Here is a 57,671-nt window from a genome sequence, read left to right on the forward strand (position 1 = left end):
GACGGCAGGTGCTCCATCACCAGCCAGGGCTCACCGGCCTCGAGCACCACGTCGTACACGGCGATCGCGTGGTCGTGCGAGAGTTTCGCGGCGACCCGGCCCTCGTGCATGATCTGGTTGCGGACCGCCTCGGCTTCGGCCTCATCGAGCCCGGCCGTGGTGAGCACCTGCTTGATCGCGACGTCCCGGTCGAGCAGGCGGTCGTGCGCCAGCCATACCGCGCCCATGCCGCCGCCACCCAGCTTCGACTGGAGGCGGTAGCGGCCTGCGACGAGATATTGGGGGCCGACAGTAGGACGAGCGCGTTCGGTCACGGGTGCAGGGTAGCGGAAAATGGGGCTAGCTGGCCTGATTCGTGTTCGCGCATAGGCGGACATGAGGCACTGGTATGTGTCACGCCCGCTCTCGGTTCGAATGTGTGCCCCACACCATACCGATGAACCGGTGCCGGGCGTGGTAGCCGGGCGCGCGCCGGATCCGGTCCCGATGTGTCTTGCGGCGGGGCAGGGGGAAGCTGCGGCGAGGTTGCCCGGCGGCGGTCGCCGGGCGGAGCCGACGGCCAGGCGGCCTCGCCTGCGGAGGGCGCCGCGGGTGCGAAACGAGGGCTGTCGCGGATCGCTCGCACTCCATCTCGTGTCGACACCCGCGTGCTGGACCTGCACAGATTCCACTCGAAGCCGGATCGGACCCGCGTGACCGCGACACGAGGCTGCCGAACCCTTGACGGAAACCCGGGGGTCGGTTTCTACTGTGTCGGTATCGAACGTATATTCGATACGAATCGATAGCTGAATCGGTGCTGGCGCTCGAATGGAGGGTCGCTCCGCATGCTTCGCCTCGGGTCCATCGCGGGAAGTAGGTGGTTGAGATGGGTTCGGATGCGATCTCGCAGGGAGGGGTGAATCGGGGCGCGCCGGCGCGACGCGGTGGTGGGCGGGAAGGTACCCCATCCCTCACTGAGCTGCGTAGCCGCATGGCTGCGGTGCCGGGTCGCGGTGAATCGGCAGCACAGCGGGCTCCGCTCGGAGACGGGGCGCGCCGAGCGGCATTGCCGGTGCCCACGGCTCTCGCACCGTTGTTGCCGGATGGTGGCTTGGTCAAGGGCTCCGTGGTGGCGTACACGGGAGCGAGTTCGTTGCTGGCCGGTCTGCTCGCCGCGGTGACCGAGGGCGGTGGGCACGCCGCGGTGGTGGGCATGCCCCGGCTCGGTCTGCTCGCCGCGGTGGAGATGGGGGCGCAGTTGCGGCGGCTGGCCGTGATCGCCGATCCCGGCCCCGACCCGGTGGAAGTGGCCGCGGTGCTGCTCGACGGGCTCGATCTGGTCGTACTCGGACTCGGGGGCGCCGCCGTCGCGCCCGCTCGCAGCCGGGTGATCGCCGCCCGCGCCCGCAACAAGGGCGCCACCCTGGTGGTCGCCGACGGTCGCTGGCCCGGCGCGTCCCTCCAGCTCGATGCCCGCATCGCGGGGTATGCCGGTCTCGGCCGCGGGCGCGGACGCTTGCGTTCGCTCGGTTTGACGGTCGAAGTGCGCGGCAAGGCGGGACCGCCACGGCGTGGGCGGCTGGATTTGTGCCCGAATGCGGGGCGCGTGGAATGGGTGCTGCGCGAAAAGGCGGCTCCGCCGGTCGAAGCCGTCGACACACAGGAGGCGGTGTCGTGAGTGCCGCGGCCCGCGGTGCGGCGCCGTGATCCGGCCGGGAGCCAAGCGGGTGCTCGCCCTGTGGTGCCCGGACTGGCCCGCGGTCGCCGCGGCGGCGGTGGCAGGCCTGCCCGCGACACGGCCGGTGGCGGTGCTGTTCGCCAACCGGGTGGTGGCCTGTTCGGCGATCGCGCGAGCCGAAGGGGTGCGCCGCGGTTTGAAGCGCAGGGAGGCGCAGGCACGCTGCCCCGAGCTGTTCCTCGCGCAACAGGATCAGGATCGGGACGCGCGACTGTTCGAACCGCTGGTCGCCGCGGTGGCCGCGACGGTGCCCGGTGTGGAGGTGCTGCGCCCCGGCCTGCTCGTGCTCGGCGCGCGCGGCGCGGCGCGGTTCTTCGGATCCGAGGAGGCGGCAGCCGAGCGCCTGGTCGACGCGGTGGCAGCGGCCGGGGCGGAAGCGCAGATCGGGATCGCCGACGAGCTGTCCACGGCGGTGATCGCCGCCCGCCGCGCCGCGATCGTGCCCGCGGGGGAGGGGGCACGGTTTCTCGCACCGCTACCGGTGGGGGAACTCGCGGTCGAACCGAGCCTGGCCGCCCCGGAACGCGCCGATCTGGTCGATCTGCTGCACCGCTTGGGGCTACGCAGGATCGGCGATTTCGCCGTGCTCTCCGCGGCGGAGGTCGCCTCCCGGTTCGGCACCGACGCCGTGCTCGCGCATCGCTGTGCCAGGGCCGAGCCGGAGCGTCCGCCGTCCGCGCGGCAGCCACCGCCGGATCTGGTGGTGGAGTACCGCTGTGATCCGCCGATCGAGCGGGTAGACGCGGCCGCCTTCGCCGGTCGCCTGCTCGCCACCCGGCTGCACAGCGCGCTCGCGGATGCCGGGCTGGCCTGCACCAGGCTTTCGGTGTACGCGGAAACTGCGGCGGGGGAACATCTTTCGCGAATCTGGCGCTGCGCCGAGCCGCTCACGCCGGAGGGCACGGCGGATCGGGTGCGCTGGCAGCTGGACGGCTGGCTCACCCGGCGCGACGGTGCGCGGCCCACCGCGCCGATCACCGTGCTGCGGCTGGAACCGGTCGAGGTGGTCACGGCGGGCGCGCTGCAGCTCGGCTTATGGGGCGGGGACGGGGAAGAGGACGAACGCGCCCGCCGCGCGCTCATCCGAGTGCAGGGTCTGCTCGGCGGGGAAGCGGTGCGTGTCGGCGTGCTGAGCGGCGGACGCGGCCCCGCCGAACGAATCACCATGGTCACGCTGGGTGACGAACTCGTCCCCGCCGCCGACCCCGCGCAGCCATGGCCGGGCCGGCTGCCCGAGCCCGCCCCCGCCGTGATCCTGATGAACCGTCCGCTGGTGCGACTGGAAGCCGCCGACGGCGCGCCCGTCAAGGTCACCGACCGCGCCCTGTTCGACGCCGACCCCGCGCTGTTGCGCTGGGGGAGCAAACAGTGGCGGCTCATCGGCTGGGCCGGCCCGTGGCCGGTGGACGAACGCTGGTGGGCCCCCGATGTGGACGACGCGGAATTCACTGCCCGCGCACAGGTCCAACTCGACGACGCCCCCGCCGCCAGCCGGGTGCTGCTGCTGGTCTATCACGACGAAACCTGGCACGCCGAAGGGATTTACGGCTGAGAGGCTTCATTCCGGGCGCGACCACACGGTCGCCAACGTGAACGGATGTCCGCGCAGGGCGGCCCATTTCGGTTTGCGGGCCAGCCACGCGTCGTCGACCAGTGCCTCGGCTACCTCGGTGAGGACCCAGCCCGCGGCCAAACCGGCCGACAGGTGCTCGCTGACCAAGTGCAGGTGGGTGCTGATCGCCACCGGTTCGCCGGAAGGGTCGGTGTAGTGCGTCGGCATTCCGGAAACCATGATGAATTGCGGGTGGTAGCTGACCAGTACGCAGCGCGCGCCCGGTGCGGCCAGCCGCCACGCCTCCGCGTAGAACGGCGCCAGCTCCGGTAGGTGCTCATCGATCAGCGACGCGATCACCAGGTCGTAGGCGCCTTCCGGCAGACCGGTGGCTCGCACGTCCGCTCGGGTCAGCGTGGTGTGGGCGCCGCGCTCGGCCGCCAACGCCAGCATCCCCTGGCTCACGTCGACGCCGTCGATGTGCGGTATTCCGCGGTCTCGCAACCAGGTTCCGGTTCGCCCGGTGCCGCAGCCGAGGTCGGCCGCGCGCCGCACCCGGCCGAGGTCCAGCCGTAGTCGCCCGAGCAGAGCGAGATCCATCTCGTCCAGGACGGTCTGTTCGTAGGTGGGGGCCCAACCGTCGTACCCCGTGGCCACGTCGACGGTGCGGTAGTCGCGGCGATCGAAATCGGCGAAGGAGGGCATGCGGCGAGTATTGCTCCGAGTTCGCCCACGCGCCAGGGATTTTTCGCGCCGGTCGAAACACCAATGTGGGCAACGAACTTCGCGATGGCGCGGGTATCGGACCTGGTAAGTGCCGTTCGAACTGCGTTTTCGCCGTTGGGTGATCAGCGATACACCACGCCGGGGTATGGCATGACTGCCGGTATCCTCCTATGTCGTGGATCTGACGCTTGGCCAGGTGACATTCGGAGACGTGCGGATCGCCTATCGGGATTCGGGGGTGGGTGCGGTCAGCGACATCCCTGTGCTGCTCGTGCACGGCATGGGCGGCGACGGGTACACCTGGGACCGGTTCGCGCGTGTTCTCGTGCGATCCGGACGCCGCGTGATCATCCCCGATCTCCGCGGACACGGCCGTAGCTCACACACCGATTCCTATCTCTTCGACGAGTTCGGCGACGATCTGCTGCGCCTGTGCGACCACCTGGAACTGCCCGTGGTGGATCTGGTCGGGCATTCGCTCGGCGGTTACGCGGTGTCGCGCGTCGCGCAGGAGCGCCCGGAACTGGTGCGCAGGCTGGTCATCGAGGAATGCCCGCTCCCGCTGCGGTCCGGCGCCGAGGAATTGCGCCTGACCCGCCGGTTTCCCACCGCGCCCGAACTGTGGCACGCCACTTCCAGCCTGGTCCGGCACCCGCGCGCGGTGCTCGCCTTCGACCGCTCCATGACGAAGACCGCGCTGGAGCAGTTCCGTAAGCCGAACCCGGAGTGGTGGGACCGACTCTCCGACATCACCGCGCCCACCTTGGTGTTGTGCGGCGGACCGGGCGGCATGGTCGATCCGGAGAAACTCGCCATCCTGCAAGAAAGCATCACCGACTGCACGGTGACCACCTTCACCTGCGGCCACAGCATCCACCGCGACCGCTACTTCGACTTCGCCGCAACCGTCCGCCCATTCCTGGCGGGTTGAACCGCGAGTGGCACATGGTTGTGGCGGTCACGGACGCCTTACCAGTGCGTGCCGGGGACCCAGCGGGCGGCGCGGCGTAGGGCCGTGCCGGTGAGGCGGCGTGTGGTTGATCGGGGGCGGGGCTGGGGGTGTGGTTCGGCCGGTTCTTCGGGGGTGGTCGACTCGCCTTTGGCTGCGGGGGAGTCGGGTAGCGCGCGGTAGTAGCGGTGTAGGACGCGGTCGCGGATCTTCGGGGTGAGCAGCGCGCCGTATTCGGCGATGGTGCCCAAAGGCACGTCGATGCGCTTGGGCCGTTCGGTCAGGGCGCGCACGATGGTCGCGGCCGCCCACTCGGGCGACTCGGCGGGGCCCTGGTCGCCGCTCGGGGTGATCATGGGCGTGCGCACCAGCGGCATGTGGATGGTGGTGAACGTGACGCCGTCCGCCATGGTCTCGACGGCTGCCACCTCGGTGAACTTGTCCAGTGCCGCCTTGCTGGCCAGATATGCCGAGAACCGCGGCGTGGCCACCTGCACGCCCGCGCTGCTGATGTTGACGACGTGCCCGAACTTGCGTTCCCGCATCTGCGGCAGCAGGGCCAGCGTCAGCCGCAGCGCGCCGAAGTAGTTGACGGCCATGGTGCGTTCGAAGTCGTGCAACCGGTCGGTGGAGCGGTGGATGGCGCGGCGGATGGAGCGGCCGGCGTTGTTCACCAGCATGTCCACGTGACCGTGTTCGTCCAGGACGGTTTTGATCACCTGGTCGACGGAATCGGAATCGGTGATGTCGCAGGAGTACCCGTAGGCCGAGCCGCCCGCCGCCCTGATCTCGTCGACGACCGCGGCGAGTTCCTCACCACGGCGCGCGAGCAGGAACACGGTGGCGCCCTTGCCTGCGACCGCGAGCGCGGCCGCCCGCCCGATCCCGGAGGATGCCCCGGTGATGAGGACATGCCGCCCGGTGAGGTCGCGGTTGTGGCGCCGGCGGCGGGCGGGCTCAGCGGGGGCGTCGGTCATCGCTGCTGCTCCTTTGCAGGTCTGGTGGCCATGAACTTACTCCAAAGTAAGTTCCCTGCCAAGTGCTCTCGGTCGCATCCGGGATCGGCCGCCCCCGGTCGTCGCGGCGTGTCGCGCCGGTGCGGCCTGCCGGTTCGAGAACCGCACGCGGCCTGGGGATTTGCGAATGCGCGAAACGGATCGAACAACTCTCGAAACGTTCGAACATATGTGCGATACTCAGCGCATGTCGGACGATCGGATGGCGGAGGTGTTTGCCGCGGTGCGGCTCGGTGGCGTCGACCCCGCGGCGGGGCGACGGGCGTTGGAAAAGCTCTGGGACGAACTCGGCGAACACGGCGGGGTGTTGCAGCGCTGCGTGGTCGCACATCATCTCGCCGATCTCCAGGAGGAGCCCGCCGAGGCGCTGCGCTGGGATCAGCGCGCGCTGGCCGCGGTGTTCGGGCCCGGTGTGCCGCTCGATGAAGGCCTGCGCGGCTTCTTGCCGTCGCTCTACTTGAACCTGGCCGACAGTCATCGCCGGGTCGGCGAGTTCGAAGTGGCCAGGATGCAGTTGGCCATCGCGCGCGGGCATCTCGACGTCCTCGCCTCCGATGCCTACGGCGCGCTCATCCGGACTCGTCTGAAAGGTGTCGAGGCTGCTCTGTCCGCCGGTTCCGTGGAGCGTCTCCGGGCGTCCTGACCTGCCTGTACATCGTCCGTCTTCGAATGTATGTTCGAGACGAGGAGGTGAGTCGTGAGCTGGGGAAACGGTCCGCCCAGCTGGGCGGAGATGGAGCGGGTGCTGTCCGGGCGGCCGAGCCCCGATGTGACGTATCCGGGCGACGGCGGCGACAGTCCGGCGTGGTCGCGTAAGCGCGGCGAGTACCGGCCCGAGCCGGTGCGCCCTGTCGATGAACCGACGGTCCCGTACGCGGAGCTGCACGCGCATTCGGCCTACAGCTTCCTGGACGGTGCGAGCCAGCCGGAGGAACTGGTGGAGGAGGCGGTGCGGCTCGGCCTGACGGCGATCGCGCTCACCGACCACGACGGCTTCTACGGCACCGTCCGTTTCGCCGAGGCGGCCAAGGAATGGGGCATGCCCACCGTCTTCGGAGCCGAACTGTCGCTCGGCACGGCACTCGAACCACACGTGCCGGGCGCCGTGCGCGGGCACGCCGCCGCCCCCGACTCGGCGCCGCGCACCGGCGCGTCGGACCCGGCCGGGCCGCACCTGCTGGTGCTGGCCCGCGGCCAAGAGGGCTACCGCAGGCTTTCCCGAGAGATCGCCGCCGCGCACATGGCCGCAGGGGAGAAGGGCATCCTGCGCTACGACCTCGACACGCTCACCGCGGCGGCCGAGGGGCACTGGCACATCCTGACCGGATGCCGGAAGGGTCACCTGCGCCAGGCGCTCGAACTCGACTCGCGCGCGGGCAGCACCCGGCTCGAGCGTTCGGAAGCCGCGTTGCGGGAACTCACCGACCGCTTCGGCGCCGATCGGGTGAGCGTGGAACTCACCCATCACGGCATCCCGGAGGACGACGAGCGCAACGCTCATCTCATCGCCCTGGCCGATCGTCTCGGCCTCCCGGTGCTCGCCACCACCGGAGCGCATTTCGCCGCACCGAGCGGGCGTCGCCGAGCCATGGCGCTCGCGGCGATCCGGGCCAGGCAGAGCTTGGACGAGATAGCGGGCTGGCTGGCCCCTGCGGGCGGTGCGCACCTGCGGTCCGGGGCGGAGATGGCGCGGTTGTTCGCCGACTGCCCGCAGGCGGTGGCGAACGCGGCGGCCCTGGCTCGCGAATGCGCCTTCGACCTGCAGTTGATCGCTCCGAACCTGCCGCCCTTCGACGTGCCCGCCGGACACGACGAGCAGTCCTGGCTGCGCGAACTCGCCATGGCGGGCGCCGCGGCGCGCTACGGGACTCCCCAGGAGAACCCGGAGGCCTACCGGCAGATCGAGCACGAGCTCGCGGTGATCAACGACCTGGAATTCCCCGGTTACTTCCTGGTGGTGCACGACATCGTCAGCTTCTGCAAGGACAACGACATCCTCTGCCAGGGCCGCGGGTCGGCGGCCAACTCCGCGGTCTGCTACGCGATCGGCATCACCAATGTCGACCCGGTGCGCAACCACTTGCTGTTCGAGCGTTTCCTCTCCCCGGAGCGCGACGGCCCGCCGGACATCGACGTCGACATCGAATCCGATCGCAGAGAAGAGGCGATCCAACACGTCTACCGCAAGTACGGCCGCGAATACGCCGCGCAGGTGGCCAATGTGATCACCTATCGCGGCAAGTTCGCGGTGCGCGATGCCGCACGGGCGCTGGGCTTCTCGCCCGGCCAGCAGGACGCGTGGAGCAAGCAGGTGAGCCGCTGGACCGGCGTGGGCGCGGAGACGAACACCGACATCCCCGCCGAGGTGCTGGAACTGGCCGCCGATATCGAGGGGCTGCCGCGGCATCTCGGCATCCATTCCGGCGGCATGGTGATCTGCGACCGGCCGATCGCCGACGTCTGCCCGGTGGAATGGGCGCGCATGTCCGGCCGCAGCGTCCTGCAGTGGGACAAGGACGATTGCGCGGCCATCGATCTGGTGAAGTTCGACATGCTCGGCCTCGGCATGCTCTCCGCGCTGCACTACATGATCGACCTGGTGCGCGAGCACGAAGGCGAGACCGTCGAGCTGCACGCGCTCGACCTGGCCGAACCCGAGGTCTACGAGATGCTTTCGCGCGCGGACTCGGTCGGTGTCTTCCAGGTGGAGTCGCGTGCGCAGATGGCCACCCTGCCCCGGCTGCGCCCGCGCAGCTTCTACGACCTGGTGGTCGAGGTGGCGCTGATCCGCCCCGGCCCGATCCAGGGCGGGTCGGTGCATCCCTATATCCGCAGGCGCAACGGGGCCGAGGACGTCGTCTACGACCATCCGGCGCTGAAGAATTCGCTGGAACGCACGCTGGGCGTGCCGCTGTTCCAAGAGCAGCTCATGCAGATGGCCGTCGACGTCGCCGGATTCACCGCCGTGGAGGCCGATCAGCTGCGCCGCGCCATGGGCTCCAAGCGGTCACCGGAGCGCATGGAACGTCTCAAAGCGCGGCTCTACCAGGGCATGCGGGAGCGGCACGGCATCACCGGCGAGGTCGCCGACCGTATCTACGAGAAGCTCTACGCCTTCGCGAATTTCGGCTTTCCCGAGAGTCATTCGCAGAGCTTCGCCTCGATCGTCTACTACTCGGCCTGGTTCAAACTGCATCATCCCGCCGCCTTCTGCGCGGGTCTGCTGCGCGCCCAGCCGATGGGGTTCTACTCGCCGCAATCACTGGTCGCCGACGCGCGCAGGCACGGGGTCGTGGTGCACGGTCCCGACGTCAACGCCAGCCGCGCCGAGCCCACCCTCGAGGCGAAGGGCACCGAAGTGCGCCTCGGTCTCGCCGCGATCCGCCAGATCGGCGACGACCTCGCCGAGCGCATCGTCGCCGCCAGGGGCGAGCGACCCTACACGTCTTTCCTCGACCTGACCAGCCGGGTGGAACTCACTGTCGCGCAAGCGGAATCGCTCGCCACGGCGGGCGCGCTCGGCAGCCTGGGCAGCGCCCGCCGGGAAGCGCTCTGGGCGGCGGGCGCCGCCGCGGGTGAGCGCCCGGACCGGTTGCCCGGCACCGGCGCGTCCACCACCGCGCCCGTCCTGCCCGGGATGAGCGATCTGGAGACGGCCGCCGCCGACGTCTGGGCCACGGGCGTTTCGCCGGGCAGTTACCCGACGCAGTTCCTGCGCTCCCACCTGGACGCCCTCGGCGTCATACCCGCCTCCGGCCTGCGCACCGTGCCCGACGGCTCGCGGGTCCTGGTGGGCGGCGCGGTGACGCATCGGCAGCGTCCCGCGACCGCGGAGGGCATCACCTTTCTCAATCTGGAAGACGAAACCGGCATGGTGAACATCGTCTGCTCGCTGGGGCTGTGGCGGCGCTACCGGCGCCTGGCCCAAGGCGCGGCCGCGCTGCTCATCCGCGGGCGGGTGCAGAATGCCGAGGGCGTGGTCAGCGTGGTCGCCGAACATCTGCAGCGCATGGATCTGCGGATGGCGTCCAAATCGCGCGACTTCCGTTGAGCCGGTTGCTTTAAGGAAGTGTTAGAAGCGTTCTAGAGAACCGTTATGCGCGGCTTTTCGCGCAGTGCGAACGGCTACTGTGCCAGGCATGAGGAAGCTTGCTGTGCTGTGCGTCGGCGCGCTGGGGTTGATCTTGCTCACCGGCTGCGGTGACGACAACGCGGCACCCGCTCGGGATCGGACGCCGACGATCGTCACCGGGCCGGGACCCGCGGCTCCCGCGCTCGTGCCCCCGGGACTGCACGAGCAGGCGCCGCCCAAGCGGGAGGACAACTCCGGCGCCGAACCGACGTCCGCCCGCAAGGAGGTGGTCACCGGCAGCGTCGAGATCACCGCGGACGCGCCGGTCACCGCGGCGGGCACGATCATCGACCAGGTGCGCGCCGCGGGCGGCCGAGTCGACAGCCGCACCGAGCAGCCCGGCACCGACGACACCGAGCCAAGCGCCACGCTCGTCGTCCGGCTGCCCGCGGACAAGACCGACGCGTTCATCGCGGGCCTCGGCGGGGTCGGACAGATCACCCGGGTCACCACCAATCGCGACGACGTCACCATGCACTGGGAGGACCTGGACGCGCGGATCAAGGCACTGCAAGCCTCGGTCGACCGGCTGCGCGGACTCATCGCGGGCGCCACCACCACCTCCGACCTGATCGCCGCCGAGCAGGCGCTGTCCAGCCGCCAGGGTGAGCTGGACAGCCTCACCGCGCAGAAGCGCAGGCTCGACGACCAGGTCGCCCTGTCCACGCTGACCATCGACGTCACCACCGATCACAAGAACTCCGGCGACGACCCCGACAACTTCTGGGACGGCATCGTCTCCGGCTGGAACTCGCTGGTGGACTGGCTGCAGGACGCGATGGTGTTCAGCGGCAAAGCGATTCCGTGGCTGGGCTTCCTCGCGGTGGTAGCCGCTGTGCTGTGGGGGATCGTGCGCCTGGTGCGGCGGCGCAAGCCCACGCCTGGTGCGGGAGAATCGGCACCGGAGCCGGTGAGCAGCGCCTCGGATGGCGCGGAGACCAGCGCAGGAGGCAAGAGTGCCGACGGTGGTAAGGGCGACGATCAAGCCGAACAGCCGTAAGGGACCGCTGGTGGAGACCCTCGACGACGGGAGCCTGCAGCTGTACGTGCGGGCTCCCGCCGTCGAAGGCAAGGCCAACAAGGCCGCCATCGAGTTGCTCGCAGGCCACTACGGAGTCCCCAAGTCCGCCGTCCGGCTGACGGCGGGTGCGACCTCCCGCTTCAAACGATTCGAAATCGACATGCCTTGACGTCGCCGCCGCAGCTCAAATGCCGCCGGGGAATCCGAGTTGGCGCCATGCTTCGTAGACGGTCACCGCGGCCGCGTTGGAAAGGTTCATGGAGCGGCGACCGGGCAGCATCGGGATGCGCAGCCGGTCGGTGATGCGCGGATCGGCCAGCACCTCCGCGGGCAGGCCGGTGGGTTCGGTGCCGAACAGCAGCACGTCGTTCTCGCGATAGGCCACGTCCGTGAACCGAGTGGTGCCCTGGGTGGTGAACGCGAAAACTCGCTCCGGGCGCAGTACCTCCCATGCCGCCGCCAGATTCGGGTGCACCGTCACCGACGCCAGATCGTGGTAGTCCAACCCGGCCCTGCGCAACTTCGGCTCCGACAGATCGAATCCCAACGGCTCGATCAGATGCAGATGACACCCGGTCCCCGCGACCAACCGGATCGCGTTGCCGGTATTCGGCGGAATGCACGGCTCATGGAACATCAGATGGAACACGACGCATCAGTCAACCAGGTCACCGGAGCCGTCCGCCCGCACCCCACACGAGTGGCACACCGCCGCGGGGAGTACTCGCGATTCGCCGCAGCCATGCGCCACTCGTCGACCACCGGACCGGTCTGCAAGAATCGGGAAGGTGACCGATGCCGATACGCCTATCGCCCGGGCCGGACGCCGCGGTTCGGGAGCGGAGTTCTTGCGTTCTCATCTGCCGATGGTCGTCGTGACGCTGGTCATCGTGGTGGCGGTGGTGTTCGTGGCGTCCGATCGTTGGCGGCGCGGGACGTTCTTCTTCGGCGGTGCGACGCTGCTGGCGGCGGCATTCCGGCTATGCCTGCCGACTACCCGGGTGGGGCTGCTGGCGGTGCGCAGCAAGCCGTTCGACGTCGGCGCGCTGACGCTGCTGGGGTCGAGCATCCTGTTCCTCGCGGCCACGATCAACACGCTCGGCGTCGGCTGAGGGCGGGCGACCCAGCGATGGCCGGGTCGCCCTTGTGCTCAGCGGGCAGCGGCGAATCGCTCGGCGAAGACCGTCCGCTCGCGCGGACGACGCCCCGGGTGCGGAGGGGCGGCGTCGCTGTAGCCGATGGTGACCAGTACCGCGATGGCGAGATCTGCCCGGTCGCCGATACCGATGGCCTGCTTCACCGACTCCGCGTCCCAGCCGTTCATCGGCGCCGAGGCCAAGCCGAGCCCGGTCGCCGCGAGCATCGCGTAGGTGGCCGCGATCATCGCGTTCTTGACGGCGTTCTCCCGCAGCAGTCCGCGCTGTTCCAGCGCCAAATACTCGGCGCGTGTGTCGAACATGGCGGTGAACTCGGCGTTCCACGCGCCGTTGCGACCGGCTAGTTCGGCGATGTCGGCGTTGCGGTCTCGCCAGGCGGCGGCGTCGGCGACGAAGACCAGCACCACCGGCGCCTCCCTCGGCTGCGGCTGGCCGAACGCCGCCTCCGACAGCGCGGCGCGGCCGGATTCGCTGGTCACCACCACGATCGACCGGTCCTGCATATTCCATGCGCTCGGCGCTTGCATCGTCAGCTCGAGCAACTCTTCGATCAGTTCGGGTGCCACCGGGTCGGGGCGATAGTGCCGCACCGTGCGACGTCCACGGATCGCATCGGCTACCGAAAGTGTCTTTGTCTCCATATTTCTAACTATCGGAGAGTCACACTCCAATGGGAAGAAGGCACTATTTGGTGCGCTACACTCTAATAGGTGCCCACTTATATAGAAGGTTCCGGCCTACCCGCCGACGTGTACTCCGCGAAGTGCCCCACGCGGGAGATCCTCGACCACATCGCGGGGAAATGGACGGTCCTGATCATCGACGCGCTCGCCGACGGCACCATGCGCTACACCGATCTGCGCCACCGTATCGATGGCATCTCCCAGAAGATGCTGACGCAGACGTTGCGGCAACTGGAGAGCGACGGTTTCGTCACGCGCACAGTGCATCCCACGATCCCGCCACGAGTCGACTACACGCTGACAGGGCTGGGGCACAGTCTGCGCACGCCGATAGCGGCGCTGCGGGAGTGGATCGAAACCAACATCAACCGCATCGAAGCGGCGCGGCGAGCCGCAGCGCTCTGAGAGTGGACGGCATCACGGCGCGAGGTACCGATCAGTGCGGGCGCGAGGGGAAGTGGACCCTTGTCAGCGTTCGGGGCGCACACCGGCGCGGGCCAGGCGCATGGTCTCGGTCAGCAGTTTGGACACCGCCGCCGCCTCGGTGAGGAATCCGTCGTGCCCGTCGCGGGAGTGCACGATCTCCAGTCCGTCGCATCCGGGCAGCAGATCGGCGAGTTCCTGCTGGGTCCGCAGCGGATAGAGCCGGTCGGAGTCGACGCCGCCGACCACGCACGGCACCGGCGTCGCCGAGAGCGCCGCCTCGATGCCGCCCCGGCCGCGGCCGACGTCGTGGCGGTTCATCGCCTCGGTCAGCAGCACATAGGTGGCGGGATCGAAACGCTTGCAGAGCTTTTCGGCCTGATGGTCCAGGTAGCTCTGCACCGCGTAGCGTCCGCCGTTCCACGGGTCCTCGTCGCCCTGCGGCTTGTTCTCGAACCGGTGATCCAGCTCGAACTCGGTGCGGTAGGTCAGGTGCGCGATCCGCCGGGCCAGCGCCATCCCCGTCGTCGGGGCGCGGCCGGTGCCGTGATAGTCGCCGCCCTGCCAGTCCGGATCGGACGTGATCGCCGCGATCTGGGTGGTCTGGGTGCCGATCTGATCGGCGGTGGCGCGGGCTCCGACCGCGAGCACCAGCGCCGCGGCGACCCGATCCGGTGCGCCGACCATCCACTCGAGCACCCGCATACCGCCCATCGACCCGCCGACCACGGCCGCGAGCCGCTCGACACCGAGCAGGTCGAGCAGAGCGGCTTCGGCGGTCACCTGATCGCGGATGGAGATCTCGGGAAAACGCGAGCCCCACGGCTTTCCGTCCGGAGCGGCAGTGGACGGCCCGGTGCTGCCCTTGCAGCCGCCGAGCACGTTCGTCGCGAGCACACACCATTCGTCGGTGTCCAGCGGCGCGCCGGGACCGACCATGCCGTCCCACCAGCCGGGCAGCGGGTGCACGCCGTCGGGCTTGCCGACGACGTGCGAGTCGCCGGTCAGCGCGTGTTCGACCAGCACGATGTTGTCCATGCCGGGGGAGAGCTCACCCCAGCGTTGTACCGCGAGGTGGACGTCCGGGATGACCGCGCCGTTCTCCAGCCGCACGTCTCCGATGGCGATGGTGCCGAGCTGTCCATCCGGGGGCGGCAGGGCGATGCCGGAGGTCCGCGCGATCGGTTCGGTGTTCACGGTCATGTCGCCGCCCCCGCGAAACCGGCGGGCGGAGGATCCGGGAGGAAGCGCACGACCCCGAACTCGGCACCACGGCTGTGTGGGGCCGACTGCGCCGGGCCTCGCTCGGCCCCGGGCGCGGTGAATTCACTCATGGTTTGCTCCCAAGCAGGTGTTCGCCGGTACAGCAGGGGTTAGCGGTGTGTGGGTAACGAACAACAACACATGCCGGCGACCTCCTGTTACGCGCTTGCTCCCGGCTCTCGGGAGCCAGGTCATCACCCGGAGCACCCCACCGCGGCTGGAGGGTTGCCGACCAGCGAGCCGGGGCTTGACGCTGGTACTCATGACCTGCCCGGCATCATAACCGGCGGGCGGTCAGCGCCCGAAATCCTCCGTCGAACTCACTGGTCCGCAGCGGTCGGTGCCCCGCAGCAGGTGCGCACGAACTCGTCGTAGGCCTCGGTGAACGCCGCCCGCCCCGCCCTGGCCGCGACCGCCAGGTCGTCGTCGAGGAACACATCGTCGGAGCACTCCATGCCGATGTGGCCGATCAGTTGCCAGGTGCCGACGATCAGCCGCACCGGGCGCGCGTCCGGCGTGGTGCCGAGGCGCTCGGCGACCACGGCGGCGATCGCGTGGTTCTTGTCGTCGGCGTGCTCCATGCTGCGCGCGCTGACCGACGGGCTGCTGCGCAGAATCCGCTGCATCTTCTGGAACTGCCGGAACGACAGCGGATCCGCCTCGCCCGCCGCGGCGGCTTCATCGACCACGTGCAGGAAGGCCTGGCGCAGCGCCCCGAGTTCGTTGCCCGTGCGGGGCAACTCGCGCAGCGTCTCGGCGATGGTCTGCCCGAAATCCTGCACGGGCCCCAGGACGATGTCTTCTTTGCTGTCGAAATAGCGGTTGATCGTGCGCGGCGAGACGTCCGCGGCGTTGGCGATCTGCTCGATCGTGGTGGCGTCGAAGCCCTGTGTGTCGCACAGATCCAGGGCCGCGGCGATGATCCGCAGCCTGGTCTGTTGCTTCTTGCGTTCGCGCAGGCCCTGGGTCGCCGGGCCGCCGGCGGCGCGGTCGGCCGCTGCGCCCGCGCCCGTCGGCGCCGATAACTCGAGCATGCCCCCATGTTAACGCAACCTGCCGTTTTCCTGTCCGTAACGGTCAAATGTCGTAACACGACATTTTGCGCTTGACGACAAATGTCGCTCGATGACAGGATTGCTCCGGACACCGAGGACGAGGAGAAGACCGTGACCGAAACCGCGACAGCGGTGCACGCGCCGCAGCGGGCGAGCGGTTCAGCGCGTTGGCTCGCGCTGGGAGTGATCGCGTTAGCCCAGCTCATGGTGGTGCTGGACGCCACCATCGTGACGATCTCGCTGCCGTTCGCGCAGCGGGATCTCGACATCAGCGACGGCAACCGGCAATGGATGCTCACCGCCTACACGCTGATCTTCGGTGGCCTGCTGCTGCTCGGCGGCAGGCTGGCCGACTACCTCGGCCGACGCCGGATCTTCATCGTCGGCCTGATCGGCTTCGCGAGTGCGTCGGCGCTGGCCGGTCTCGCGCAGACCGGCGCGGAACTGTTCGCCGGACGCGCGTTGCAGGGCGCGTTCGCCGCACTGCTGGCTCCGGCCGCGCTCTCGCTGCTGTCGGTGACCTTCACCGAGCCTGGCGAGCGGGCCACCGCGTTCGGTGTGTTCGCGGGCATCTCCGCGGGTGGTGCGGCGCTGGGGCTGATCGCCGGTGGCGCGCTCACCGAATACGCCTCCTGGCGCTGGTGCCTGCTGGTCAACACGCCGATCGCGCTGATCGCGCTGCTCGGCGCGCTGGCCTGGGTGGCGAAGGACGTGCCCGCGCCGCGCAGCGGGGGATACGACGTGCCAGGAGCCGTCACCGTGACGCTCGGTCTGATCTCCATCGTGTACGGCTTCAGTCGTGCCGCCGACGACGGCTGGCTGGCGGGCAGCACGCTGGCGCTGCTGGTCGCCGGGCTGGCCTTGCTCGTCGCCTTCGTCGCGATCGAACGGCGCTCGGCGAACCCGCTGCTGCCGTTGCACATCCCGGGTGAGATCAACCGGGGCGGCGCGTTCCTCGCCGCGCTGCTCATCCCGATCGCGATGTTCGCGATGTTCCTGTTCCTGAGCTTCTACTTCCAGATCACGCTGGGCTACTCCGCCCTGAAGGCGGGCTTCGCGTTCCTGCCCTTCCCGGCGGGCATCGCGATCTCGGCGGGTGTCACCAGCGCTCTGCTGCCGAAGCTCGGCCCGCGTCCGCTGATGCTGGCCGGGGCCGTGCTGGGCGTCGTCGGCCTGGTGCTGCTGGCTCAACTGAGCTTCGGTGACAGCTTCCTCGCCGGTGTGCTGCCCGCTCAGGTGCTCATCGCGCTCGGTATGGGTCCGCTGTTCGTCGGCATGCAGACGGTCGCGCTGCATCAGGTGGAGGAAGAGGACTCCGGCGTCGCTTCCGCGCTGCTGAACGCGGCGCAGCAGGTCGGCGGGGCGGTCGGCACGGCGCTGCTGACCACCATCTCGGTGCAGGTCGCCAAGACCTTCGCGCATGACAACCCTGGCATCGACAACTTGGCCGCGCGGGCCGCGATCCACAGTTACGACGTGGCCTTCTACGTCGGCGCCGGGTTCTTCTTGGCGGCCGTCCCGATCATCGCGCTGATGATCCGGGACCGGCCGGAGAACCTGATCGAAGGTTCCGAGGACGGGGCACGGCTTCCGGTCGCGGTCTGATCCACCGGAACGAGGTCCGCGCGGCGTGCTGACGCCGCGCGGGCCTCGTCGTGTGCCAGGCGGTTGCTGTGCTGGAACGGAAGGCGGATCATGGCGGCGACGGCGGTTGCGCGGGTGCCCGCCGAGGCGCTGGAAGGCATTGCCTACCAATCGGTAGCAAAGGTGGTCCAGCTCACTCCGGGGGCTGCCCGTGCGGTGAGGACTTCGGCAGCAGTACGCTTGTCTTGTTTGCACCACATGTCCCGCCGACAACGCGGGACATATACGTTGTCTGTTGGAACAGCTGGGGTCCGCTCACAAGCGTGTTCGCCTGGCCGTGCAATGAGGGCACCATCCTAGGAGGACACGAAGATCCATGTCCAAGATCAAGGTTGAAGGCACCGTCGTAGAACTCGACGGCGACGAGATGACCCGGATCATCTGGCAGTTCATCAAGGACAAGCTGATCCACCCCTATCTCGACGTGAACCTCGAGTACTACGACCTCGGCATCGAATACCGCGACAAGACCGATGATCAGGTCACCGTCGACGCCGCCGAAGCCATCAAGAAGCACGGCGTCGGTGTGAAGTGCGCCACTATCACCCCGGACGAGGCGCGAGTCAAGGAATTCGGCCTCAAGAAGATGTGGCGGTCGCCCAACGGCACCATCCGCAACATACTGGGTGGCACCATCTTCCGGGCCCCGATCATCATCTCGAACGTTCCGCGGCTGGTGCCGGGCTGGACCAAGCCGATCATCATCGGCCGTCACGCCTTCGGCGATCAGTACCGCGCCACCGACTTCAAGGTGTTCCAGGGCGGTACCGTCACCGTGACCTTCACCCCGGACGACGGCAGCGAGCCGATCGTGCACGAGGTCGTGAAGATGCCCGAGGAGGGCGGTGTCGTCCTGGGCATGTACAACTTCCGCAAGTCCATCGAGGACTTCGCGCGGGCGTCGTTCAACTACGGCCTGCAGCAGAACTATCCGGTGTACATGTCGACGAAGAACACCATCCTCAAGGCCTACGACGGCATGTTCAAGGACACGTTCCAGGACATCTTCGACGCCGAGTTCAAGAGCCAGTTCGACGCCGCGGGCCTGACCTACGAGCACCGGCTGATCGACGACATGGTCGCCTCCTCGATGAAGTGGGAGGGCGGCTACGTCTGGGCGTGCAAGAACTACGACGGCGACGTGCAGTCCGACACGGTGGCGCAGGGCTTCGGCTCGCTCGGCCTGATGACCTCGGTGCTGCTGACTCCGGACGGCCGCACCTGTGAGGCCGAGGCCGCCCACGGCACCGTCACCCGGCACTACCGCCAGCACCAGCAGGGCAAGCCGACCTCGACCAACCCGATCGCGTCCATCTTCGCCTGGACCCGCGGGCTCGAGCATCGCGGCAAGCTGGACAACACCCCCGAGGTCATCGGCTTCGCGCAGACCTTGGAGGACGTCGTCATCAAGACCGTCGAGGGCGGCCAGATGACCAAGGATCTCGCGCTGCTCGTCGGCGGTGACCAGGGCTATCTGAGCACCGAGGAGTTCCTCGGCGCGCTGGACGCCAACCTGGCTCGCGCGCTGCGCTGATCCCGGGGCCGAGCCGCGTCGCTCGGCCGACTCCGGCGCTGGGTGGTCACCCAGCGCCGGGCTGAACATCGGGCACCCGCCCCACCTCCGGTGGAACGGGTGCCCGGACTGTTTCGCGACCGATTCGCTGGGGGCGTCGGCCCGTCGCGCATGCCTCGCGATGTCGCCGCTTGTCAGCTCGCGCCGACTCCGGCGGGATCGAGCAGGCCCGCGAAAGCGCGGGTGAAACCGGCCGCCCCGTTGCCGCGTTCGACCTCCGTTTCGAACAGTCGCAGCAGGGGATCGAGCAGATCGGTCGCCACGCCTTGCTTGCGGCTGGCCGTGCGGATGTCGCGTGCTCGGCCTGCGCGGCGAGGGAGCCGCTGTACAGCAGTATCGGCGGATGCGCATCGCCGGGGCGCGGCGATCTTCCGGCGCGGGCATGGCCCGAGCCGATAGCTGGCACCGCGACGATGCTCGAAGGTGGCGGGCCGACTACGGTCGCCCGTCCGTATTGGGCGAATTCTCCTGTTCACCTGCGTAGTTCGTCGGCGGCACGTGGGCGAACTCACGTTCGCTGGGGAAGCGATCGCAGGCCGAGGCCGGTTACATGAACACGTGACCAGCGCCCTGACCACCAGCACCTCCGCGCCGCCCGGACGAACCGATTGGCACGTGCCCGCGATGCTCGCCCTGGCCATCGGCGGATTCGGGATCGGGACCACCGAATTCGTCACCATGGGTTTGCTGCCGGACATCGCGTCGGCGATGCGGGTCTCCGAGCCGACCGCGGGGCACGCGGTATCGGCCTACGCGCTCGGTGTGGTGATCGGCGCGCCACTGATCGCGGCGCTGTGCGCGCGGATGCCGCGCAAGCGCCTGCTCGTCGCGCTCATGGTGGCGTTCACCCTGGGAAATGTGGCGACCGTCCTGGCGCCCTCGTTCGAGACGCTGGTTCTCGCGCGATTCGTCTCAGGTTTGCCGCACGGTGCCTACTTCGGTGTCGCCTCGTTGGCCGCCGCCACTCTCGCCCCGGTAGGGCAGCGGGCAAAGGCGGTTGCCGCGGTTATGCTGGGATTGAGCGCCGCCAATGTTGTCGGCGTTCCCGCCGCTACTTGGCTCGGCCAGCATCTCGGCTGGCGCGATGCGTTCGTGGTCGTCGCGCTCATCGGAGTGACCACCGTGGCGGCGCTGCTGCGCTTCGTGCCGGAACTCACCGGCATCACGGTGACCAACCCGATGACCGAACTCGGCGCGCTGCGTCGCCCGCAGGTACTGCTGACGCTGCTGGTCGGCGCCGTCGGGTTCGGCGGCATGTTCGCCGTCTACACCTACATCGCGACAACACTCATCGACGTGGCGGGTCTGCGGGCCGGCGCGGTTCCCTTGGTGTTGATGCTGTTCGGCGTGGGCATGGTGATCGGGAACATCGTCGGCGGCGTGTTCGCCGATCGCGGCGTGGACCGCGCCATCCTGGTGTCGATGGTCGCGATGACCGTCATCCTCGGTGGCTTCGTCGCCGCCGCGCACAACCCGTACACCGCGGCCTTCGGCGCGTTGCTGGTCGGCGCGTCCGGAGCTGCCTTGGCGCCGGCACTGCAAACCCGTCTGATGGACTTCGCGGCCGACGCCCAGACCCTCGCCGCCGCCCTCAACCACGCCGCCTTGAACATCGCCAACGCCGCGGGCGCCTGGCTCGGCGGCCTGGTCATCGCCGCGGGCCTCGGTTACACGGCTCCGGCCGTGGCCGGGGCGGCCCTCGCGGCGATCGGCGTCGCGTTGTTCACAGTGACCGCTTGGACCGCGCGGAGATCACGCCCGCAGCGAGCGACGCGGTAGCGATGTCGAAGCGGGCCCCGAGGTCGTCGGCGGCTTGTCGGGATTGGGACTCGCCGGGTCGGGCGCGGACTATCCGGCGGGGCGGCCGGCCAGGGCGCGGCCCGCGATGTCGTGCAAGTGCGCCGAGGCGCGTCGCCACCGGCGGCGGGCGCGCTCGTCGTCCGGGTCGATGAAATTCGAGATCAGGATTCCGCGCAGCGCGTCCATGGCCGTGTAGATGAAGTCGCGCGCTTCCTTGCGGCGCACGTCGTCCGGCACGAAGCGGGCGACCGCAAGCAAGACGGCGTTGTTGACGAACGGCTCGACCTTCTCCATCGCCGCGGCCAGCACCGGATCGGTCCGCCCCGCCACCCACAGTTCGACGGTCGCGATGAACAGCGGACCCTGGTGCAGGTCCCACAGGAACTCCAGCGCCGCGGCCACCGGATCGTCGCCGGTTTCGACCCGCGACATCTCCCGCATGGCGGTCTCGGCGCGCAGTTGCGCCAGGTGGCTGATCGCGGCCACCACCAGATCGGTCTTCGAGCCGAAGTGATGGACCTGCGCCCCACGGGTCACCCCGGCGCGCTCGGCCACCCGCGGCGTCGTGGTGCCCGAGTAGCCGTACTCGACCAGACAGTCCACCGTCGCGTCCAGCAGCCGGGTGCGCATCTCGGTGCTGCGCTGTTCCTGCGTCCGGCGCTGCTGCTTCACGACTACGCTCCTGGCCACCGCCCGATCCTACACTTACATACAGTGCTGTATGTTCCGCCGTTTCGGCGGGGAAATGGGCGATATCGAGGCTGCCGGGCGGACGGCATCCGACTGCGGCCGAGCGCGCCTTCGGAGGCGGTGCTGATGAAAACATGCATGTCTCACTGTATGTATCAAGTGAAATGCAATCGGCTGGTTACTGGGGTCGTGGTCGCGCTTCCGCGCGGACCTCTTGCTCACTTACATACAACCTTGTATGTTTGTTTTCGCTCGTTCGGCCGCTCGCGGCGTACGCACAATCTGAGGAGTTCGATGACGAACAAGGTCTACGTCGTCGGTGTCGGCATGACGAAGTTCGAGAAGCCGGGCCGCCGCCTGGTCGAGGAAGCCGACGGCACTACTCGCGCCTGGGACTACCCGGACATGGCCAGGGAATCGGGCACCAAGGCGCTCGCGGACGCGGGCATCAGCTACGACCTGGTGGAACAGGCCTACGTCGGCTATGTGTACGGCGAATCCACCTCGGGCCAGCGCGCCGTCTACGAACTCGGCATGACCGGCATCCCGGTGGTCAACGTGAACAACAATTGCTCCACCGGTTCGACGGCGCTGTATCTCGCGGCCCAGGCGATCCGGGGCGGCCTGGCCGAATGCACGCTGGCGCTGGGCTTCGAGAAGATGCAACCCGGTTCGCTGGGGTCCACCTGGGACGATCGCGAGCAGCCGATGGCCAAGCACATCATGGCGCTGGCCGAGATCTCCGAGGTGCTGTTCCCCGTGGCGCCGTGGATGTTCGGCGCGGCCGGGCGCGAGCACATGAAGCAGTACGGCACCACCGCCGAGCACTTCGCCAAGATCGGCCACAAGAACCACAAGCACTCGGTGAACAACCCGTATTCGCAGTTCCAGGACGAATACACCCTCGAAGACATCCTCGCCTCGCGGATGATCTACGACCCGCTGACCAAACTGCAGTGCTCGCCGACTTCCGACGGGTCCGGCGCGGTGATCCTCGCGAGCGAGGACTTCGTCGACGCCCACGATCTCGCCGGGCAAGCGGTGGAGATCGTCGGCCAGGCGATGACCACCGACTTCGCCTCGACTTTCGACGACACCGCCAAGAACCTGATCGGCTACGACATGAACGTGCATGCCGCGAGGAAGGTCTATCAGCAGTCCGGGCTGGGCCCGGAGGACTTCCAGGTCATCGAGCTGCACGACTGCTTCTCGGCCAACGAACTGCTGCTCTACGAGGCGCTCGGCCTGTGCGGCGAGGGCGAGGCGGGGCAGCTGATCGACGACGGCAAGACCACCTACGGAGGCAAATGGGTGGTCAACCCCTCCGGCGGGTTGATCTCGAAAGGGCATCCGCTCGGCGCGACCGGTCTCGCGCAGTGCTCCGAGTTGACCTGGCAGCTGCGCGGAGCGGCGGACAAGCGGCAGGTGGACGGCGTCACCGCCGCTCTGCAACACAACATCGGCCTCGGCGGCGCGGCCGTCGTCACCGCCTACCAGCGCGCCGACCGCTGAACGCCGACCAACTCGACGAGGAGTGCGACACATGGGACATATCGAAGCCACCAAGGACGTCAACGCCGCCCCCGAAGCCCTGTGGGCGGTCGTCTCCGACCCGCAGACCTGGGACAAGTGGTTCACCATCCACGAACGCTTCATGGAGGAGCCGCCCGCCGTGCTCAGCGCGGGCGCCAAGCTGGTCGCCAAGATCGTGATGCTCGGCATGGCGAACAAACTGGAATGGACCATCGTCGCGGTGGACGCGCCGAACAAGCTGACGCTCGGCGGCACCGGCATGGCCGGCGTGCGGACGGAGTTCACCTTCGACATCCGGCCCAACGGCGAGGGCAGCACCATCCTCGTGTCGGGTGACTTCGAGGGCGCGTTGATCAAGGGCGCGCTCGGCAAAGCGGTGGAGAAGGACGGCATCAAACAGCTCGATCGTTCGCTCGACCAACTCGACACGTTGGCCTCGGCGGCATGAGCGGTCAGGCCCGGAGGCGGCGGCGGAGCGTGACCACGCAGGGCCACGCTCGTGCCGGAAAGGATGCGGCATGAGCGCCGAAACGAGCGCTCGCACAGTCGAGTTCGACGACAGCGGCTTGGAGACGTGGTCCGACGAGGACCGTTTCGCGGTCACCGCCGAGCGGATCGCGGAGTACGCCGCCGCGACGAACGATCCGATCGCCGCGCACCTGGCCGGTACGGTGGCCGGACCGGTCTTCGCCATCGTCCCGGTCTTCGAGGCCATGATGATGCCCGTCATCGACGTCGCGCCGATGGACATCTTCGGCCGGGTCGTGCACGGGGAGCAGGACTTCCACTTCCACCGCGCGATCCGCCCCGGCGACCGGCTGGTGTCGCGCGCCAAGGCGATCGGCTACGCCAGCCGCCCCAACGGAACGACCATCACCATTCGCATCGAATGCCGGACCGAGGCGGGAGAACCGGTCAACGACCAATACCTCACCGCTTTCTTCCGCAACATCGATGCGGGCAAGACGGTCGGCGCGGCCGCTCCGGCGCACAAGTTCGACGAACGGCTGCGCGAGCAGGACCCGGTCGCCGTCGTGGCGCAGCATGTGGACCACGACCAAACCTTCCGCTACGCACCGGCGTCCGGCGATCCCGTGCCGCTGCACCTGGACGAGCAGGTCGCCAAGGACGCCGGACTGCCCGGCATCATCGCGCACGGGCTGTGCACCATGGCGTTCGCGTCCTGGGCGGTGCTGACCGAAGTCGCGGAGTCGGATGTGCACCGGCTCAGGCGCTTCGCGGTGCGCTTCGCAAAGCTGGTCTTTCCCGGCGACGACCTGGAGACCCGCATCTGGAAGGCGGGCTCCGCCGACGGCGTCACCCGCTACGCCTTCGAGACCGTGCGCGGCGACGATGTCGTGCTCAGCGACGGACTGGCCGAGATCGCCGACTGACATCCATCGCGCGGCGGCACGGTGTCCGCCGCGCCCTTTCCCCTTCGCCGGATTCGGCACGACTACAGGAGATAGACAACACATGGGCGTACTGGCCGGGCGGGTCGCCGTCATCACCGGCGCGGGTCGCGGCATCGGCCGCGAGCACGCGTTGCTGTTCGCGAAGGAGGGCGCCGCCGTGGTCGTCAACGATCTCGGCGGCAGCAACGCGGGCGAGGGGACCGATGCCGGTCCCGCCCAGGAGGTGGTGCGCGAGATCGTCGCCGCGGGCGGGAAGGCGGTGGCCAACACCGACGACGTCGCCACCTGGGACGGTGCGCAGAAACTGGTCGAGCAAGCGGTCAGAGAGTTCGGCGGCCTGGACGTCGTCGTCAACAACGCGGGCATCCTGCGTGACGCGTTTATCGCGGGCATGGACGAGTCGCAATGGGACGCGGTGATCGCCGTGCACCTCAAAGGCCACGCCGCGGTGCTGCACCATGCCGCCGCGTATTGGAAGCAGCAGTCCAAGGCGGGCAATCAGCCGAACGCGGCCGTGATCAACACGGCATCGGCGTCGGGCACCACCTTGCCCAACCCGGGACAGGCCAATTACGGCGCGGCCAAGGCCGGGATCGCCGCGCTGACCCTGGTGGCCGCCGACGAACTAGCGCGCTACGGCGTGCGGGTCAACGCGATCGCGCCGATCGCGCGCACCCGGCTCACCCTGGCCACACCCGGCATGGGCGAGATGCTGGCGGCCGAAGCGGAGGAGTCCGACGGCGGGTTCGACGCCTTCGCCCCGGCCAATATCGCGCCGCTGGTCGCCTACCTGGCCGCCGAAGACTGCCCGATCACCGGCAAGGTGTTCGCGGTGCAGGGCGGCGCGATCTCCGAGCTGGCCGGTTGGCACGATGTGAAGACCATCGAGACCGAGGGGCCCTGGCTGATCGACGACATCGCCGCCCGGCTGCCCTGACCTCGGGGAATGTGAGGAGAACGACGATGTTCGAATGGTCCGAGACCGATGTCATGATCCGCGATGCCGTCCGGGCGTTCATCGACAAGGAGATCCGCCCGAATCTGGACGCGCTCGACAGCGGTGCACTGCCGCCGTACCCCGTGATCCGGAAGTTGTTCCGCGAGTTCGGGATCGATGTGATGGGCGGCGAGGCCGTGCAGAAGATGCTGGCCAGGCAGGCGGCGCGGGAGAGCGCTCCCGCCGAAGCGGAACGGAAGCCGAAGTCATCCGGCTCGAGCCCGTTCGCCGGACAGGAATCGCTGATGGCGGTGCTCATCGGCGAGCTGTCCGGAGTGTGCATGGGCCTGGTCTCGGCGATGGGCGTGAGCATCGGTCTGGGCGCGACCACGATCATGTCGCGGGGCACGCTGGCGCAGAAGCAGCGCTGGCTGGAGGACATCGTCACCATGCGGAAGGTCGCGTCCTGGGCGATCACCGAACCGGACTCCGGTTCCGACGCGTTCGGCGGCATGAAGACCTACGTCAAGCGCGACGGCGAGGATTACCTGCTCAACGGCCAGAAGACGTTCATCACCAACGGCCCCTTCGCCGACGTGATGATCGTCTACGCGAAGCTCGACGACGGCGCGGGCGGCGACAAGCGCGACCGCAAGGTGCTCGCCTTCGTGCTGGACAAGGGCATGCCCGGCCTCACCCAGGGCAAGCCGTTCAAGAAGATGGGCCTGCACTCCTCCCCGACCGGCGAGCTGTTCTTCGACAACGTGCGCCTCGGCCGGGACCGCCTGCTCGGCGAAACCGAAGAACACAAGGGCGGCGACGGCAGGGACAGCGCCAGGTCCAGCTTCACCTCCGAGCGCGTCGGCGTGGCCTTCATGGCGCTGGGCATCATCAACGAGTGTCATCGGCTGTGCGTGGAGTACGCCAAGAACCGCAAGCTCTGGGGCCAGGAGATCGGACGGTTCCAGCTGGTCCAGCTGAAACTGGCGAAGATGGAGATCGCGCGGATCAACGTGCAGAACATGGTGTTCAACACGCTGGAGCGGGGACGGGCGGGCAAACCCCCGACCCTGGCCGAGGCCTCCGCGATGAAGCTGTACGCCTCCGAGGCCGCCACCGAGGTGGCCATGGAAGCGGTGCAGCTGTTCGGCGGCAACGGCTACATGACCGAGTACCGCGTGGAGCAACTCGCCCGCGACGCCAAGTCACTGATGATCTACGCGGGCAGCAACGAGATCCAGGTGACCCACATCGCGAAAGGGTTGCTCGCGCAGTAGTTTCCGAATCGGCTGGCTCGCCGTACGCACTGCGCGGTGAGCTACGGCCGCGCGCAACCAAATCGGCCCGACCACCGGTCGTGGGCGGGGAGACCGAGCCCAGCCGGTTGACGATCCGGCTCGTGCCCGGTTTGTCCACCGCAACAGTGGCCGGCTGGCCATAGAGCGGTCATCATCACCCACCGTCGCCGCGTTCGGGCGTGTCGGAACGGGCACTCGGGAGGCCGCGTGCACTTGGTCCTGAACTCGAAAGCCGACGTGCTCAGCGCACCATAACTACCTCTTTCGAGCGAAGCGAGACCGAGCCTGTTCCGTTCGCGAGCCATAAGAGGGCCGCGAACACCCAGCGCCGCAGGCGCTGGAAAGATCAACACAGCACACGCCGCGACGAAGTCGCGGCCGAACTACACAGCGCGTAGCCGGGTGCGGCTGGCGTAGACGTGTTCGGCGATGAGGGTGGCGATGCGGTCGGGCGCTTCCAGCATCGGCACATGGCCGACGCCGTTGACCAGGATGCGGTCGGCGGATTCGGGCAGTTCCTTCAGGTAGCGCCGCGCGTAGACGCGGTTGGGGATGACCCGGTCGTACTCCGACAGCAGCAGCCGGACCGGCGTCCGCAGGGTGGACAGGTCGTCCTGTGCCGGCGCCCGCATCGCGCCGAGAATCATCGGCACCATCGCCGGGCAATGCAGCGCGGCGGCGAGCGCGGCCGCGGCGTCGCGCCGGGACACCGCGGAGGCCTGCTTGCTCAACGCGAGCAATGCGACCCGCTGGGCGAGTGGGTTGCCGATCACGAATCCGCCCATGCGCTTGCCGATCTCGACGAGCGGTATCAGGGAGAGGAATTTCAGGTTGACCCGCCATTGGGTCAACGAGGGCGCGTGCCAGCCGCCCGCGGGCGCGATCAGCGTCAGGGTGCGGGCGCGTCCGCGGCGGGCGAGTTCGACGCCGACCAGTCCGCCGAGCGAGTTGCCCGCGATATGGCAAGTCCGCCAACCCAGTTCATCGAGCTGCTCGCAGATCCGGTCGGCCAGCGAACCCACGTCCACCGACGGGCCTCCGGTGGGCGCGCCGCCCCAGTGGCCCGCGAACGCGGGCGCGAACACCTCGCAGTGCGTCGACAGCCGCGCCGCCGTCTGCTCCCAGCAGTGCGGCGACATCATGAATCCGTGCAGCAACAGCAAGGGATCGCCGGATCCCACGTGCAATGCCTTGATCGGCTGGGGCTGTTTCGCCCGGGTGGATCCGCGCGCGGGGGCGGAGGAGGACTGGGAGGTGTCGGACGACATCGTCATCACCCCTTCCTGGACGGCAGTGTCCAAGGGACTTCATCTGACCAGCATTGTACGGTCGTGGTGTGCCGTATATCTCGACAGTGAACGTGAACGGTGTCCGCGCGGCTGCGGGCAAGGGGCTGCTCGCCTGGCTCGCGGCCACCGAGGCGGACATCGTCTGCGTGCAGGAGACTCGCGCCACCGACGACCAGGTCCGGGCCGCGCTGGCGCCCGCGCTGGACGCGGGATGGCAGCTGTCGCACGCCGAACCGGAGTCCAAGGGCCGCGCCGGTGTCGGCATCCTGTCCCGGCGGGCGCCCAGCGCCGTGCGAGTCGGCTTCGGCAGCAGTGAGTTCGCGGCGGCGGGCCGCTATCTCGAGGCCGATTTCGACGATGTCACCGTGGCCAGCGTCTACGTGCACTCCGGTGACGCGGGCACGGTGCGTCAAGACGAGAAGTATCGCTTCATGGCCGAACTCGGCGCCTACCTCGCCGCGCGAACCGGCGATTTCGTGGTCGCCGGGGACTGGAACATCGCCCACACCGAGCGCGACCTGAAGAACTGGAAGGGCAACCTGAAGTCGGCCGGGTTCCTGCCGCAGGAGCGGGCGTGGATCGATGAGCTGCTGGCCGCGGGGTACGTCGACGTGGTGCGGCAGTTGCACCCGGCGGGCGACGGTCCCTACAGCTGGTGGTCCTACCGGGGCCGCGCGTTCGACAACGACAGCGGCTGGCGCATCGACTACCACCTCGCCCGAGGAGAGCTGGCCACCCGAGCCAAGGACGCGGTGGTCGAGCGCGCCGCTACCTATGATCAACGCTGGTCGGACCACGCGCCCGTCACGGTGCAGTACCGATGAACCGGGCGCGCCCGATCAAGCGCGGTGTCGGCCTGCTGGTCGCGGTGGCCCTGGTGGTGCTCGCCGCGGTGCTCGCGCTGTACGACGGTGGCGCTACCACCACATCCACCCCGGCGAGTCGCGCGACCACCGCCGCGATGAGCACGGTCACCCCGACCGGCGCGGCGCCGCGCGGTGCGGACAGCGCGTCGCCGGTCACCCAGGCGTCCGGTGTCCCGGAACGCGCGTACGCCACGCTGAGGGAGATCGACACGGGCCAGTGGCCGGACTCGGCGAACGCACCCGGCACCAAAGGGGGCGAGCGATGGATGAATCGGGGTGGGGACCTGCCCGCGACCGACGGCTCCGGTAAGCCGATCATCTATCAGGAATGGGACGTCAATCCCAAGCAGTCCGGCCGATCCCGCGACGCCGAACGCATCGTCACCGGTAGCGACGGTTCGGCCTGGTACACCGGCGATCACTACAAGACCTTCACGAGGATGCGCTGATGACAAAGACCGTCACGCTGTCGCAGTTCCTTGCCCGCTCCGACGCCGACGACGCGCCGCCCGGCGCCGCACTCACCCCGCCGCGTGTCACGTTCGGCACGCTCGCGGTGGACGCCGCCGACTTCAGCGGGGTGCGGGACAAAGCGCCTTCGGGCTACCTGGTGCGTGAACTGCGCGGCGCGAAGATGACCACCACCGCGCGCCTGTTCGACGAGTTCGCCGCCGCGTTCCAGTTTCCGTACTACTTCGGGGAGAACAAGGACGCGTTCGACGAGTGCCTGCGTGATCTGGACGATTTCCTCGGCGAAGGGGCCGGATACGTTGCCGTGGTGCGCGACTCGGCCGGATTGCTCGCCGACGAGCCCGTCGAGCGTGACTGGTTCGCCGAGGCCATGCGCGATTGCGCGGCTTACTGGTCGCGGCGGGACGTGCTCTTCCGGGTCGTCCTGCAAGGCGAAGCGCCCGATCTGGAGGACGTGTCCCTGCGGCTGTGACCAGGGCTGTTACCGCAGTTTGCCGGCCATGTCCTCGCCGAGCAGGACGAACACGTCGACTGTCTGCTCGATCAATTCGTCGCGCGTGAGATCCAGGTCGCCTTGGAGCCAGGCGGTCAGCGTCTGCACCAGCCCCCCGACCAGGTAGAGGGCCCGGAACTCGACCATCGCGGCCGGGCCGGAATCCGGAATCCGGTAGAAGTCCGTGCCCTCGGTGGCCACCATCCGCGCGAACGTTCGCACCGTCTCGGTGGTGCGGGCGCGCAGTTCCGGCGTCGCCATGCCCGCGATCAGGGCGGCTTTCGCCTTGCGTGGGTCATCGGTGAGCAGGTGCACGCCCGCGGTGATCGCGGCGTGCGCGGTCGCGCGCGTGTCCGCCGCGGCGGTGCGCACGGCCGTGAGGATGGCCGCCGCCAGTTCCGCGGCGATCCCGTCGATCAGGGCGGTGAGCACGGCGTCGCGGCTGTCGAAGTTCTCGTAGTAGTACCGCTCGTTGAGACTCGCCCGCGCGCACAACCCCGACACGGTCAGTTTCGCCAGCCCCTCCGTGCCGATGATCTCCAGCGCGGCCTCCAGCAACGCCGCACGCCGCTGCGCCCGGCGCTCCTCGGCGGAGATGCCCCCGTAAGTCCGCTGTGCCGTCACCCTTCGATTCTTACAGGTCCGCTTAACACCGTGGTTGTCGCCCGATCGACCCGCGCGCAACATTCTGGCATGGAGTATTGCCAGAAAGGTAGGTTCTGGTGGATGCTATTGCCAGATGTGCTCGATGAGGAGGCGGCGATGTCCGAGCCCGGCTATTTCAGTGACCACTCGATGGTCCGGCGGGTGATGAGCAAGCGGGCGGTGGGACTGACCTACGGCTTGCGCGCGCTGGTGATCGGGGCGGTGCACCCGCTGCTCTTTGTCGGCACGGCGGAGAACACCGAGCACCGCATGACCCCCTACACCCGGCTCGCGCTGACCGGCCGCCTGTTCGAGGCGGTGTTCCTCGGTAGCAGAGCCGAGGCCGACCGCGCGCTGGCGTTCACCAGGAAACGGCACGTCAAGGTGCGTGGGACGCTGCCGGAGGACGCCGGTGACCAGCACCCGGCGGGGACGGGATACTCCGCGCTCGACCCGCACCTCATGTTCATGACCATGGCCTTCACGTTCGACTCGGCCGAGGTGATGTACGACCTGCTGGTGCGCACCATGACCGACGGTGAGCGCGAAGGGCTCTACCAGGACTACGTGCGCTGGGGCGAGCTGTTCGGCATGCCCGCGGACGCGGCGCCCGCCAGTTATCCGGAGTTCCGTGCCTTCTTCGACGGCTACCTCGCCTCCGGCGAACTGTTCCTCACCGACGAGGCGCGGCTGGTCGGCTCCTACCTGGCCGGACAGCGCGTCCCCTACTCGCAGGGTGTGCCGTTGCAGCAGGTCACCTCCGCGTTCTACCTGCTGGTGCAGGGCAGCCTGCCGACACGCATCCGCCGGATGTACGGGATGCGCTGGGGTGTGGCGGAGGAGGTCGCCTACCAGGGACTGTCCCGAGCGGTCCGCACCGCGCACGTGTCGGTTCCGCTGGTGCCCCCGGTGCTGCGTGGCACGCTCGCCGGGCCGAGCGCGCCGGTCTACAAGATGCTGTCCAAGCGGGAACACGAACTGGTCAGCGGCGGACGGCCGAGCATGCCCGGGGTGGACCCGCGCAACTGGGTGCAGCGAAATTCGGCTTGAGCCGCATGCGAAAATCGGAGTATGTCGAGTCCTGCGCCCAGCCCGGCCGCCGAACGCAAACAGCGGGTTCTGTCCGGGATCCAGCCGACCAGCTCCTCGTTCCATCTAGGGAACTACCTTGGCGCGCTGCAGTACTGGGTGACCATGCAGGACGACTACGACGCGCTGTATTTCATCCCGAACATGCACGCGATCACGGTGCCGCAGGACCCCAAGGAACTGAAACTCCGCACCAACGCCGCCGCCGCCCAGTTGCTCGCGCTGGGCATCGACCCCAAGAAGTCGACCCTGTTCGTGCAGAGCCAGGTACCCGAGCACGCGGAGCTGACCTGGGTGCTCAGCTGTCTCACCGGTTTCGGCGAGGCCAGCCGGATGACCCAGTTCAAGGACAAGTCGGTGAAACAGGGCGCGGAGAACGCGACCGCAGGCCTGTTCACCTACCCGATACTGATGGCCGCGGACATCCTGCTCTATCGCGCCCATCAGGTGCCCGTCGGCGAGGACCAGCGTCAGCACTTGGAACTGACCCGTAACCTTGCCCAGCGCTTCAACTCTCGGTTCAAGAAGACGTTCGTGGTGCCGGAGGCGCACATCGTCAAGGGCACGGCGAAGATCTACGACCTGCAGGACCCGACCGCGAAGATGAGCAAGTCGGCCTCCACCGACGCGGGTCTGATCAACCTGCTCGACGACCCGAAGGTCACCGCGAAGAAGGTGAAATCCGCGGTCACCGACACCGAACGCGAGATCCGCTACGACCCGGAACTCAAGCCGGGCGTCAGCAACCTGTTGGTGATCCTCAGTTCGCTGACCGGTGCGCCGATCGTCACCTTGGAAAAGGATTTCGAGGGTAAGGGTTACGGCGAGCTGAAAGCCGACGTGGCCGACGCGCTGGTCGAATTTGTCACGCCGTTGCAGGCCAAGGTGCAAGAGTACATGTCGGATCAGGGTGAACTCGACCGCGTACTCGCGGCCGGCGCCGAGCGTGCGCGAGAGATCGCGGGCAACACCCTCGCGCAGGTCTACGACCGGGTGGGCTTGCTGAGTCGCTAGGCGGCCGCTCGCCTGGGCGGTTGTCGCGCGCCCGACCGGGTACCACCGGTGTGAGGTCTCTCGGTCGAAGGGGCGAATGGTGCAGGTGATCGACAATGTCAAAGCCGGGATCCAACGCCGGATCCAGGCGCAGCCGTGGCTGGACCATCTGGTTCGCGCGGCGGGGCGCTATCAGCGGCAGCGGGGCGACTACTACGCGGCGGGCATCACGTATTTCACTGTGCTGTCGTTGTTTCCGCTGCTCATGATCGCTTTCGCGGTCGCGGGCGTGATCTTGTCCAGCAATCCGGATCTGCTCGGGGAGTTGCAGGCCAAGATCGTCGAGAACATTCCCGGCTCGTTCGGCACCCAGCTGAACGATTTGATCGAGCAGGCGGTCGACTCCCGGCGCACGGTCGGCGCGCTGGGCCTGATCACCGGCGTCTACAGCGGCCTCGGCTGGATGGCCAATTTGCGCGCCGCGCTCACCGAGCAATGGGACCAGAAGTCTCCGGACGGCAACTGGCTGATGACCAAGCTCTCCGATCTGGGTGCGCTGGTCGGTCTCGGCCTCGCGTTCACGGTCTCGCTGGGCTTGTCGGCCTTGGCGTCGAGTTCGCTCGGCAGTCAACTGCTGGACAATCTGGGCCTCGGCGATTTGCCGGGCGCGGACCTGCTGTTGTCGCTGTTGTCGATCGCGCTCGGGTTCCTCGCCTCCTGGGCGGTGTTCGCCTGGGTCATCGCGCGGTTGCCCCGGGAACCGGTGACGCTGGCCAGTGCCGCCAAGGCGGCCGGTCTGGCCGCGCTGGTCTTCGAGGTGTTCAAGATCGTCGCCTCGATCTACCTGCAATCGGTGCTCAGCAGCCCGGCGGGCGCCACCTTCGGCTCGATCATCGGTCTGATGGTGTTCAGTTACGTCACCTACCGCATCGTCCTGTTCGCCACGGCCTGGGCCGCCACCGCCGCGGAGAACGAGCCGGAAGCCGAGATTCCCGCCCCCGGACCGGCCGTGATCGCGCCGCGGGTCGGTGCGCGTGACGTCTCGATGGGGGTGGGCGCCGCCTTCTTCGGCGCGGGCGCGCTTGCCGCCCTGACTCTTTCCGGATTACGCAGGTCGGACCGGCGGTGATCGATTCAGCGTCGCCGGGTGGCCCGCCGTGCCCCTAGGACGAGCGCGGCGATCACGAGGACACCGCCGATGATCAGTACGGTGCGCGCGCCGGTGCGGCGATCTCCGGTGTGTGGCATGGCGGACGGGTCGCTGCCCGGCGACGAGGACATCGCCGGGTCGTTTCCCGATGTGGGCGGCGCGGCGAGGGTGGCTCCGCTCTGGTCGCGCTGGGGTACCACCGCGCCGGGCAGATTGCCGATCGAGGCGCCGCGGGGCAGCGCGAATCCGTAGTCGAGCAGGCGGGCCGCCTGCTCCCATGGGCGCACCGGCCGCACGTCGGCCTTGAGGAGAGTGACGGCGAGCCTGCGGCCGCCCCGCTGGGCGGCGGCGACGAAGGTCTGGCGCGCGTCATCGGTGAAGCCGGTCTTGCCGCCGAGGGCGCCGTCGTAGTTGTAGAGCAGCTGGTTGTCGTTGCCGATCGGGTAGCCGGGGCGGTCGGTGTCGCCCGGAACGGCAGGGTCGGCGGGGTAGCCGGGGAAGTCGACCTGCTCGGTATGGATCAGCTCGGCGAAAAGCGGAACCGTCATGGCCTCGCGGAACAGCACGGCGAGGTCGTAGGCCGAGGTGCTCATGCCGGGGCCGTCCAGCCCGGACGGAGTGGCCGTGCGAGTATCCATGGCGCGCAACGACTTCGCCAGGTCGTTCATCTTCGCGACGGTCGCGGCGTCGCCGCCGAGCTGCGCCGCGATGGCATGCGCCGCGTCGTTGCCCGAAGCCATGATCAACGCCTGCATGAGCTGTCGGTTGGTGTAACGGCCGCCGGGGCCGATGCCGACCCGGGTGCCGTCGGCGTCGGCGTCGGCCTGCGTGCCGACGACCACCTTGTCCAGATTCAGCGTGCGCAGCGCCAGTGTGGCCAGCAGCACCTTGATCGTGCTCGCGGGCCGGTAGCGACCGTGCGGGTCCTTCGCGGCCAGCACCTCTCCGGTATCCAGATCCGCCACCAGCCAGGCCGTCGCCGAAATGTCCTGCGGAGCGGGCGGCGCGGCTTTGGGAAGTACGACTCCGCACTCGCCGAGGCGGGTTCCCCCGATCGGCGGGGAAGGGACCGGCAGCGGCGTGGGGGTCGGCTGTCCGGGCGCGGGCACCTCGGAAGTGTCGATCGGTGCGGGCGGCGATGTCTTCTGCGGGCACCCGTCGGTGTTCGGGGTGGTGAACGGCGTGGTGGTGCTGGGCGCTGCGAGGGACGGCGCGGCCGTCGCTCCGATCACGGCGACGGCGAGGACGGCGCCTGAGCAGAGCAAGGCACGGCGAGTGATCTTCATCGCCGATGAGCCTAGCGAGCGATCCGGTGATCGGGCAGTCCATCCCCGCGACGGTATTGACAGTATCTACTAAATGAGAGCTACTATCAAAAAGATGTAGCTACCATTTCTGGAGGCGTCATGAAGAACGACTCGTCCCGTCGCTGGCTCGCCCTCGGCGCGCTGGCCGTGGCGATGCTGACGATCGGGCTCGATGTCACCGTGCTGACCGTGGCGCTGCCCACGCTCGCCGTCGACCTGAACGCGAATACCGCCGCGCTGCAATGGTTCAGCAGCGCCTACACGCTGGCGCTGGCCGCCGTGATGCTGCCCGCGGGCGCGCTCGGCGATCGCTACGGCCGCAAGAAGTTCCTGCTCGCCGCGCTGGTGCTGTTCGGCGTGGCGTCCATCGCGTGCGCCGTGGCCACCTCGCCCGGCGAGCTCGTCGCGGCGCGCGTCGTGCTCGGCATCGCGGCCGCGGCGATGATGCCGCTGTCGATGTCGGTGCTGCCCGCGATGTTCCCCGAACCGGCCGAACTCCAGCGGGCGCTCACCATCTGGATCACCTCCACCGCGATCGGCCTACCGCTGGGCCCGATCGTGGGAGGTTGGTTGCTGCGGAACTTCTGGTGGGGTTCGGTGTTCCTGATCAACGTGCCGATGGTCGTGATCGGTGCGTGCGCCGTCGCCGCGTTGGTGCCCGAATCGCGCAGCGCGCAGCACTTCCGGATCGATCTGCCCGGCGTCGCGCTGTCCGCCGCGGGCATGCTGGGGCTCACCTACGGCTTCATCCGGATCGGCGAGAAAGGCTGGGGCGACGGCCCGGCCTGGGCGATCATCGCGGCCGGTGTGCTGCTGTTCGGCGCGTTCCTGCTCTGGCAGCGCAGGACCACGCATCCGCTGGTCGATCTCGGGCTCTTCGCCGCCGACGGGTTCCGCTGGGGGACCGCCTTCTCGATCGTGGTGAACTTCGCCATGTTCGGCATGTTCTTCACCGTTCCGCAGTACTTCCAAGCGGTGCTCGGCGTGGACGCGCTCGGCAGCGGCCTGCGATTGCTTCCGTTGATCGCCGGGTTGCTGGTCGGCAGCAGGCTGGTCGACAAAGCGCTGCCGAAACTGGGCGTGCGCGTGGTGGTGGCCGCCGGATTCGCGCTGCTGGCCGGCTCGCTGGCACTGGGGGCGTTGACCACCGTGGACAGCGGTTACGGCTTCGCCGCCCTGTGGTTGACGCTGCTCGGCGCCGGTATGGGGCTGGTGATGCCCGCGGCCATGGGCATGGCGATGGGTGATCTGGATGCCGAGCGCTCCGGGTCCGGCTCCGCGCTGTTGCAGGCGCTGCGCCAGGCGGGCGGCACCATCGGCGTCGCGGTGCTCGGCACCGTGCTGTCCACTCGGTACCGGTCGGAACTGGGCGAGCTGAACCGCGAACCGATCTCCGACGGCGTGAACGCGGGCGTCGCCACGGCGGGCAAGCTGGGCGATCCCTCGATGCTGCACCAGGTGCAGATGGCCTTCCTCGGCGGCATGGGCGCGATGCTGTGGGCCTGCGCCGCGCTATGCGTGCTGGCGGCGGTGCTCACGGCGACCTTGGTGCGCACACGGCAACCCGCACGGGCGCCGGAGCCGGGTGCGGCAGAATCGATCCATGTCGGTTGAGCTACCCGCGAGCGGGACGGCGCAGGGTCTGCGCGAGCGGAAGAAGGAACGGACCCGCCGGACGATTCGCCTCGAGGCCTTCCGGCTGTTCCGCGAGCAGGGTTACAACGAGACGACGATCGAACAGATCGCCGCTGCCGCCGATGTCTCGCCCAGCACCTTCTTCCGCTACTTCCCGACCAAGGAACAGCTGGTGCTCGCCGACGACCTCGATCCGGCGATGATCGAGGCGTTGCGGCGTCAGCCGCGCGACATCGGGCCGATGGCGGCATTTCGTAACGCGGTGCTGGAGGTCTTCGGCAATCTGGCCGCCGCCGAGCTGGCGTTCGAGCAGGAGCGGCAGGCGCTGCTCTATCACGTGCCGGAGCTGCGCTCGGCCATCGGCCTGGAGATCATCCGCAGCATCGACCTCATCGCGAGCCTGCTGGCCGATCATCTCGGCCGGGCCGCCGACGATTTCGAGGTGCGAGTGGCAGCGGGCGCGATGGCGGGCGCGGCTCTCGGCATGGCGACGATGACGCCGTTGAACGTCGAGAACATCACCCGCACATTGGATTTCCTGGATGCGGGCATGCCGCTCGCGCCGAAGCGCGAGTCCTGAAAGTTCCCCGGCCGTACTATCACGCGCCTGCCGGACTGGCTTGCCGCAAACGGTCGGGCGTGTCGTCGTCCATGGTCGCGAAGAAGCCGCCGATCACGTCCTCGATCTCGGCGATCGAGTCCGCGCAGTAGAGAGTCGGCTGATAGTGGGTGATGTCGTAGGTCGCGGTACCCATCCGGGCGATGTCGAGCGGGCGTAGTTCGGCGTGCCGGAACTCCTCGATCTCGCCGTAGGACGACAGCAGGCCCGCGCCGTAGCACCGAATCTCGCCGCGCTCCCGGACGACGCCGAATTCCATCGAGAACCAGAAGACGTCGGCAAGGAATTTCAACGCGCGATCGGTGCTCAGGCGCGCCACCGCCGCGCCGACGGTCGCGTAGATCGCGGCGAAGCGCGGGCTGGCGATCTGGGTGGCATGCCCGATGATCTCGTGGATGGCATCCGGCTCCGGGGTGTACAACGGCGCGGAATGATGCCGGATGTACTGCGTGGAGTGGAAGATCCGATCGGCGAAGGAGCCGAAGAACTGTCGCAGCGGCACCAGTCCGGCGGCCGGTGCGTACCGGAATCCGGTCAGCGGGGCGAGCGCCGCGGACACCTCGTCCAATTGCGGGATGTGATCGGTGGGCAACGACAGCGCTTCGGCGGCCGTCAGCACCTCCGCGCTGGCGTAGGTGCGATGTTTGCGCGCGAGTTCGGCCGACACGATCCGCCACACCTGCTGCTCCTCGTCGGTGTAGGCGATGTGGGGTGTCGGCTTTCCCGGTGCATGGTCCAGTGCCAGCGCGGCGATGGCATTGCGCCGGGCCCGATATTCCGGATCGTGCACACCGGGGTGCTCATCGCTCAGGTGCACGGTCACGTCACCGTCGCCGGTGCGGGTCACCGGCGAGTACAACTGCGCCTCGCTGAACATGACTCGATGCAAGCACCGCAGGCACCCGCCGACAACAAAAGCCCGTTCAGCTGAGCAATCTGCCTAGCTGAACGGGCTTTCCCGGGGCCATCCTGACAACCGAAGGCCGGGATCGGACGGCGTGCTGATCAGTGCGCGCCGTGCAACGAATGCACCACCGCGTGGCCTTTACCGCGTCCGATCATCCACTTGTTGACCGGCGTGGTCAGCACGAAGGCCACCGCCAAGGCGAAGGCGAGGGTGGTCCAGAACAGCACCGTGTCCAAGTGGGCGTCCATCGCGCCGGGAACGGCGAGGATCACGGCGTTGTCCACGATCTCCATCACCGTGATGGACACCGTGTCGGCGGCAAGCGCGGTGCCGACGGCGGCCGCCAACGGCAGGCCCGCGCGCAGCACGCCGCGCATGGTCAACGCATAGCCGAACACGAACGCCAGCACGATGGCCAGCACCATCGTCGAGGTGTTGTTCCAGCCCAGCGCGGTGCCGATCACCATGCCGAGGATTTCGCCGATGGCGCAGCCGGTGAGGCAGTGCAGGGTCGCCATCGCCGCCATCCGCCAGGTAGCGGGGCCGTGGTGCGCGCTGTGTTGTCCGGCGGGTGCGGCGTGCGAGACGTGTTCGGCCGACGGGTGGTGCCTGTGTTCCATGACTGGAACTATACCCCCGTAGGGTATTTGCGCAAGGCCGAGTTCTCGATTTGCCGGACATGAACGGGCGTTATGCCGCAAGATGGCGAAAGTATGAAGGAGGGCGCATGAAATCCGTGCGGATCGATCTCGACCAGGACCTGCTCGCCGCGGCCGCCGCCATCATGGGCACGTCGACCAGTGACGCCACCGTCAACGAGGCCTTGCGCCGGATCGTCGTGCACGAGCGCCAGCTGCACAATCTGCAGCGGCTCGCCGCTAAGGCGTTCGTCGGGCTACCGGACGTCGCGGTGATGGACCGCTAGCGGTATCGCGGCCGGTCTCTCGGTTATCTGGGAGAGGCGGGTCGTTGCTCGTCCAGAGCGCGCTGCCAGACCTCGTCGAACTCCCTGGCGTCGATCTGGAGTGCGGTGAACTCGGTCTCGGCGTTCAGTTCGTCCGGCGTGGGAACCGGGATCTGCCCGAGTTCGGTGGTGCCTGTGCCGCGACCGGAATCGGCCCAGTCGCGGTGGCCGTCCCGGAACACCTCGACCTTGCGCACCTCGAAACCGTCGTCGCCGATCTCGCTGAACAGCTCCACCGGCTCGTCGTCGAAATCGTGGTGCCATTGCGCCTTCAGGTACCACATCGCCCATCAACTCCCCAGTTCGTGACCGACTCGGTTGCCGAACCGCATATCAGCCAGCATATGGGTGTCGCGGGTCGGCGTCCCGCTGCTGAGCTGACGGGGTGCGTGAGGTGAGGGTCGCGGTCGAGTTCTGGCCTGAGTGTCGGTGGCCCCTGGCAGAATCCCTGGCACTGTTGGCGTGACCGAGGGGTGGGAGTCATGGCGGTCTCTCTAGTCGACGTGCCGGTGACGCAGCGGCCGCGTGAACGGTTGCTGGCGCTCGGGCCGCACGCGCTGAGCGATGCGGAGTTGCTGGCTCTGCTGCTACGCCAGGGCAGGCGCGGTGCGAGCGCGCTGGACCTGGCGGTGGAGTTGCTGGTCGAGCACGGCGGTCTCGCCGGGCTGGCGTCCGCGCGGCCGGAGGAGTTGTCTCGCCGGGCGGGCATCGGCGTCGCGAAGGCGGCCGCGATCATCGCCGCCTTCCACCTCGGCGCACGAGCACGTGGCAGGCCGGACACGTCGATCCGACTCACCAGCCCCGCCGACGTGGCCGCCGCCGCCCTCCCGCTGTTCGCGGGCGCCAGGGTGGAGCGTCTTCTCGTCCTGATCTGCGACGCCCAGAATCGCCTCCGTCAGAAGGTCTTCGTCGCCGAAGGCACTGTCGACCAGGTCGCCGTCCCCGTCCGGGAAATCCTGAACACCGTCCTTCGCCACGACGGCCGAGCCTTCGCCATTGTGCACAACCACCCTTCCGGCGACCTCACCCCCAGCCCCGACGACCGCCACACCACAACCCTCCTCACCGAAGCCGCCCACACCGTAGGCCTCCGCTTCCTCGACCACGTGGTCATCGCGGGGGAGAGGTGGACGAGCGCACCGAAGTTCGCTTGACCTTCTCACTGTGTCAAGGCTTTCACTGGCTGTCGGAGGTGGTCCCCATCAATTCGACACACAGCAATACACAGCACACCCGGCTGCTCGACGCATTGGCGGCGAGGAACTCGTCGACGCGGCTGCAGGCGGCGCTGGCGGTAGGCACGCATCCCGAACCCGGTTTCATCGAGGCGCTGGTAGAGCGGTCCGCGATCGAGCCGGACTTCTTCGTGCGCGACATGCTCACGTGGGCCCTGACTCGGCTCCCGGCGGAGCTCACGGTGCCGAGACTGCTCACGGAGGTGCGTTCCGAGCGTGCGCAGGCCCGGAGCCAAGCGTTGCACACGTTGTCCAAGATCGGCGATCCGAGCGCGTGGCCGGCGATCACGAGCTCGTTGCTCCAGGATGCCGACGTTGAAGTCGCGCGAAGTGCCTGGCGTGCTGCCGTCGTTCTCGTGCCCCACGAAGCGACGGAATGGCTGGGCGCGGAGCTGGCCAGGCAATTCGGCCGGGGAGACCGGGAGGTACGGTTGAGCTTGAGCCGCGCTCTGGTCGCGCTCGGGGAGGTGGTCGAGCCGGTCCTCCGGACCGCGATGGCTGATCCCGATCCAACGGTGCGGGCGCATGCGCGCGCCACGGAGCGGCTCCTGCGCGATCCGGACGCCGGATTCGACCTCGCCGTCGACGAGGCACGGCGGGTCGTCGCGCTCGGCCCGGATCGGGAGGAGACGACTGCGTGCTGATCGGTGAGGTGGCGCGCCGCTCGGGAGTGAGCGCCCGCATGCTCAGGCACTACGACTCACTCGGGCTGGTCCGACCGACCGGCCGCACCGTGGGCGGTTACCGGGAATACTCGCCGGAAGACATCCGGCGGATCTTCCATGTCGAGGGCCTGCGCTCCCTGGGGCTGTCACTGAGCCAGATCGGGCGCGCTCTCGATGATGCCGCATTCACCCCGTCCGCGCTGGTCGGAGACCTCATTCGGAAAACCGGAGAACGACTGGACCGGGAGCGAGAACTCCTGGAGCGGCTTCGTACGGTCGATTCCACCGAGCCCTCCCGCTGGCAAGACGTCCTGCGCATCATCGAACTGCTGCACGGACTCGGTTCGCAGAGCCCCGCCCGGCGGCAGCAGGCCGTCTTGGCGCCGGCCGAGGACGTAGCGGTGCCTGCCGAACTGCTGGCCGAGGCGTTGCTCACCGAATCCGATCCGTATGTGGCCGGGGCTTTGCGGTGGGCGCTGGCACGGGCCGGCGGTGACGGGGTGGCGAGCGTGGCGTCCGGCCTGGGCTCCGAGGACGTCGACGTCCGGCGGCGCGCGGTCCTCGCGCTCGCTGAGCTGCCGGGCGACGAGGCGACCGCGGCGCTCACGGACGCCCTCGAGGACCCGGACACGACGGTCCGCAGACACGCTGCTCTCGCCCTGGGTGGGCGCGGCGTGACCCGGGCCGTGCCCGCGCTTGTCGACACGGTGGTCGAAGGCCCGAACGACGTCGAGGCGGCCGAACTCTTGGGAACGCTGGCGCAGGACGCGGAGTGGGCGGCTCGGATCATCAGTGCGCTGGTGGAACAGCTCACCGCATATGCGGCGGACTCGGCGGTGCGAATCCGACTGACCCAGGCGCTCGCTGAAATGCCGGGGACCATCGCGCTGGATACCCTGCGGCAACTGTCCTGCGATGAGGATCGCGCTGTGGCGGCCATAGCCTCGGCCCTCGTGGAAACGCTCGTAGCACGACCGGGCGGGGAGCCGGGGCAACCCTGACAGCTCTCACGGCGTGGTGTGGCCGATCCAGTGGAATCCCTTCAAGAAGTCGGCCGCGTGCATTCCCCTCGGCAGGTGGCGGTCGATTTCGGCGAGGGTGGGGTAGCGGTCGTTCGGTGAGGCGTCGTTGGGTGGGTAATCCAGTTCGTCGAGGAGTTGTCGCAACTCCCGGGTGATCACAGCGTCCGGTTCCAGGGCGAGATCCGCACGGATGCGGCTGCTCAGCGCCCGCATGCCTGCGGCGAGATGGTCGGGATCGGTGACGCCGTTCCAGTCGAGGTCGTGCCTGATCGCGGCGCGAGCCCCGCGGCGACCGTGCACCGTGAAGGTCACATCTTCCACCTCGGACCGACGGAGGTAAGCGCGGAGTGGGGAGACGACCTGGTCACCGGCTCTGGTGTGGGCTTGCCACGGTTCTATCCACAGCTTGTCGAATCGTGCGGTGAGCCAGCCGTTTTCGTCGAACTCGATGGAGAGATCCAGATCGCCCGCCTCGGCCGGATTCTCGCCACGGCTGACGAACACGCCGCGGATCCGTATCCCGGAGATGGACTCGTCGTCGGCGCGCAGATAGTTGACACGGGTCAGCCGGAGCTCGAGCTCGAGGCCGTACTCCCGTTGCAGGCCGGACAATCTCGGTAGCAACTCGCTTTCGGCCGGGGGTTCGGCGAGCAGATCCGGTATGGCCGGCACCTCCGACAGATTCGGGTCCGGTGCGACGGTGGTCCGCCGAGTCGAGTGCGTTGTGGTGTCGAGACCGGTGCTGGGCAGGTCGGGGCGGGGCCGGCTCGGGTCGGCTGCATGCAGCATGAGGTCGCGGACCTGCTGATAGGTCAGTCGCGTTCCCCGTGACGGCCACTGCCCGGTCGTCTCGGCGTAGCTCCACAGGGCGAGGTAGTCGGAGTAGAAGCGACGTGTCAGGGGGCCGGCTGTGGCGGGGTCGATGCTGATCTTGCGCACGAAGTATCGGGAGTCGGTGTACAGCGAGTCGAGGGCGGCCATGGCGCGCAGCCGCTGGAACTCCCGAACTCCGGATTCACCGTGCTGGTCGCGAATTTCGTCCTCCACCATGATCGTCACCCGGGCCAGGGCCTCCGGCGGCCATGAGTTCCAGAAGACGGTCACGTAGTCCCACAGCCGGTGCCGGACGCCGGTGAGATTCCAGTTGTCGAGGCGTACTTCGCCGTCGGGCCGGACCCACAGGTTGCGGAAGGTGGCGTTGCCGTGGCTCAGCCCGGCCGTCCAGGTGGTGTCGCCCGGCACCCAGATCTCGTGCGGCAGCGGTACTCGCATGCTGTGCAGGAACGGATGAGATTGTTCCTGCTTGATCCGCTGCATGCTCAGGTACAGCTGTTCCTGGTCGGCTACGGTGCGGACCGACAGATCGTCGGGCAGCTCGACCGCCTGCAACCGCCGCAACTGTCGGAGCAGGGCGCGCAAAGTCCGTGGCCAGTCCGGGTCACCGGTCGTGGGGACGCGGCCGGGGCCCATTTCGCGGAACGAGTAGTCGTCGGAGTGGGCCATCGTCGTCGGTACGTCGACACCTGCCTGCCGGGCCAGACCTTCCGCGCGTTCGTCGTCCAGGGCGACCTGGTCGACGAGCCGGTCTCCGGCGAGCAGTTTCGGATGCGTGGGATTGGCGGCCAGATCCTTGTCTCCAGGCGTGGCGACGATGCGCCGCACCTTCACCGGCTTTCCGCCGCCGTCGGTGACGCACCAGACCTCCGTGTAATGGCCGGCGACATCGGGGGAATTCGTCACGACGGTGATCAGCATGCGGGCCGCATCGTCGAGCTGCAAGCCGCCGTCGTGGACCGGTTCGGCGATGTCGAGCAGGTAATCGGTGCCCTGCGGGCGGCGCAGGGCAGGGCGGAATGTGATCGGGGTGGTCGGCAGCGCCGGATCGGTGAGGTCCTTGTACGCCCATCGCCGGGCGAACCACGCACTCGGCCCGGCCTGCCCGCCGGGCTCGGCGACCCAGCTGTAACCGCACCGCGCCGCTCGGACGCCGTCTTTGCGCGAAACCTCGACCTCGATCGCATCGGCGCCCATCCGCCGGGCCAGGTCTTCGGCCGGTCCGAGGAGATACGGGCCGCCGTAGTCGGCGGCGAGGCGATCGAGGTCGGCGCCGATGGGTTCCGGACGTGCGGTGACTCGTCCGTACTCGTCGAGGTCGAAACGCACGGTGATTTCGCCGTATTCGCGGGTGCCGTCCATCAGCACGGTGCGCAGCCGAATGCGGCTCACCACGCCCGGGTCAGCGTCATCGAGCGACTCGTATTCCGCCGCGAGAGCTTCCAGCCTGGCAGGTCCATCGGCACACCGCAGGGTGGCGATGGCTTCGGACAGGCCGGCCTCCGCTGCGGCGCGGTCGTGCCCGATCGTGGCCCGCATCAGCAACTCGCGCACCGACAGCCGCGGCAGCCAGGACGTGTCCGGATCCGTCGCCTGGGTAGCCGGTTCGACGGCTGCCGATCGGTCGGTAGCCGAATCCGACGCCGTCAGGTGGTTTTCGCGTTGCCGTACGAATTGGCGAGACCATCGCTGCAAGAGGCTATGCACCTGGGTCTCATCCGGTGCCCGTCGACCCGCGGCCGCGAACACGACCTTCAGGTTGCGGTGCAACGCATCCGTCGCGTCGGCGAGGAAACTCGGGTCGCGGGCGATCAGCAGCGGCAACCGGAAGCTGTCTCCGGCAACGGATTTCCATGCTTCCAGCACCAGATATCGGTCGAAGTCCGCAGCAGCGTCCGCGCCGTGGTCGCGCCGCAGCCGCGCCCGGCACCAGTTCATGACCTTGTTCCGGACGGTGGGGGTAGGCCACGGGTTCCTTGTCGCGAACGCCACGTAATCCCACACCGGCGATCCCGGCTGGGTCAGTTCCAGGTCGAGCAGCCCGGCCCCATCGGGGCCCAGCTTCATATTGAGGAAGGTCGGATCGCCGTGCAGTACACCGAGCTGGATATCGTCGTTCGTCGCGGGCCGCACGGCGAAGATCTCGTACAGGCCGGGCAGACCCAGTTCGCCGTGCAGCCGATCATCGGTGTCGAACTCCAGGGGGATCCGTGCCACCTCGCGAACCAGTCGCTGCTCCCATTCGACGCGGGTGGTGGGTACTTGTTGCTCGGGTTCGGCCTCGGCCCAGTGCTCGGCGTGCAAGGCGTGCAGGCGATCGAGCGCCGGGAACACGGTCTCCGCGACGTCTTGCCACGGATCATCCGGTGTGGGGTGTTCCCCGTCGAGGTACTCGTGGAACAGGTAATGCTCGGGATAGGACTCCTGGGCACCGACGTGATACAGCGCCGGTACCCGGACACCGGCCTTCCGGCACAGCTGGACCGCGGCGGATTCCCCGAACGTGAGGCCGATCCGGGGATCGAAATTGGGATTCGGCGTATTGATCGACGCCCGGATGACAACCTTCCTGCCGTTCAGCTCGAAGATCCAGACGCCGTGATGATTCCCGGCGAAGTGGGCTCGGTTGCGGAACAGCGTGGTGAGAAGTTCGATGTCGGTTCCGGTCAACGCGGGATCCTCGGTCTCGGCACCGATGGACGCCATCCGGGCTGTCGGTCGCGGAGCCGCACCGGGGAGTGGATCGGAAACGTCCGTGGACGCACTGTCCAGCACGCCCCACCACCTGCGGTCCTGCGGCCACTGCTGTGATGACGGCTCGAGATACGCGGCCAGCTCCGTGAAGGTCGGTCGTGCCTCGGCGGGCCGGTCGAACCGGTCGAGCATCGGGTCGGCGATGAGTTCCCGCGGGTCGGTGCTCAGCAGGTGCGCCGTGCTCTCCCGCGATTCGGCCAGATGGTCCGGATCGGAATCCAGCCGAAGACCGTGCTGTGCCGCAATCGTGAAGCCGGTCGGGCCGTTGACGGGCACGATGACCCGGCCATCCGTGCCGACACACTGGCGCAGTTGCGGAACGAAGTGCTGCGCGAAGTGTCCGCCCGCGAAGGCCGGGTCGACCACCAGGTGGTCGAAAGTCACCGTGACCCGGCCATTTTCGTCTCGGCGAACATGGAGACGCATATCGCCCGCTTCATCGACGCCCGGTAGGCCCTCGGCGGCTCCGCCCTGGCTGACATGGAAACGCATGTCGCCCGATTCGCCGACGCGCCACGTGCCCCCGGTGACAATGGTGGCTGATACGGTCAAGCACCGATTCCCGGCGTTGTCGGTGTACCGTGCGGCGGTCGGTGTCACGGCGTAGTCGCGAGGACCGTACCGTCGATCCAGCAGACCGTTCACGACAGCCAGGAGTTCGGTGTCGCCTGCGACCTCGGCGGCCGGCAGAGCCGGATGCGGACGTGCCGTGGGCGCGACGGCCTCCGGACGTTCCGCGGATGATGGTGCCTGCCGGATCGGCTGCGCCGCAGGCTCATTCGGCAGCGTCGGCAGCCCCTGCCTCGTGCACACCTCGTTCACTGCTTCCAGCATCAGCGTGCGAACGACATTCGGCGACTCCGGCTCCCATCCGCGCAGGCGGCACAGCCGTCGATAGTCGGAGTAGAACCGTCCGGTGAGCCGGTCGGCCTTGCCGGCATCCTCCGCGATCTGCTGGACGAAATTGCGCGAATCGGCGTAGAGCGAGTCGAGGCAACCCATTGTCAGCAGCCGATCCAGTTCCGCTTCGGCGCCCGGTCCGACCAGCCCGTTGGCCTCGAGGTCGCGAACCTCGGTTCTGATCTTGTTCTCGACCTGTTCGGCGATCTCCGGCGGCCAGTTCGACCACAGCATCGTCACGTAATCCCACAGCGGGTGGGTGACGGCGGCATTGTCCCAATCGATCAGCGTCGCGGTGTCGTTCTCGTCGTCGATTCGCAGGTTGCTGAGCGTCATGTCGTTGTGATTGAGGCTCGGCCGCCAAACCGCGTCGTCGGTATCCGGCGACCAGGCCTGATGCGGGGCGAGGCGGAACAGCCGATCCAGCCAGGGCGCGCGGCGACGGTAGTTGCGGCGCTGCTGATCCAGGTAGAGGTGGAGGTGTTCGGTCACAGGCCGCACCTGCAGATGCGGGGGTAGCCGCATCTCCAGCAGACGTCGCTTCGCCTCGAACATCTTGTTCAAGATCAGATCCCAGTTCGGATCATCCGGCTCCGGGGTGCGTCCGTCGGCATACTCTTCCACGTAGTAATCGCGCCACCGGTATACCCGTGCGGGAACATCGGTCACAGTTCCGGCAAGCTGCACGGCATCGGGTGCATCGAACGGAAGCCAATGGAACCAGCGGACATTCCGGTGCGACGGATCGGGGTTGCGGGTGAGGTCTTTTTCACCTGTGGTCGTCGGCAGTACCTGGTGCACGACTATCCGGTTGCCGTTGTCGTCTCGATAGCGCCACGCCCGCTTGTTGTTTCCCTCGTAGTCGGGTGCTCGGAGTCGGGCCCGCAGGATCTGCCTGGCGGCAACCTTCGAGTCCAGGGTGCCGCGGCCTTCTCGTTTGATGTTGTCCAGCAACGTTTCCTGTGCGGGCGGGTCCGTGGGGATGGCTACGACCGGCCGCGCTTCGGGTTGGCTCCATTCGAGATCCGCGGCAGTAGGTGCGTCGGCCATGTCGATGCACGCGGCCCACGGTGCGAGGATCTCCTCGAGCGGAACACCGGCGTCGACCAGCCCGGCATCCCACAGTTCCCTCAGCGTAGGGAGGTCACCTGCTCGCAACCTTCGGCCTATTTCTGCGACACCGGGCGGGACGGTCGGCACGCGCTGTTCGAGGTCGTCTATGGCGTCGCACAAGGCCTCGCGGATTGCTTCTCTCTCACCGGGATGCTCCCTGTTCAAGTCGAATCCGGCCCGAGCCGCAGCCGCCCAGTCACTGATCAACGTCGCCCGGAGCCGGTCCGCGCCCGCGTCACGAACGAAGTCGAGCACGAGAGGTTCGACCTTCTGGGCTTCCAGGTCGCCGACGCAATCTGCGACCATCCGGCCGGAGGCATCCGTGAAAAAGGTGAAATAGACCTCGCCGCTGATGCGTGTGCCTTCCACGACAGCAGCCGTGACGACGGCGGTGACGAAGCCCTCCGAGGAGCCCAGCCACCGCAGCCTGACCGGCTCCAGCCGTCGCGGTCCGTCCCAGCGTTGGACGGCGGCCAGTGCCGCCGACTTGTCCACATCGTGGTGACCGGCACCGAGCTCCCTGTCGGCCGCGTTCAGCAACCGCCGCATCCACCGGCGTGGTTCCGTCGCGTGAGCCGGCGGAATCTCCCAGGCAGTCGTCGCGGCGGCGGACGTGTCCAGCAGTTCCAGCTCACGTAGCGCCCATTCCGCCAGCAGATCGTGAACCGCTTCCTCGGAGATTGGGTCCTGCCCGGCAGCGCGGCGGATGAGGGCGACGTTCCGGTAGAAGTCCGGAAGCACCTCCTCGATGGTCGCGAATCCGGTGGCGATCTTCTTGGGTAGCCGGTAGGCGTCGCCGATGATCGACTTGCGTGCCTCCAGCAGCACGTAGCGCTCGAAGTCCGCTACCAGTTCGTCACCGACACCGTCTCCGTATCGGTATTGCAGAATCGTGCGGATTTCGGAGTGCACAGCACGTCGTTCGGCGTCGTCGGCCCAGTCGTTCACGAGGTAATACCGGGCCCAATCCCATGCGATCGGCGCGTATTGCGCGAGTTTCGAATCGGTGAACCCGATGCGGCCGTCGGCGCCGCGCCGCATCTTGCGGCGGATCGGGTTGCCGTGCGTGAAGCCCATCAGCTCGCTGCCCTCGTTGAGGAGCGTCGGCTGCCACAAGACGAAGAGCGGGACGCCGCCGATCAGCGTGTCCAGCCTGTGGTCGAAGTCGCCGTGCTCCAGTGCCAGCACCCGGTGTTCTTGCTCCCGGTCCCATAGATGCTTCGTGTGGGGAGTGGAGGACAGGCCGTGTAGTCGAGACAACTCGAGGAAGACGTCCTCGGTTGTGCGGTCCCAACCCTCGTCCGGCAGGACTTCATCGCCCGCGATGTGCTCGTGAATCGTCACGCGGGTCTTGAAATCCAGTGCCATCGGCGACGATTCGGAGTCATAGAGCAGCCGCGGGCCGCGCACCCCGGCCTGGTGGAACAGGTCCGACGCTTCCGCCGCCGGCACGGCCAGCGAGTCGAGATCGAAGCCCAAACGCTCCGCCTCGTCCAGGTACACCCGGACCGTCACCATCGGTGCCGAGGTCGCGCCCGGTCCGGCGGGCAGCGGCAGATGCCAGACACCGCATTGGTTTTCGGACTCGTGCGGCGAGGTCACGCGGACCTGTTCCATCAATCCGAGCACCTGCTCGCGAGTGAGTCGTCGGTCCAGGCCCGAAGGGGCGGGCTCGGCCGCGACCGCCGGTGGTGCACAGCGTTCGCTCAGCCACTGCGGCGCGTTCTCGACCGGTGCGAGGCCCGCGCGCGACAGCAGGTCGCGACCGGACAGTTCCGCGGCGCCCGCGTCGTCGGCTACCTTCACCCGCAGCACATCGGCGCCGATGCCGCGCACGAAGTGCCGAACCAAGTCGAGGAACGACCCTCGTCCTGTGCCGCCCCGAGCGGACCGATACTCCGGTAGGAAGTCGCCGGCCGGGCCGGGCTCGACGTAAGCCGTGACGATTCCGGAGGCATCGAGCTCGAAAATCAGGTCTGTATCGCCGAATTCAGCTTGATCGATCATCACCGCGGCGCGCATGCGGAGGCGTACCGCCCCCTCGCGGGCGGGGTCCGGCTCGTAGGCGGCGCCAGTCACGTTCAGTCTGTGTGTTCTGCGCTGTGTCTGTGTCGCCGGAGGCTGGATAGCGATGCTCAACTCGACCTGCCGTCGGTTCTCCAGCAATCTTCGAATCGAAGACCCGAGCCGCGGTGGGAGCGGCTCATCGAGTGCCGGTGTCATATAGGCGTCGAGGTTCGACGGCCCTCCCCGGGACAGGTGCCTCGTGAAGGCTTCGAGCACACGCTGACCTTCGTCCTCGGGTACCGGTCGATGTTCCGTTTCCCGACGCAGGCCGGCCACGTACTCGGACCCGGCGCTGAGCTTCCCACGATTCAGGAGGGCCCGGCCGATGGCCGCTTCGCGGCGCACGAAGGTGAGGTTCGTGGAAAACGCCGACACCAGATCGGTGTACCGGCCCGGGTCGGTAGCGATGTCCGTGGGCGCCTGGAGTGCCTGGCGGATGGCCGCGATTCGTGCTTCGACCGCGAGGTAGCGGTGGAAGTCGGCTTCCCCGGCGCCGTAGTGCCGTTGCCGAATCTGCTGCATGCACCAGTTGAGCACCTGCGGCCGTACCTCGGGCGGCCAGGGATTGCGGACGGCGAATGCCGCGTACACCCAGGCGGGTGGGCCGAATGCGGTGTGATTCTCATGCGATCCCGCCTGTGCGCTGTCCCGGACGAGGCCGTCGAGTATCGGCGGGCTGTGCAGGCCGACAGGCTGCGCGCCGTCGTCCTCCGGATCTTCTCGTGACCAGAACATCTCGGACAACGGCGGCAGGCCGAGCAAGCCCGATCCCGATTCCGTCCCCGGGCCGGGGCGTAGGCCCGCGAGCCTCGCCTCCGCACCGCGCACCGCACGGCGGACATCCCGCTCCCAGGCGGCGCGAGTCGTCGTCACCGGCGGCTCGCCCTCCGGGATGTGCTGTGCGAAAAGCTGTTCGGCGACATCGCCGCGAAACGACAGATCCTCGCCCACCAGCTCGGCAACCCCCGCCGGGGTACCGGTGGCGTGCCCGGGAACGACGACATCGCGGCCCTCGGCGTCGTCGTCGTAGGGGCCGAGGTCGATCGCGACGGGGTCCTGGGGGGTGCCGGGAGTCGTCCCTGTATCGGTGGGGCCGTCCGGCAAGTATCCGGGGTTGGGGCGCCAGTACTGCGGTAATTCGTCGGCAAGTGCGGCGAAATTGCCCCGCCAAATCTGCGCGGGGATCTCGAAACAGCCCATGACGCGATCGCTACGCAGGCCTCCCGGCCAGTGCACGGAGACGACACCGCCGTTCTCGTCCACCACTCCGAATCCGCCGGGCGCGTCGACGACGTAGATCTGATGGACGAGGGTCCACTCCGAGGTCTCGTCGTCCACCAGCACCGATTCGCCGTAATCGGCGGCTCGATTCACCCGCACCGTCGTGTAGACAACCCTGCCGTCGCGCTGTGACAGCGGGACGAACCCGTTCGCCCACAGGTCGCTGCGCGGACGTGTGTCGCCACGGAACAACAGCCCTCCGCCGATACGCCACCCCGATTCCGGATACTCCTCCTGGAGCTCTTCCCACCTCCGACGGATCGCGTCCAGGTCGACATCCTGCTCGACGGCCGCGGCGAGCAGCACACTGTCCGGCAGCTGCGCGGCCGGTTGCCATTGCACGGGTACCGACGGGCCGTCGAGGATCAGCCGTACCACCTGAGCGCCGTCGAGCGGATGCACAGGAGCGTCGGCCGGCGGACCTTCGGCAGAGTTATCGTCCTCGGCGTCTTCGTCGTCGAGGTCGATCGCGACGGAGTCGACGCTGTTGCCGGGGGTCTTTGTGTTACCGCGGGTGCTCGACGTGCCTGGGAAAATTCCGGATTCCGGCGAACTTTGCGGGTCCCGGTCGGAGTCCCCAGGCCCGCGGGCGGGCTCATCAACCGTGGGCGGGCCAGGGACGGGCCTCGCTACACCCGGTGCGCCGGGGCGGGATCCGGTGTAGTGGCCGTCGGTGCGGAGGAAGTGGGCGTCGATATCCGGAGGTCGGTTGCGGTGGCTCGCGGGTACCGTGAGTCGGTTGGTCAGTGCGTGGATGCTCTTGGTGACGTCTCGGCCGGATTGCCCGTCGACGTAGCGGATGCTGCCGTGGTAGTTGACGACGTTGACGGTGTGGCCTTGCGAACCTCCGAAGGGTTGATGGCGGTAGGCGATGATGCCGCGTGCCAGGTGGCCGGCGTCGAGGAGTTGCTGTTCGAGGTCGGTCCAGCTCTCGACGTGCTGGAACGTCGTGTCGTAGTGGGCCTGGATGAACCGGACGTGGGATCGACTGTCGTCACCGGGTACTCGTCCTGTTTCCGACGGTTCGGCGACGATATCGGGTCGCCCGCTGAGCCGGAGGTCGGCGGCGAGGGTGCACTCGGCGCTGATGTCCCGGTTGCGCAGTGGGTTGATGCCGCGGATCCGCGCGAGCAAGGGGTCGTCGGGCGCGGGCTCCACCGGGGTGGGTGACGGTTGCGCCGCGCCGCTGTCCATGGCCGGTCGATCGGTGTCGCCATCGGGGGATTGCGTGGGTACGGTGTCGGGCGACAGTTGCGCTGCGACATCGGTCGTCTCCGTACTCGCACCGGTGCTGGAGAGAAAACGGCCGTGCAGGTGAGCGGCGAGCTTCTGTATCAGTACTCGGCCCTGGCTACCAACTATGCCGAGCAGGTACTGGTCGATCACCCCGAGCATGTACTCGTCGACCGACCGGCTTCCGATCATCGAATACAGCCGGGCGGCAAGATATCTGGTGCGAAGATACTCCGGCGACTCCCGGTCGAAACCGCGGCAGCCGGGGAAGTGCAGCGCCGACCACAGGTCGTTCTTGCGGTGCTGCTCCCAGAATTCGTATTCCCCGGGTGTGAGTACTTTCCGCATCTGGACACGGTCGCCGTCGAGCATCGGTCTGCCCGCCAGGTAGGACATGGTTCCCGTCGCGATCGACAGCAGTTGCGGCAGTTCATCGAGCGATGTGTCACGCAGGTACCGCTGGAACGGCATGGCCCGATCGACGGCGGCGCTGCTGGTGGGTCCTTCCGGCTCGTCCTCCGGCATGGTCCGGAACTTCCAGACGGTGATCGTCTCGTTCCCCTGTATCCTCTTCTCCTGTTTGAACAACAGCGGTCCGCGGTCGGAAATACCCAGTAGCTGTTCGGCTTTCAAACCGGTTGCGACGACCAGCGCGAGTGTCAGGTAGATGGGGGAGCGTCGCAGCAAGCGCTTCAGTTCGAAGGCATCCTTGGCGGTGAGTTCAACGGTTCGCAGCGTGGCGCGGTCGCCCTCGCGCAGCGCCCGGAACCACTCGCTGCGGTTGGCGACCCAATCCGGCCCGGATGGTTCGGTGGCGCTGGGAATCGGCATGTTCTCGAGGTAGGCGAACGGACGATTGCCGTCCTTGTCGCGGTAGGTCAGCAGTTCGGCGATGAGCTGCTCGATTTCGGCGGCCTCCGCCGGCGCGAAGCCGTCGTTCAGTGCGCGGGTGCGGGCGGCCCGTCTGCGTTCCGGATCGGTGAAATGAAGCGCCGGACCGCGGCCCCCTCGGGCCGGCCGATGTTCGGCGCGGGTGGCCTCGGCGCCACGACCCGCGGTGATCAGGCCGATATTGTCCAGCGACTCGGTCGGCACCCGGGCCTCGATATCGGCATACGAGTTGTAACCCTGATGGACCTGCGTGCGCTTGCGGAACTCTGGTGTCTTCGGTGGCTCCGCGGTGACCCGCACCGCTCCCCAGGACTCGCCGGCCGGATCCGGTCCCAGACCGCGGTTGAGGAATCGGCCGCGCCGGTCGGGAGCGGTGGCGCCGAGCCAGGCGATGGGATCACGGGTCGCCGTCAGCACGTAGACGTTCTCGGCCCCGATACCGAAGTCGGTAGCCCGAGTCATCGGACCCGCGCCCGGGGAGGCCGTCAGAACCACCTGGTCGATCTCGCCGGCCAGCCGAGCGTCCCGGCCCGCGTAGCACACGGTCGTGGAGCCGTAGCTGTGTCCGAGGAGAGTGTGCAGTCGTGGCAGCGCGGTGCCCCGATGCTCTGCCAAAGACTCGCGAGTGCTGTTGTAGGACACGGTATCTCGCGCTACGACATAGCCCCCGACTTCGGCGAACCGGTGATAGAGGGGATCGAACGGGAGAACCGGCACCGTTCCCTTCAGCAGTTTGGTCGGGTGTTCGTAGCCGATATCGATGATGGCCGCCACGGTCTCTTCGGGTGCATACCGTGAGGTCATCTCGTATTGCGCACCCGCGAACCCGTATCGGTACAGCAGTGACCGCAGCGTGGTCCCGAAGCCGCCGACATGGCGGGTGACGTTCGTCGCTTCGTCGGCGTCTCCGATGGAGACGGAGATCCGGCCGTTGCCGTCGTACTTCTCGGCGTCGTAGGCGAGCAGTTGCACCGGCGGCGACCCGAAGTCCTCGACGCGGCGTTCGATTTCGGCCAGTTGATCCCGGGTGGTCTCCAGGTTGAGCAGATGCGCCTTCTCGGCGGCGGTGAGTCCGCGGTGCCCGATGATCCGGCGCAGCTGCGTGAGCTGCCGGGTGATCGACCGGCGATTGGCGTAATCGCGCACGGTGTACGGGATGCCGTCGGTATTGCCGATCAGGGCGGGGTCTACCGCCACCATCCCCACCTGCTGTTCGGCGGACAGCGAGAACCACCAGCGCGCATTCCTTCCGGCGCGGGCCCGGGCGGCATCGACTACCTCATCGGGGTCGACGCGCTCGACCAGCGACCGCAGTGTCGCGTGCTCGCCGAACTGATGGCGAAGTGCGGCGATTGCCCGCGCCGCGTGCTCGTTCTCCGGTCGGGTGGGGTGTGGATCAGCTGGAAGCGTTGATCCTTCCTCGCCCTCGGCGGTGCCGAAGGCCCAGCGGGAGTCGGGAGTTGGTTCGACTGTGGCGGGCGGGAATTCCGTCGGATACGGGCGTGGTTGGGGCGCATCCTTATGGAACCCGGTGACGAGTTCGGCTTCGAGTCTTATTTTGCCGTCGACTTCGGTCGGCTCGGTGAGCAATACGAGAGTCGATCCCCGTGGGGCGATGATTTCTCGTTCGCGGTACTCACTCTCGTCCGCGGTGTCCATTGCCGAAACCGACTCCACGGCGATCAGCGCCGATCCGGCATCCGCGTAGACGACGACCTCGACATCCTGGTCCGCGAACACCTCATCCGACAGTGAAAGCGACGTGTAACCGGAGTCGGTCGATCGGTGACCGAGCAAGTTGTCGGTGCGACCGAAGACCCGCACGAGATCGTCCAGCTTTCGAATCATCGTGACCGGTCCGGTGGATGGAAGGGCGTTCCGGAATGCCCAGTCCATCCGGTTGATCTGGGCGGCAATGATGTCGGCTTCTTCTCGGAACCGAGCTTCCGGCCAGCCGAGGCTTGCTCCGGCCGCGAGGACCTCCTCCCGAGTCACCTCCCGTCGTGCTAGTTCGATTCGCTGATGCGGAGTAAGGTTTCGGCCCATTGCGCGTAGTGGCATATTGGGCCCGGCGAATTTGGTGTATTCCCGGAACGCGTCGATGATCTCGTCCGCGCGATTTCCCGTCGGGTCATGTGCCAAATGCGCCCGGCCCATGCCGTTCCGGATGCGCGCGAGGGCCGCATCGCCTTCGACGGCATTCCTCCGGAACCACTCCAGCCTCGCTCGGAGTGCATTCGCGTCGGCTCGATGCCCGTCGACCGCCGGGTCGTTCGGCTGTGGCTCGGGGAGCAGGTCGATTGCGACTGGGTCGATGCGGTTGCCGACCGGTCGGTTGTTCGTCGGTGTGGACCGGTTCTGTTCCGGGCCGGAAAGGCTGTCGGATTCCGCTGAGCTGAGGTTCTCGGCTCCGGTCCGTGGCTGCGGCGTAGCGGGTTTGCGGCCTGGTCGTCCCGCCTGGGTGATATCCGGGATTGGGCCGAGAGTTTCGTCCGCCGATTGCAGTGCCTCGGCCAGCCCTGTGTTCTGGTCCGGGTGAGGCTTGCGCAGTTCGAACCATACGGCTTGGTGCCAGCCGTCCTCATGGCGTTTGAACAGCTCGATGCCGGAGCGCATCGGCGTCGAAGCATCCACTGCGGCAGCTGGCCCGGGGAGGACAGCGAGACCGGAGCGGGTCGGGATACCGCCTCGCGCGTTCCGCGGCACCGAGGCGGCGTGCGTGTCGAGCAGCGTCACGCGCAGCCGGTCATCCGTTGTCTCCGCCATGAGGTGGACTCTGCCGCGGCGGTGTTCGGCGGCGTCGGTCACCATGGCCGTGAGTTCGGCGCACCCGAGGCTGACTTGTTCGGCGGGCCAGCCGCCGAGCTGTTCGGCCAGCCAGGACGCGGCTTCCGACGCCGCGTTCTGGTTGTATTCGCCCTCGGGCTCGGCACGAATGATTCGCTCGGACCGTTGGGCCGACTCCGCCACCGTCGCGGGCCGGTCGGCCGCGACGAAAATGTCCTCGGTCGGCGCCGTTTCGCTGCCCATCGCCCAAGACGCGCCGGAATCGGTGAGCCAGGAGGTGAGTTGGTCGTGCACGGCCGACCACGCGAGAGATGCTCGCGTTCGATCCTGTCCGAACCGGACGGCGGTGTAATGCGCTTCGACAGAGCCACCGTCTGCGCGCACGGTGATCGTGCCCTCGGCAAATTCACTTCGTGCCGCGTTGACCCGGATGGTGAACGACTGGCCCTCGGCGGTCGATTCCCAGGCGACAAGGTCGGTCCAGAAGATCACGCGGTTCCCCGCGCCGTCTTCGGCGGACGCGTAGCCGGACAGCAGCTTGTATGCGTCGCCTTCGTGGCTGAGTATCTGTCCGACAGGCATCTCGGCTGCCGCGCCTCGCCACATCAGTCCCTGGTGCTCGGAACCGAACTGTGCGTCGAATTCACACCCGCTGAGATCGGCTCCGCTGTTCTCCAAGGCGTCGAGGATCTGCGCGGGGTTCATCGGATCCCCGTTCCATTCCTCGAAACCTTGGCTGAACGCGTCGAGGCCCTTCACCCGGCCGCTGATCCGCCACCATCCGAAACCACTGATCTCGTCCAGCGATACGCCCTGCGCGAGGAGTGCGCTGAGCAGATCCTCGTGCGAGGCGTCGGCGGTGACGAACTTTCCGTGGGCCAGCAGGATGAAAGGATCGCCGTTTTCGGGGTCGCTGGTGTGATAAGGCTGCTTGTCGGGCCCCGTCCCGGGCACCACGAACCAGCCGCGCGAATCCACCTCAGGCCACACCAGTTCGATGTCGTCCGCGGGCTCGAGCAGGGTTTCGGGCAGTGGCACTGTGTCGTATGTGGACCGGCTCGGCCCCGGGGACGAGGCAGTCGTTTGCTCGGATCCGCTCCATCTGAGGAGCAGAGCGCGCAATTCGTCTCGCGAGACATCAGGCCAAGGATCGGAGTGTCGAGACAACCGCTTGTGGTACCAGTCGATCGACTTCTCGAGACTGCTCGGGTCCGCGACAGCGCTATGCACCGACTTGCGGACAATCTCCCGCCAGTCTCCCAAGGCGCGGTACATGCGAAGGACTGCATCGGTATCAACGGCCGGATTCACGAGGGGCATTCGATCGAACCACATCGCAGCCACCCGAGCACGGGTCTCCTCGTCTACCCGCAGACCGAGGCGCGTAACGAAGAACGATGCGTTGTAGATCGGATCGCTGGGACCGGCGGTTTCCCAGTCCAAAATCCACAATTTCCGTTTGTTGTCGAGCCGAAGGTTGAGCGGATATAGGTCGTTGTGGGCAAAGACAGCTGGTTCACCCGACCGACTGTGATCGGGCTGAACGTACTCCGACAATGGCCCGATTCCGAGTTCTCGCAACCTCGACAATACGTGCGGTGACAGGCTGTGGTACCTGTCGTCGGCATGCTGGATCATCTGCTGCTGCCACGTTGGAATGTCCATTTCCAGCCCAGGTGGCGCAGGGTGCGATTGCATCAACTGCACTTGATCCAAGAGGTCGGGTAGCCAATTCATCAGCTCGGGATCGCCCCATGGCCGCGTTTCACCGGGAACATACTGCATGATCGTGAACTCCTCGCCGACAGTGCGGCCCACCCCGGCGTAGAGAATTTTGGGAGTTCGCACGCCGCACTCGCGTGCGTACGCTATAG

At 68.0% G+C, this 57,671-nt stretch carries 45 protein-coding genes and 1 riboswitch (2 of these 46 cut by a window edge); of the genes, 29 read left to right on the plus strand and 16 right to left on the minus strand.

Annotation, left to right across the window (positions count from 1 at the left end):
• Window positions 1–314: the start of a serine/threonine-protein kinase gene (locus ACIHAX_RS11565; protein WP_355078994.1), read on the minus strand. The gene continues 808 nt to the left of window position 1, outside the view; 314 of the gene's 1,122 nt are visible here — the first part of the coding sequence; the start codon lies at window positions 312–314; its stop codon lies beyond the left edge, outside the window.
• A gap of 554 nt (window positions 315–868) precedes the next feature.
• On the opposite strand from ACIHAX_RS11565, the gene ACIHAX_RS11570 reads away from it, so the two are divergent.
• Both ACIHAX_RS11570 and ACIHAX_RS11575 read left to right on the plus strand, forming a co-directional pair.
• The gene (locus tag ACIHAX_RS11570) at window positions 869–1,660 is read left to right on the plus strand and encodes a hypothetical protein (RefSeq protein ID WP_397277165.1); all 792 of its coding nucleotides are present in this window, start codon (window positions 869–871) and stop codon (window positions 1,658–1,660) included.
• Between the two features lie 25 nt (window positions 1,661–1,685).
• Window positions 1,686–3,272: a DNA polymerase Y family protein gene (locus tag ACIHAX_RS11575; protein WP_364437836.1), complete on the plus strand. Its 1,587-nt coding sequence runs from the start codon at window positions 1,686–1,688 to the stop codon at window positions 3,270–3,272.
• A gap of 6 nt (window positions 3,273–3,278) precedes the next feature.
• Here ACIHAX_RS11575 and ACIHAX_RS11580 read toward each other — a convergent pair whose 3' ends face one another.
• Window positions 3,279–3,977: a class I SAM-dependent methyltransferase gene (locus ACIHAX_RS11580; protein WP_364437833.1), complete on the minus strand. Its 699-nt coding sequence runs from the start codon at window positions 3,975–3,977 to the stop codon at window positions 3,279–3,281.
• A 196-nt stretch (window positions 3,978–4,173) separates the two neighbouring features.
• On the opposite strand from ACIHAX_RS11580, the gene ACIHAX_RS11585 reads away from it, so the two are divergent.
• Window positions 4,174–4,929, plus strand: coding sequence for an alpha/beta hydrolase (locus ACIHAX_RS11585; RefSeq protein ID WP_355079002.1), 756 nt, complete (start codon window positions 4,174–4,176; stop codon window positions 4,927–4,929).
• A 38-nt stretch (window positions 4,930–4,967) separates the two neighbouring features.
• Here the strand turns inward: ACIHAX_RS11585 and ACIHAX_RS11590 are convergent, their stop codons facing one another.
• The gene (locus ACIHAX_RS11590; protein WP_355079004.1) at window positions 4,968–5,924 is read right to left on the minus strand and encodes an SDR family NAD(P)-dependent oxidoreductase; all 957 of its coding nucleotides are present in this window, start codon (window positions 5,922–5,924) and stop codon (window positions 4,968–4,970) included.
• A 226-nt stretch (window positions 5,925–6,150) separates the two neighbouring features.
• Here ACIHAX_RS11590 and ACIHAX_RS11595 point away from each other — a divergent pair, with 226 nt between their 5' ends.
• The 4 genes from ACIHAX_RS11595 to ACIHAX_RS11610 all read left to right on the plus strand — a co-directional run bounded on the left by ACIHAX_RS11595 (window position 6,151) and on the right by ACIHAX_RS11610 (window position 11,285).
• Window positions 6,151–6,606 carry a hypothetical protein gene (locus ACIHAX_RS11595; protein ID WP_356964698.1) on the plus strand — a complete coding sequence of 152 codons (456 nt, stop codon included), beginning with the start codon at window positions 6,151–6,153 and terminating at the stop codon, window positions 6,604–6,606.
• 54 nt (window positions 6,607–6,660) lie between these two features.
• On the plus strand, window positions 6,661–10,014 hold the full coding sequence (locus tag ACIHAX_RS11600) for an error-prone DNA polymerase (protein ID WP_397277169.1): 3,354 nt from the start codon (window positions 6,661–6,663) through the stop codon (window positions 10,012–10,014).
• Window positions 10,015–10,102: 88 nt separating this feature from the next.
• A complete protein-coding gene (locus ACIHAX_RS11605; RefSeq protein ID WP_397277171.1) occupies window positions 10,103–11,095 on the plus strand; it encodes a DUF4349 domain-containing protein in 993 nt (330 codons plus the stop codon).
• Window positions 11,052–11,285, plus strand: a complete 234-nt coding sequence (locus ACIHAX_RS11610; protein ID WP_364437822.1) for a DUF167 domain-containing protein — start codon at window positions 11,052–11,054, stop codon at window positions 11,283–11,285. Before ACIHAX_RS11605 ends, ACIHAX_RS11610 begins: the two co-directional genes overlap by 44 nt.
• 15 nt (window positions 11,286–11,300) lie before the next feature.
• Here ACIHAX_RS11610 and ACIHAX_RS11615 read toward each other — a convergent pair whose 3' ends face one another.
• Complete coding sequence (locus ACIHAX_RS11615) at window positions 11,301–11,765, minus strand: tRNA (cytidine(34)-2'-O)-methyltransferase (RefSeq protein ID WP_355079013.1); 465 nt, start codon at window positions 11,763–11,765, stop codon at window positions 11,301–11,303.
• 217 nt (window positions 11,766–11,982) lie between these two features.
• Between ACIHAX_RS11615 and ACIHAX_RS11620 the strand changes: the two genes are divergently transcribed.
• Window positions 11,983–12,228 carry a DUF3017 domain-containing protein gene (locus tag ACIHAX_RS11620; RefSeq protein WP_355079114.1) on the plus strand — a complete coding sequence of 82 codons (246 nt, stop codon included), beginning with the start codon at window positions 11,983–11,985 and terminating at the stop codon, window positions 12,226–12,228.
• A gap of 38 nt (window positions 12,229–12,266) precedes the next feature.
• Here the strand turns inward: ACIHAX_RS11620 and ACIHAX_RS11625 are convergent, their stop codons facing one another.
• On the minus strand, window positions 12,267–12,914 hold the full coding sequence (locus ACIHAX_RS11625; protein ID WP_355079015.1) for a nitroreductase family protein: 648 nt from the start codon (window positions 12,912–12,914) through the stop codon (window positions 12,267–12,269).
• A 69-nt stretch (window positions 12,915–12,983) separates the two neighbouring features.
• Here ACIHAX_RS11625 and ACIHAX_RS11630 point away from each other — a divergent pair, with 69 nt between their 5' ends.
• Entirely contained in the window at window positions 12,984–13,361 is a 378-nt protein-coding gene (locus ACIHAX_RS11630; RefSeq protein ID WP_364437817.1) for a helix-turn-helix domain-containing protein, read from the plus strand.
• 63 nt (window positions 13,362–13,424) lie between these two features.
• Here ACIHAX_RS11630 and ACIHAX_RS11635 read toward each other — a convergent pair whose 3' ends face one another.
• A complete protein-coding gene (locus tag ACIHAX_RS11635; protein WP_397277174.1) occupies window positions 13,425–14,582 on the minus strand; it encodes a homoserine O-acetyltransferase in 1,158 nt (385 codons plus the stop codon).
• Between the two features lie 217 nt (window positions 14,583–14,799).
• Window positions 14,800–14,910, minus strand: a riboswitch (SAM riboswitch).
• Between the two features lie 52 nt (window positions 14,911–14,962).
• Complete coding sequence (locus ACIHAX_RS11640; RefSeq protein WP_355079021.1) at window positions 14,963–15,676, minus strand: TetR family transcriptional regulator; 714 nt, start codon at window positions 15,674–15,676, stop codon at window positions 14,963–14,965.
• An 81-nt stretch (window positions 15,677–15,757) separates the two neighbouring features.
• On the opposite strand from ACIHAX_RS11640, the gene ACIHAX_RS11645 reads away from it, so the two are divergent.
• Both ACIHAX_RS11645 and ACIHAX_RS11650 read left to right on the plus strand, forming a co-directional pair.
• Window positions 15,758–17,302, plus strand: coding sequence for an MFS transporter (locus ACIHAX_RS11645; RefSeq protein WP_397277176.1), 1,545 nt, complete (start codon window positions 15,758–15,760; stop codon window positions 17,300–17,302).
• Window positions 17,303–17,657: 355 nt separating this feature from the next.
• The gene (locus tag ACIHAX_RS11650) at window positions 17,658–18,875 is read left to right on the plus strand and encodes an NADP-dependent isocitrate dehydrogenase (RefSeq protein ID WP_355079025.1); all 1,218 of its coding nucleotides are present in this window, start codon (window positions 17,658–17,660) and stop codon (window positions 18,873–18,875) included.
• A 173-nt stretch (window positions 18,876–19,048) separates the two neighbouring features.
• Here the strand turns inward: ACIHAX_RS11650 and ACIHAX_RS11655 are convergent, their stop codons facing one another.
• Window positions 19,049–19,177: a hypothetical protein gene (locus tag ACIHAX_RS11655; RefSeq protein WP_364437807.1), complete on the minus strand. Its 129-nt coding sequence runs from the start codon at window positions 19,175–19,177 to the stop codon at window positions 19,049–19,051.
• A 361-nt stretch (window positions 19,178–19,538) separates the two neighbouring features.
• Here ACIHAX_RS11655 and ACIHAX_RS11660 point away from each other — a divergent pair, with 361 nt between their 5' ends.
• Window positions 19,539–20,693, plus strand: coding sequence for an MFS transporter (locus tag ACIHAX_RS11660; RefSeq protein WP_397277211.1), 1,155 nt, complete (start codon window positions 19,539–19,541; stop codon window positions 20,691–20,693).
• A 69-nt stretch (window positions 20,694–20,762) separates the two neighbouring features.
• On the opposite strand, the gene ACIHAX_RS11665 is transcribed toward ACIHAX_RS11660, so the two are convergent.
• On the minus strand, window positions 20,763–21,344 hold the full coding sequence (locus tag ACIHAX_RS11665; RefSeq protein WP_364437856.1) for a TetR/AcrR family transcriptional regulator: 582 nt from the start codon (window positions 21,342–21,344) through the stop codon (window positions 20,763–20,765).
• A 354-nt stretch (window positions 21,345–21,698) separates the two neighbouring features.
• On the opposite strand from ACIHAX_RS11665, the gene ACIHAX_RS11670 reads away from it, so the two are divergent.
• The 5 genes from ACIHAX_RS11670 (at window position 21,699) to ACIHAX_RS11690 (ending at window position 26,566) form a co-directional block, all read left to right on the plus strand.
• Window positions 21,699–22,916, plus strand: coding sequence for a lipid-transfer protein (locus ACIHAX_RS11670; protein WP_364437804.1), 1,218 nt, complete (start codon window positions 21,699–21,701; stop codon window positions 22,914–22,916).
• Window positions 22,917–22,947: 31 nt separating this feature from the next.
• A complete protein-coding gene (locus ACIHAX_RS11675; protein WP_356964688.1) occupies window positions 22,948–23,385 on the plus strand; it encodes an SRPBCC family protein in 438 nt (145 codons plus the stop codon).
• Between the two features lie 70 nt (window positions 23,386–23,455).
• Complete coding sequence (locus tag ACIHAX_RS11680; RefSeq protein ID WP_397277179.1) at window positions 23,456–24,331, plus strand: MaoC/PaaZ C-terminal domain-containing protein; 876 nt, start codon at window positions 23,456–23,458, stop codon at window positions 24,329–24,331.
• A gap of 82 nt (window positions 24,332–24,413) precedes the next feature.
• Window positions 24,414–25,289: an SDR family oxidoreductase gene (locus ACIHAX_RS11685; RefSeq protein WP_356964686.1), complete on the plus strand. Its 876-nt coding sequence runs from the start codon at window positions 24,414–24,416 to the stop codon at window positions 25,287–25,289.
• Between the two features lie 26 nt (window positions 25,290–25,315).
• Window positions 25,316–26,566, plus strand: a complete 1,251-nt coding sequence (locus ACIHAX_RS11690) for an acyl-CoA dehydrogenase family protein (protein ID WP_397277181.1) — start codon at window positions 25,316–25,318, stop codon at window positions 26,564–26,566.
• A 404-nt stretch (window positions 26,567–26,970) separates the two neighbouring features.
• Here ACIHAX_RS11690 and ACIHAX_RS11695 read toward each other — a convergent pair whose 3' ends face one another.
• A complete protein-coding gene (locus ACIHAX_RS11695; RefSeq protein ID WP_355079039.1) occupies window positions 26,971–27,861 on the minus strand; it encodes an alpha/beta hydrolase in 891 nt (296 codons plus the stop codon).
• A 62-nt stretch (window positions 27,862–27,923) separates the two neighbouring features.
• Between ACIHAX_RS11695 and ACIHAX_RS11700 the strand changes: the two genes are divergently transcribed.
• Genes ACIHAX_RS11700 through ACIHAX_RS11710 form a run of 3 tightly spaced genes read left to right on the plus strand, consistent with a single transcriptional unit; the run spans window position 27,924 to window position 29,685 of the window.
• Window positions 27,924–28,700, plus strand: a complete 777-nt coding sequence (locus tag ACIHAX_RS11700; protein ID WP_364437792.1) for an exodeoxyribonuclease III — start codon at window positions 27,924–27,926, stop codon at window positions 28,698–28,700.
• Window positions 28,697–29,191, plus strand: coding sequence for a ribonuclease domain-containing protein (locus ACIHAX_RS11705; protein ID WP_397277184.1), 495 nt, complete (start codon window positions 28,697–28,699; stop codon window positions 29,189–29,191). Before ACIHAX_RS11700 ends, ACIHAX_RS11705 begins: the two co-directional genes overlap by 4 nt.
• Window positions 29,191–29,685, plus strand: a complete 495-nt coding sequence (locus ACIHAX_RS11710) for a barstar family protein (protein WP_355079045.1) — start codon at window positions 29,191–29,193, stop codon at window positions 29,683–29,685. The genes ACIHAX_RS11705 and ACIHAX_RS11710 overlap by 1 nt, the downstream gene beginning before the upstream one ends.
• A 9-nt stretch (window positions 29,686–29,694) precedes the next feature.
• Here the strand turns inward: ACIHAX_RS11710 and ACIHAX_RS11715 are convergent, their stop codons facing one another.
• Window positions 29,695–30,330, minus strand: a complete 636-nt coding sequence (locus ACIHAX_RS11715; protein WP_397277186.1) for a TetR/AcrR family transcriptional regulator — start codon at window positions 30,328–30,330, stop codon at window positions 29,695–29,697.
• Between the two features lie 102 nt (window positions 30,331–30,432).
• Here ACIHAX_RS11715 and ACIHAX_RS11720 point away from each other — a divergent pair, with 102 nt between their 5' ends.
• The 3 genes from ACIHAX_RS11720 to yhjD all read left to right on the plus strand — a co-directional run bounded on the left by ACIHAX_RS11720 (window position 30,433) and on the right by yhjD (window position 33,562).
• Window positions 30,433–31,401, plus strand: a complete 969-nt coding sequence (locus tag ACIHAX_RS11720; RefSeq protein ID WP_397277188.1) for an oxygenase MpaB family protein — start codon at window positions 30,433–30,435, stop codon at window positions 31,399–31,401.
• 21 nt (window positions 31,402–31,422) lie between these two features.
• Window positions 31,423–32,454 carry a tryptophan--tRNA ligase gene (gene trpS, locus ACIHAX_RS11725; protein ID WP_355079051.1) on the plus strand — a complete coding sequence of 344 codons (1,032 nt, stop codon included), beginning with the start codon at window positions 31,423–31,425 and terminating at the stop codon, window positions 32,452–32,454.
• Window positions 32,455–32,533: 79 nt separating this feature from the next.
• The gene (yhjD, locus tag ACIHAX_RS11730; protein WP_355079118.1) at window positions 32,534–33,562 is read left to right on the plus strand and encodes an inner membrane protein YhjD; all 1,029 of its coding nucleotides are present in this window, start codon (window positions 32,534–32,536) and stop codon (window positions 33,560–33,562) included.
• Window positions 33,563–33,567: 5 nt separating this feature from the next.
• Here the strand turns inward: yhjD and ACIHAX_RS11735 are convergent, their stop codons facing one another.
• A complete protein-coding gene (locus ACIHAX_RS11735) occupies window positions 33,568–34,869 on the minus strand; it encodes a D-alanyl-D-alanine carboxypeptidase family protein (RefSeq protein ID WP_397277190.1) in 1,302 nt (433 codons plus the stop codon).
• Window positions 34,870–34,989: 120 nt separating this feature from the next.
• Between ACIHAX_RS11735 and ACIHAX_RS11740 the strand changes: the two genes are divergently transcribed.
• Window positions 34,990–36,504 carry an MFS transporter gene (locus ACIHAX_RS11740; RefSeq protein WP_397277192.1) on the plus strand — a complete coding sequence of 505 codons (1,515 nt, stop codon included), beginning with the start codon at window positions 34,990–34,992 and terminating at the stop codon, window positions 36,502–36,504.
• Entirely contained in the window at window positions 36,494–37,105 is a 612-nt protein-coding gene (locus ACIHAX_RS11745) for a TetR family transcriptional regulator (protein ID WP_355079057.1), read from the plus strand. Before ACIHAX_RS11740 ends, ACIHAX_RS11745 begins: the two co-directional genes overlap by 11 nt.
• 19 nt (window positions 37,106–37,124) lie before the next feature.
• On the opposite strand, the gene ACIHAX_RS11750 is transcribed toward ACIHAX_RS11745, so the two are convergent.
• Both ACIHAX_RS11750 and ACIHAX_RS11755 read right to left on the minus strand, forming a co-directional pair.
• Window positions 37,125–38,021 (minus strand): phenylalanine 4-monooxygenase, encoded by an 897-nt coding sequence (locus ACIHAX_RS11750; protein ID WP_355079059.1) that lies wholly within the window; start codon window positions 38,019–38,021, stop codon window positions 37,125–37,127.
• 128 nt (window positions 38,022–38,149) lie between these two features.
• Window positions 38,150–38,671 carry a DUF4396 domain-containing protein gene (locus ACIHAX_RS11755; RefSeq protein ID WP_355079061.1) on the minus strand — a complete coding sequence of 174 codons (522 nt, stop codon included), beginning with the start codon at window positions 38,669–38,671 and terminating at the stop codon, window positions 38,150–38,152.
• Between the two features lie 107 nt (window positions 38,672–38,778).
• Here ACIHAX_RS11755 and ACIHAX_RS11760 point away from each other — a divergent pair, with 107 nt between their 5' ends.
• Window positions 38,779–38,976 (plus strand): type II toxin-antitoxin system VapB family antitoxin, encoded by a 198-nt coding sequence (locus tag ACIHAX_RS11760; protein WP_364437770.1) that lies wholly within the window; start codon window positions 38,779–38,781, stop codon window positions 38,974–38,976.
• A 23-nt stretch (window positions 38,977–38,999) separates the two neighbouring features.
• Here ACIHAX_RS11760 and ACIHAX_RS11765 read toward each other — a convergent pair whose 3' ends face one another.
• Window positions 39,000–39,299, minus strand: a complete 300-nt coding sequence (locus ACIHAX_RS11765; RefSeq protein ID WP_364437767.1) for a DUF6881 domain-containing protein — start codon at window positions 39,297–39,299, stop codon at window positions 39,000–39,002.
• 198 nt (window positions 39,300–39,497) lie between these two features.
• Here ACIHAX_RS11765 and radC point away from each other — a divergent pair, with 198 nt between their 5' ends.
• Genes radC through ACIHAX_RS11780 form a run of 3 tightly spaced genes read left to right on the plus strand, consistent with a single transcriptional unit; the run spans window position 39,498 to window position 41,916 of the window.
• Complete coding sequence (radC, locus tag ACIHAX_RS11770; protein ID WP_397277196.1) at window positions 39,498–40,169, plus strand: DNA repair protein RadC; 672 nt, start codon at window positions 39,498–39,500, stop codon at window positions 40,167–40,169.
• 38 nt (window positions 40,170–40,207) lie between these two features.
• Window positions 40,208–40,894 carry a HEAT repeat domain-containing protein gene (locus ACIHAX_RS11775; protein ID WP_397277214.1) on the plus strand — a complete coding sequence of 229 codons (687 nt, stop codon included), beginning with the start codon at window positions 40,208–40,210 and terminating at the stop codon, window positions 40,892–40,894.
• Window positions 40,888–41,916 (plus strand): HEAT repeat domain-containing protein, encoded by a 1,029-nt coding sequence (locus ACIHAX_RS11780; RefSeq protein WP_397277198.1) that lies wholly within the window; start codon window positions 40,888–40,890, stop codon window positions 41,914–41,916. Before ACIHAX_RS11775 ends, ACIHAX_RS11780 begins: the two co-directional genes overlap by 7 nt.
• Before the next feature lie 6 nt (window positions 41,917–41,922).
• Here ACIHAX_RS11780 and ACIHAX_RS11785 read toward each other — a convergent pair whose 3' ends face one another.
• Window positions 41,923–57,671: the 3' portion of a phosphotransferase gene (locus tag ACIHAX_RS11785; RefSeq protein ID WP_397277200.1), read on the minus strand. It continues 1,072 nt past the right edge of the window; only the last 15,749 of its 16,821 coding nucleotides appear in the window; its start codon lies off the right edge, out of view — the gene reads right to left on this strand; the stop codon is at window positions 41,923–41,925.

It is taken from the genome of Nocardia sp. NPDC051929 (assembly GCF_044548645.1).
In the GTDB taxonomy this organism is placed as follows: domain Bacteria; phylum Actinomycetota; class Actinomycetes; order Mycobacteriales; family Mycobacteriaceae; genus Nocardia; species Nocardia sichangensis.

Bases quoted from the DNA above. Each gene is read 5' to 3' on its own strand.
- ACIHAX_RS11570 (WP_397277165.1), top strand. From the start codon at position 869: ATGGGTTCGGATGCGATCTCGCAGGGAGGGGTGAATCGGGGCGCGCCG.
- ACIHAX_RS11580 (WP_364437833.1), bottom strand. From the start codon at position 3,977: ATGCCCTCCTTCGCCGATTTCGATCGCCGCGACTACCGCACCGTCGAC.
- ACIHAX_RS11745 (WP_355079057.1), top strand. From the start codon at position 36,494: ATGTCGGTTGAGCTACCCGCGAGCGGGACGGCGCAGGGTCTGCGCGAG.
- ACIHAX_RS11640 (WP_355079021.1), bottom strand. From the start codon at position 15,676: ATGCTCGAGTTATCGGCGCCGACGGGCGCGGGCGCAGCGGCCGACCGC.
- ACIHAX_RS11685 (WP_356964686.1), top strand. From the start codon at position 24,414: ATGGGCGTACTGGCCGGGCGGGTCGCCGTCATCACCGGCGCGGGTCGC.
- ACIHAX_RS11735 (WP_397277190.1), bottom strand. From the start codon at position 34,869: ATGAAGATCACTCGCCGTGCCTTGCTCTGCTCAGGCGCCGTCCTCGCC.
- ACIHAX_RS11660 (WP_397277211.1), top strand. From the start codon at position 19,539: ATGCTCGCCCTGGCCATCGGCGGATTCGGGATCGGGACCACCGAATTC.
- ACIHAX_RS11710 (WP_355079045.1), top strand. From the start codon at position 29,191: ATGACAAAGACCGTCACGCTGTCGCAGTTCCTTGCCCGCTCCGACGCC.
- ACIHAX_RS11760 (WP_364437770.1), top strand. From the start codon at position 38,779: ATGAAATCCGTGCGGATCGATCTCGACCAGGACCTGCTCGCCGCGGCC.
- ACIHAX_RS11635 (WP_397277174.1), bottom strand. From the start codon at position 14,582: ATGACCGTGAACACCGAACCGATCGCGCGGACCTCCGGCATCGCCCTG.
- ACIHAX_RS11680 (WP_397277179.1), top strand. From the start codon at position 23,456: ATGAGCGCCGAAACGAGCGCTCGCACAGTCGAGTTCGACGACAGCGGC.
- ACIHAX_RS11740 (WP_397277192.1), top strand. From the start codon at position 34,990: ATGAAGAACGACTCGTCCCGTCGCTGGCTCGCCCTCGGCGCGCTGGCC.
- ACIHAX_RS11625 (WP_355079015.1), bottom strand. From the start codon at position 12,914: ATGGAGACAAAGACACTTTCGGTAGCCGATGCGATCCGTGGACGTCGC.
- ACIHAX_RS11590 (WP_355079004.1), bottom strand. From the start codon at position 5,924: ATGACCGACGCCCCCGCTGAGCCCGCCCGCCGCCGGCGCCACAACCGC.
- ACIHAX_RS11645 (WP_397277176.1), top strand. From the start codon at position 15,758: ATGTCGCTCGATGACAGGATTGCTCCGGACACCGAGGACGAGGAGAAG.
- ACIHAX_RS11765 (WP_364437767.1), bottom strand. From the start codon at position 39,299: ATGTGGTACCTGAAGGCGCAATGGCACCACGATTTCGACGACGAGCCG.
- ACIHAX_RS11695 (WP_355079039.1), bottom strand. From the start codon at position 27,861: ATGACGATGTCGTCCGACACCTCCCAGTCCTCCTCCGCCCCCGCGCGC.
- ACIHAX_RS11665 (WP_364437856.1), bottom strand. From the start codon at position 21,344: ATGCGCACCCGGCTGCTGGACGCGACGGTGGACTGTCTGGTCGAGTAC.
- ACIHAX_RS11750 (WP_355079059.1), bottom strand. From the start codon at position 38,021: ATGTTCAGCGAGGCGCAGTTGTACTCGCCGGTGACCCGCACCGGCGAC.
- ACIHAX_RS11650 (WP_355079025.1), top strand. From the start codon at position 17,658: ATGTCCAAGATCAAGGTTGAAGGCACCGTCGTAGAACTCGACGGCGAC.
- ACIHAX_RS11605 (WP_397277171.1), top strand. From the start codon at position 10,103: ATGAGGAAGCTTGCTGTGCTGTGCGTCGGCGCGCTGGGGTTGATCTTG.
- ACIHAX_RS11670 (WP_364437804.1), top strand. From the start codon at position 21,699: ATGACGAACAAGGTCTACGTCGTCGGTGTCGGCATGACGAAGTTCGAG.
- ACIHAX_RS11755 (WP_355079061.1), bottom strand. From the start codon at position 38,671: ATGGAACACAGGCACCACCCGTCGGCCGAACACGTCTCGCACGCCGCA.
- ACIHAX_RS11595 (WP_356964698.1), top strand. From the start codon at position 6,151: ATGTCGGACGATCGGATGGCGGAGGTGTTTGCCGCGGTGCGGCTCGGT.
- ACIHAX_RS11720 (WP_397277188.1), top strand. From the start codon at position 30,433: ATGCTATTGCCAGATGTGCTCGATGAGGAGGCGGCGATGTCCGAGCCC.
- ACIHAX_RS11620 (WP_355079114.1), top strand. From the start codon at position 11,983: ATGGTCGTCGTGACGCTGGTCATCGTGGTGGCGGTGGTGTTCGTGGCG.
- ACIHAX_RS11675 (WP_356964688.1), top strand. From the start codon at position 22,948: ATGGGACATATCGAAGCCACCAAGGACGTCAACGCCGCCCCCGAAGCC.
- radC (WP_397277196.1), top strand. From the start codon at position 39,498: ATGGCGGTCTCTCTAGTCGACGTGCCGGTGACGCAGCGGCCGCGTGAA.
- trpS (WP_355079051.1), top strand. From the start codon at position 31,423: ATGTCGAGTCCTGCGCCCAGCCCGGCCGCCGAACGCAAACAGCGGGTT.
- ACIHAX_RS11705 (WP_397277184.1), top strand. From the start codon at position 28,697: ATGAACCGGGCGCGCCCGATCAAGCGCGGTGTCGGCCTGCTGGTCGCG.
- ACIHAX_RS11690 (WP_397277181.1), top strand. From the start codon at position 25,316: ATGTTCGAATGGTCCGAGACCGATGTCATGATCCGCGATGCCGTCCGG.